The sequence below is a fragment of the Lipingzhangella rawalii genome (genome assembly GCF_031628175.1).
In the GTDB taxonomy this organism is placed as follows: Bacteria; Actinomycetota; Actinomycetes; order Streptosporangiales; family Streptosporangiaceae; genus Lipingzhangella_A; species Lipingzhangella_A rawalii.
Genome location: NZ_JAVLVT010000006.1, coordinates 91,701 through 149,371, shown reverse-complemented (window position 1 = coordinate 149,371; position 57,671 = coordinate 91,701). Strand labels below are relative to the sequence as shown.

Annotated in this window: 50 protein-coding genes (1 of these 50 only partly in view); 30 read left to right on the top strand and 20 right to left on the bottom strand. The window is 67.6% G+C overall.

Features of this window, described 5'->3' with window-relative positions; all coding sequences use genetic code 11:
* The 6 genes from RIF23_RS14600 to RIF23_RS14575 form a co-directional block, all read right to left on the bottom strand.
* On the bottom strand, positions 1 to 48 hold the 5' end (the start) of the coding sequence (locus RIF23_RS14600; protein ID WP_310913083.1) for a phosphotransferase family protein. 1,002 nt of this gene lie to the left of the window's left edge; the window shows 48 of its 1,050 coding nt (coding positions 1-48); it begins with the start codon at positions 46 to 48; its stop codon lies beyond the left edge, outside the window.
* Positions 45 to 1,034, bottom strand: a complete 990-nt coding sequence (locus tag RIF23_RS14595) for an NADPH:quinone oxidoreductase family protein (RefSeq protein ID WP_310913082.1) — start codon at positions 1,032 to 1,034, stop codon at positions 45 to 47. The genes RIF23_RS14600 and RIF23_RS14595 overlap by 4 nt, the downstream gene beginning before the upstream one ends.
* Entirely contained in the window at positions 1,031 to 1,807 is a 777-nt protein-coding gene (locus RIF23_RS14590; RefSeq protein ID WP_310913221.1) for an SDR family oxidoreductase, read from the bottom strand. Before RIF23_RS14590 ends, RIF23_RS14595 begins: the two co-directional genes overlap by 4 nt.
* 5 nt (positions 1,808 to 1,812) lie before the next feature.
* Positions 1,813 to 2,571, bottom strand: a complete 759-nt coding sequence (locus tag RIF23_RS14585) for an SDR family oxidoreductase (RefSeq protein WP_310913081.1) — start codon at positions 2,569 to 2,571, stop codon at positions 1,813 to 1,815.
* Positions 2,572 to 2,791: 220 nt separating this feature from the next.
* On the bottom strand, positions 2,792 to 3,184 hold the full coding sequence (locus RIF23_RS14580; RefSeq protein ID WP_310913080.1) for a hypothetical protein: 393 nt from the start codon (positions 3,182 to 3,184) through the stop codon (positions 2,792 to 2,794).
* A gap of 78 nt (positions 3,185 to 3,262) precedes the next feature.
* Positions 3,263 to 5,494 carry a HelD family protein gene (locus RIF23_RS14575; protein WP_310913079.1) on the bottom strand — a complete coding sequence of 744 codons (2,232 nt, stop codon included), beginning with the start codon at positions 5,492 to 5,494 and terminating at the stop codon, positions 3,263 to 3,265.
* 1,289 nt (positions 5,495 to 6,783) lie between these two features.
* Between RIF23_RS14575 and RIF23_RS14570 the strand changes: the two genes are divergently transcribed.
* The 14 genes from RIF23_RS14570 to RIF23_RS14505 all read left to right on the top strand — a co-directional run bounded on the left by RIF23_RS14570 (position 6,784) and on the right by RIF23_RS14505 (position 22,163).
* Positions 6,784 to 7,509, top strand: a complete 726-nt coding sequence (locus tag RIF23_RS14570) for an SDR family NAD(P)-dependent oxidoreductase (protein ID WP_310913078.1) — start codon at positions 6,784 to 6,786, stop codon at positions 7,507 to 7,509.
* Between the two features lie 216 nt (positions 7,510 to 7,725).
* Positions 7,726 to 8,586: an ATP-grasp domain-containing protein gene (locus RIF23_RS14565; protein WP_310913077.1), complete on the top strand. Its 861-nt coding sequence runs from the start codon at positions 7,726 to 7,728 to the stop codon at positions 8,584 to 8,586.
* The gene (locus tag RIF23_RS14560; protein ID WP_310913076.1) at positions 8,583 to 9,767 is read left to right on the top strand and encodes a phenylacetate--CoA ligase family protein; all 1,185 of its coding nucleotides are present in this window, start codon (positions 8,583 to 8,585) and stop codon (positions 9,765 to 9,767) included. Before RIF23_RS14565 ends, RIF23_RS14560 begins: the two co-directional genes overlap by 4 nt.
* On the top strand, positions 9,764 to 11,149 hold the full coding sequence (locus RIF23_RS14555; protein ID WP_310913075.1) for a hypothetical protein: 1,386 nt from the start codon (positions 9,764 to 9,766) through the stop codon (positions 11,147 to 11,149). Before RIF23_RS14560 ends, RIF23_RS14555 begins: the two co-directional genes overlap by 4 nt.
* A gap of 12 nt (positions 11,150 to 11,161) precedes the next feature.
* Positions 11,162 to 12,475 carry a phenylacetate--CoA ligase family protein gene (locus RIF23_RS14550; RefSeq protein WP_310913074.1) on the top strand — a complete coding sequence of 438 codons (1,314 nt, stop codon included), beginning with the start codon at positions 11,162 to 11,164 and terminating at the stop codon, positions 12,473 to 12,475.
* Entirely contained in the window at positions 12,472 to 14,214 is a 1,743-nt protein-coding gene (locus tag RIF23_RS14545; RefSeq protein ID WP_310913073.1) for a terpene cyclase/mutase family protein, read from the top strand. The genes RIF23_RS14550 and RIF23_RS14545 overlap by 4 nt, the downstream gene beginning before the upstream one ends.
* 10 nt (positions 14,215 to 14,224) lie before the next feature.
* Complete coding sequence (locus RIF23_RS14540; protein WP_310913072.1) at positions 14,225 to 14,653, top strand: tautomerase family protein; 429 nt, start codon at positions 14,225 to 14,227, stop codon at positions 14,651 to 14,653.
* Positions 14,650 to 14,940 (top strand): acyl carrier protein, encoded by a 291-nt coding sequence (locus RIF23_RS14535; RefSeq protein ID WP_310913071.1) that lies wholly within the window; start codon positions 14,650 to 14,652, stop codon positions 14,938 to 14,940. Before RIF23_RS14540 ends, RIF23_RS14535 begins: the two co-directional genes overlap by 4 nt.
* A complete protein-coding gene (locus RIF23_RS14530; protein WP_310913070.1) occupies positions 14,937 to 15,995 on the top strand; it encodes a class I adenylate-forming enzyme family protein in 1,059 nt (352 codons plus the stop codon). Before RIF23_RS14535 ends, RIF23_RS14530 begins: the two co-directional genes overlap by 4 nt.
* Entirely contained in the window at positions 15,988 to 17,496 is a 1,509-nt protein-coding gene (locus RIF23_RS14525; RefSeq protein ID WP_310913069.1) for an aromatic amino acid ammonia-lyase, read from the top strand. Before RIF23_RS14530 ends, RIF23_RS14525 begins: the two co-directional genes overlap by 8 nt.
* Positions 17,496 to 18,755, top strand: a complete 1,260-nt coding sequence (locus RIF23_RS14520; protein WP_310913068.1) for a 3-deoxy-7-phosphoheptulonate synthase — start codon at positions 17,496 to 17,498, stop codon at positions 18,753 to 18,755. Before RIF23_RS14525 ends, RIF23_RS14520 begins: the two co-directional genes overlap by 1 nt.
* Positions 18,752 to 20,101, top strand: coding sequence for an MFS transporter (locus tag RIF23_RS14515; protein WP_310913067.1), 1,350 nt, complete (start codon positions 18,752 to 18,754; stop codon positions 20,099 to 20,101). The genes RIF23_RS14520 and RIF23_RS14515 overlap by 4 nt, the downstream gene beginning before the upstream one ends.
* Positions 20,101 to 21,432: an ATP-grasp domain-containing protein gene (locus RIF23_RS14510; protein WP_310913066.1), complete on the top strand. Its 1,332-nt coding sequence runs from the start codon at positions 20,101 to 20,103 to the stop codon at positions 21,430 to 21,432. The genes RIF23_RS14515 and RIF23_RS14510 overlap by 1 nt, the downstream gene beginning before the upstream one ends.
* On the top strand, positions 21,432 to 22,163 hold the full coding sequence (locus tag RIF23_RS14505; RefSeq protein WP_310913065.1) for an MBL fold metallo-hydrolase: 732 nt from the start codon (positions 21,432 to 21,434) through the stop codon (positions 22,161 to 22,163). The genes RIF23_RS14510 and RIF23_RS14505 overlap by 1 nt, the downstream gene beginning before the upstream one ends.
* A 1,024-nt stretch (positions 22,164 to 23,187) precedes the next feature.
* Here RIF23_RS14505 and RIF23_RS14500 read toward each other — a convergent pair.
* Both RIF23_RS14500 and RIF23_RS14495 read right to left on the bottom strand, forming a co-directional pair.
* Positions 23,188 to 24,585 carry a sensor histidine kinase gene (locus RIF23_RS14500; RefSeq protein ID WP_310913064.1) on the bottom strand — a complete coding sequence of 466 codons (1,398 nt, stop codon included), beginning with the start codon at positions 24,583 to 24,585 and terminating at the stop codon, positions 23,188 to 23,190.
* A gap of 350 nt (positions 24,586 to 24,935) precedes the next feature.
* Positions 24,936 to 25,901: an arylamine N-acetyltransferase family protein gene (locus RIF23_RS14495; RefSeq protein ID WP_310913063.1), complete on the bottom strand. Its 966-nt coding sequence runs from the start codon at positions 25,899 to 25,901 to the stop codon at positions 24,936 to 24,938.
* Between the two features lie 383 nt (positions 25,902 to 26,284).
* On the opposite strand from RIF23_RS14495, the gene RIF23_RS14490 reads away from it, so the two are divergent.
* Together RIF23_RS14490 and RIF23_RS14485 are read left to right on the top strand one after the other, a co-directional pair.
* Positions 26,285 to 29,554, top strand: coding sequence for a BTAD domain-containing putative transcriptional regulator (locus RIF23_RS14490; RefSeq protein WP_310913062.1), 3,270 nt, complete (start codon positions 26,285 to 26,287; stop codon positions 29,552 to 29,554).
* A gap of 173 nt (positions 29,555 to 29,727) precedes the next feature.
* Positions 29,728 to 30,690: a hypothetical protein gene (locus RIF23_RS14485; RefSeq protein ID WP_310913061.1), complete on the top strand. Its 963-nt coding sequence runs from the start codon at positions 29,728 to 29,730 to the stop codon at positions 30,688 to 30,690.
* Positions 30,691 to 31,093: 403 nt separating this feature from the next.
* On the opposite strand, the gene RIF23_RS14480 is transcribed toward RIF23_RS14485, so the two are convergent.
* Positions 31,094 to 31,375 carry a hypothetical protein gene (locus RIF23_RS14480; protein WP_310913060.1) on the bottom strand — a complete coding sequence of 94 codons (282 nt, stop codon included), beginning with the start codon at positions 31,373 to 31,375 and terminating at the stop codon, positions 31,094 to 31,096.
* Positions 31,376 to 31,646: 271 nt separating this feature from the next.
* Here RIF23_RS14480 and RIF23_RS14475 point away from each other — a divergent pair, with 271 nt between their 5' ends.
* A complete protein-coding gene (locus tag RIF23_RS14475) occupies positions 31,647 to 32,291 on the top strand; it encodes a hypothetical protein (protein WP_310913059.1) in 645 nt (214 codons plus the stop codon).
* Here RIF23_RS14475 and RIF23_RS14470 read toward each other — a convergent pair.
* The 4 genes from RIF23_RS14470 to RIF23_RS14455 all read right to left on the bottom strand — a co-directional run bounded on the left by RIF23_RS14470 (position 32,288) and on the right by RIF23_RS14455 (position 37,645).
* The gene (locus RIF23_RS14470) at positions 32,288 to 33,130 is read right to left on the bottom strand and encodes an alpha/beta fold hydrolase (RefSeq protein WP_310913058.1); all 843 of its coding nucleotides are present in this window, start codon (positions 33,128 to 33,130) and stop codon (positions 32,288 to 32,290) included. The genes RIF23_RS14475 and RIF23_RS14470 overlap by 4 nt on opposite strands.
* 62 nt (positions 33,131 to 33,192) lie before the next feature.
* Entirely contained in the window at positions 33,193 to 33,750 is a 558-nt protein-coding gene (locus tag RIF23_RS14465; RefSeq protein ID WP_310913057.1) for a tetratricopeptide repeat protein, read from the bottom strand.
* Between the two features lie 61 nt (positions 33,751 to 33,811).
* Positions 33,812 to 35,758, bottom strand: coding sequence for an NYN domain-containing protein (locus RIF23_RS14460; protein WP_310913055.1), 1,947 nt, complete (start codon positions 35,756 to 35,758; stop codon positions 33,812 to 33,814).
* Positions 35,759 to 36,142: 384 nt separating this feature from the next.
* Positions 36,143 to 37,645 carry a sigma-70 family RNA polymerase sigma factor gene (locus RIF23_RS14455; protein WP_310913054.1) on the bottom strand — a complete coding sequence of 501 codons (1,503 nt, stop codon included), beginning with the start codon at positions 37,643 to 37,645 and terminating at the stop codon, positions 36,143 to 36,145.
* A 225-nt stretch (positions 37,646 to 37,870) separates the two neighbouring features.
* Between RIF23_RS14455 and RIF23_RS14450 the strand changes: the two genes are divergently transcribed.
* Positions 37,871 to 38,596 carry a hypothetical protein gene (locus RIF23_RS14450; RefSeq protein ID WP_310913053.1) on the top strand — a complete coding sequence of 242 codons (726 nt, stop codon included), beginning with the start codon at positions 37,871 to 37,873 and terminating at the stop codon, positions 38,594 to 38,596.
* 223 nt (positions 38,597 to 38,819) lie between these two features.
* On the opposite strand, the gene RIF23_RS14445 is transcribed toward RIF23_RS14450, so the two are convergent.
* Complete coding sequence (locus tag RIF23_RS14445; RefSeq protein ID WP_310913052.1) at positions 38,820 to 39,485, bottom strand: hypothetical protein; 666 nt, start codon at positions 39,483 to 39,485, stop codon at positions 38,820 to 38,822.
* A complete protein-coding gene (cutA, locus tag RIF23_RS14440) occupies positions 39,482 to 39,808 on the bottom strand; it encodes a divalent-cation tolerance protein CutA (protein ID WP_310913051.1) in 327 nt (108 codons plus the stop codon). Before cutA ends, RIF23_RS14445 begins: the two co-directional genes overlap by 4 nt.
* Before the next feature lie 156 nt (positions 39,809 to 39,964).
* Between cutA and pyrE the strand changes: the two genes are divergently transcribed.
* A complete protein-coding gene (pyrE, locus tag RIF23_RS14435; RefSeq protein WP_310913050.1) occupies positions 39,965 to 40,498 on the top strand; it encodes an orotate phosphoribosyltransferase in 534 nt (177 codons plus the stop codon).
* Positions 40,499 to 40,919: 421 nt separating this feature from the next.
* Here pyrE and RIF23_RS14430 read toward each other — a convergent pair whose 3' ends face one another.
* Entirely contained in the window at positions 40,920 to 41,369 is a 450-nt protein-coding gene (locus tag RIF23_RS14430) for a RodZ domain-containing protein (RefSeq protein WP_310913048.1), read from the bottom strand.
* Positions 41,370 to 41,662: 293 nt separating this feature from the next.
* Between RIF23_RS14430 and fbaA the strand changes: the two genes are divergently transcribed.
* The 6 genes from fbaA (at position 41,663) to RIF23_RS14400 (ending at position 49,209) form a co-directional block, all read left to right on the top strand.
* Positions 41,663 to 42,685 carry a class II fructose-bisphosphate aldolase gene (gene fbaA / locus RIF23_RS14425; RefSeq protein WP_310913047.1) on the top strand — a complete coding sequence of 341 codons (1,023 nt, stop codon included), beginning with the start codon at positions 41,663 to 41,665 and terminating at the stop codon, positions 42,683 to 42,685.
* Between the two features lie 108 nt (positions 42,686 to 42,793).
* Complete coding sequence (locus tag RIF23_RS14420) at positions 42,794 to 43,231, top strand: DUF3151 domain-containing protein (RefSeq protein ID WP_310913046.1); 438 nt, start codon at positions 42,794 to 42,796, stop codon at positions 43,229 to 43,231.
* 132 nt (positions 43,232 to 43,363) lie between these two features.
* On the top strand, positions 43,364 to 44,647 hold the full coding sequence (locus RIF23_RS14415) for an adenylosuccinate synthase (protein WP_310913045.1): 1,284 nt from the start codon (positions 43,364 to 43,366) through the stop codon (positions 44,645 to 44,647).
* An 84-nt stretch (positions 44,648 to 44,731) separates the two neighbouring features.
* Positions 44,732 to 45,973 carry a phosphoribosylamine--glycine ligase gene (purD, locus tag RIF23_RS14410; RefSeq protein ID WP_310913044.1) on the top strand — a complete coding sequence of 414 codons (1,242 nt, stop codon included), beginning with the start codon at positions 44,732 to 44,734 and terminating at the stop codon, positions 45,971 to 45,973.
* A 428-nt stretch (positions 45,974 to 46,401) separates the two neighbouring features.
* Complete coding sequence (gene murA, locus RIF23_RS14405) at positions 46,402 to 47,703, top strand: UDP-N-acetylglucosamine 1-carboxyvinyltransferase (RefSeq protein WP_310913043.1); 1,302 nt, start codon at positions 46,402 to 46,404, stop codon at positions 47,701 to 47,703.
* Positions 47,704 to 47,964: 261 nt separating this feature from the next.
* Positions 47,965 to 49,209 (top strand): transcriptional regulator, encoded by a 1,245-nt coding sequence (locus tag RIF23_RS14400; RefSeq protein ID WP_310913220.1) that lies wholly within the window; start codon positions 47,965 to 47,967, stop codon positions 49,207 to 49,209.
* Between the two features lie 26 nt (positions 49,210 to 49,235).
* On the opposite strand, the gene hisC is transcribed toward RIF23_RS14400, so the two are convergent.
* Complete coding sequence (hisC, locus tag RIF23_RS14395; RefSeq protein ID WP_310913042.1) at positions 49,236 to 50,318, bottom strand: histidinol-phosphate transaminase; 1,083 nt, start codon at positions 50,316 to 50,318, stop codon at positions 49,236 to 49,238.
* 97 nt (positions 50,319 to 50,415) lie between these two features.
* Between hisC and RIF23_RS14390 the strand changes: the two genes are divergently transcribed.
* The 3 genes from RIF23_RS14390 (at position 50,416) to RIF23_RS14380 (ending at position 53,420) form a co-directional block, all read left to right on the top strand.
* Positions 50,416 to 51,096 carry a hypothetical protein gene (locus tag RIF23_RS14390; RefSeq protein WP_310913041.1) on the top strand — a complete coding sequence of 227 codons (681 nt, stop codon included), beginning with the start codon at positions 50,416 to 50,418 and terminating at the stop codon, positions 51,094 to 51,096.
* Positions 51,097 to 51,226: 130 nt separating this feature from the next.
* Positions 51,227 to 51,844, top strand: coding sequence for a YigZ family protein (locus RIF23_RS14385; protein ID WP_310913040.1), 618 nt, complete (start codon positions 51,227 to 51,229; stop codon positions 51,842 to 51,844).
* An 85-nt stretch (positions 51,845 to 51,929) separates the two neighbouring features.
* Positions 51,930 to 53,420, top strand: a complete 1,491-nt coding sequence (locus RIF23_RS14380; RefSeq protein WP_310913039.1) for a hypothetical protein — start codon at positions 51,930 to 51,932, stop codon at positions 53,418 to 53,420.
* 6 nt (positions 53,421 to 53,426) lie between these two features.
* On the opposite strand, the gene RIF23_RS14375 is transcribed toward RIF23_RS14380, so the two are convergent.
* A complete protein-coding gene (locus RIF23_RS14375) occupies positions 53,427 to 54,035 on the bottom strand; it encodes a DUF1707 and DUF4870 domain-containing protein (RefSeq protein ID WP_310913038.1) in 609 nt (202 codons plus the stop codon).
* Positions 54,036 to 54,820: 785 nt separating this feature from the next.
* Here RIF23_RS14375 and RIF23_RS14370 point away from each other — a divergent pair.
* Complete coding sequence (locus RIF23_RS14370) at positions 54,821 to 55,927, top strand: methyltransferase domain-containing protein (protein WP_310913037.1); 1,107 nt, start codon at positions 54,821 to 54,823, stop codon at positions 55,925 to 55,927.
* Positions 55,927 to 56,058 (top strand): hypothetical protein, encoded by a 132-nt coding sequence (locus RIF23_RS14365; RefSeq protein ID WP_310913036.1) that lies wholly within the window; start codon positions 55,927 to 55,929, stop codon positions 56,056 to 56,058. Before RIF23_RS14370 ends, RIF23_RS14365 begins: the two co-directional genes overlap by 1 nt.
* 136 nt (positions 56,059 to 56,194) lie before the next feature.
* On the opposite strand, the gene RIF23_RS14360 is transcribed toward RIF23_RS14365, so the two are convergent.
* Together RIF23_RS14360 and RIF23_RS14355 are read right to left on the bottom strand one after the other, a co-directional pair.
* A complete protein-coding gene (locus RIF23_RS14360; protein ID WP_310913035.1) occupies positions 56,195 to 56,392 on the bottom strand; it encodes a DUF397 domain-containing protein in 198 nt (65 codons plus the stop codon).
* Between the two features lie 8 nt (positions 56,393 to 56,400).
* Positions 56,401 to 57,261 (bottom strand): helix-turn-helix domain-containing protein, encoded by an 861-nt coding sequence (locus RIF23_RS14355; protein WP_310913034.1) that lies wholly within the window; start codon positions 57,259 to 57,261, stop codon positions 56,401 to 56,403.
* Between the last annotated feature and the right edge of the window lie 410 nt (positions 57,262 to 57,671).

The following is a 57,671-nucleotide window of genomic DNA, read 5'->3' as shown; positions in this document are numbered from 1 at the left end:
CCCGGGCGGGTCGCCGTCGCGCGTGGGCGTGTCCTCGGCGGCGCTCATCGCGTCACCTCGATGGAGACACGTCCCGCCGTGGTGCCGTCGGCGAGCTGCTGAACCGCGTCCGGCACGTCGTCCAGCCCCCGGCGGGCGGTGACCAACGGGCGCACGATGCCGTCGGCGGCGAGGGTGGACAGCTCGTCGTGCGCATACCGGATGGCCTTGGGGTCGCGGTGCTGGTACAGGCCCCAGTGCAGCCCGAGAATGGAGTAGTTCTTGACCAGGGGGTGCCCCAGGGCCGGTGTGGGGATGGTGCCGCTGGCGAAACCGATCACCACGATCCGCCCCTCAAAGGCGATGCACTTGGTGGACCAGGTGTAGGCGTCCCCGCCGACCGGGTCGAAGACCACGTCGGCTCCTCGGCCGGCCGTGGCTTCCTTCACCGTGGCAACAACGTCCTCGCGGGTACGGTCGATCACCATGTCGGCACCCAGCTGGCGGGCGACCTCGGCCTTGTCCGGACTACCGACCACGCCGATGACGGTGGCACCCGCGGCCTTGCCCAGCTGGACGGCTGCCGAGCCGACACCGCCGGCCGCGGCGTGCACGAGGAGGGTCTCCCCGGACTGGAGGGCCGCCCGACGGTGGAGCGCGAACCAGCCGGTCTGGTATCCGATGAAGAACGCCGAGGCCTGGGCGTCGTCCAAGGCTGTGGGCGCCGGCAGCACCTGGTCCGCGCGCAGTAGGGACTCCTCGGCGAACGCACCTGCCGGAAGCTCTGGTGAACCGATGACGCGGTCACCTTCGGCGAATCCTGTCACTCCCTCGCCCAGCGCGGACACCTCGCCGACGAGCTCCACGCCGGGGGTGAAGGGAAGGTCCGGCCGGACCTGGTAGTGCCCCCGGCACAGTAGGGCATCCGGAAAGTTGGCCGCCGCCGCGCGGACCCGCACCCGCAACTGCCCGGGTGCGGGTGCGGGAGCCGGGATGTCGGCCAGTTGGAGCACCTGTGCGGGCTCACCGAGTTCGTGGACCTGCCAGGCCTTCATTCGGCACTCCCATCAATACGTTGTTGTAGTGTGCGCATCCCGCGCAGCCAGCGGTCGGTGTCGGCTGCGCGTGCCTGGTAGTAGTCGTGCACCTCGGGATGCGGAAGGATCAGGAAACGTCCCTCGGTGATGCCCTCCCACACCGCGTCGGCGACCTGCCAGGGCTCGATTGCGGTGGGGCGCAGCAGGACATCTCCCATGGGGCCGGAGCCCTCCAGCATCTGGGTACGCACACCCTGTGGACAGATGCAGTGCACCGTGACGCCACGATGCCCGTAGGTTGCCGACATCCATTCGGCGTAGGCCACGGCTGCGTGCTTACTCACGGAGTAGGGAGCCGAGCCCAGTGCGGTGAGCAGACCCGCGGCCGAGGCCGTAACGACGAAGCGGCCCTCCCCGCGGTCCAGCCATTCGGGAAGCAGGGCCCGGGACGCCCGAACGTGGGCGAGCGTGTTCACCTCCCAGGAGTGCTGCCAGGTCTCCTCGTCGGTGTCGGGCCCTTCCCCCGCGGCCGTACCCGCGTTGGCACAGAAGATGTCAATCCGCCCGAGGTGTGCGCGGGCTTGCTCGAGAAGCTCGGCAACCCCCTCCTCGGTGACCGCGTCCCCGGGAACGGCATCGCCGTTGATCTCGGCGGCCACCGCGTGGGCCGCATCAGCATCCAGATCATTGACGACGACACGGCCACCCTCCGCCGCCAGGCGGTGTGCGATGGCCCGCCCGATGCCGTGCCCAGCTCCGGTCACGACCACGCCCGAACCGGCTATGTTCACCACGGTCACATGCCTCCGGTCTGCGTGACGCCGCCGTCCACGACCACGGTCTGGCCGGTGAGCCAGGCCGCATCCGCAGAGAGGAGGAACGCCGCCGCCCCGGCCACATCCCCAGGAACACCGAGCCGCCGCATCGGATAGATCTGGGCGGCCCCGTCCTCGTTGTCCTCGTAGAGCGCGGCCGCGAACCTGGTCTTCACCACGGCGGGGGCCACCGCGTTCACGCGTATGTGCGGGCCGAGCTCCACCGCCAGCTCGGCGGTGATGTGGGACAGCATCGCCTTGCTGGCTCCGTAGAACCCGATTCCGGGCGCGGGCCGCTCTCCGGCGACGGAGGACACGTTGACCACGGCTCCGCCGTGCTCGCCCAGCCAGGACTTGTGGGCCCACTGGGTCCAGGCGAGCGCAGCAAGGGCGTTGACCTCGAAGATCTTCCGTGCCGCGTCCAGGTCCAGCTCGATCATCGGGCCGTAGGTCGGATTGATTCCGGCGTTGTTGACCAGAAGGTCCAGCCGGCCGAAGGTGTCCACCGTGCGTTCCACGGTTTCCTGCTGATGGTCGGGGCGATCCGCCTTTCCGGCGACGCCGATCGCGTGGTCCGGACCGCCGAGCTCGGCAACGGCACTGTCCAACGCCTCGGTGTTGCGGCCGGTGATGCACACACGGGCGCCCTCGGCCACCAGCCGCTGCGCGATCCCGAATCCGATACCCCGGCTCGCCCCGGTCACCAGGGCCACCTGGCCGGCGAACCTCTCCTGCCCCATCGCGAATTCCTCTCCTGGATGGTGGCCGTTCTACGGCCACCACCGCACGACAACACTGAACCGACTGGTCGGTATGTTTGATCCTACGGGGGAGGAATCCTGCACCGCAAGAGGCGCCCACACACGTGACCGGCGCTCCGCTTCCCCGGAGCGCCGGTTTGTCAGAACTGCGTCACGCCTCGGGACCGCACTGTCGAAACCCGAGGAATCCGAGGGTCGGTCACGCCTGCCCAGCCAGACGCAGAAAGCCACTGACGGGGGGCAGAATCTGTCCGGGCACGCTCTCGTCCGGCAGCAGGGCGCGCACGGCGGGACTCACGTCTCCGAAGACGTCGAAGCGCTGGATGGTGCAGTGGTCCATGACCCGGGCTATGCCCTGCGCGGCAATGTCTACGTGCCGTTCGATGGACTCCGAGTCGCGGTGTAGTTGGATGCTATGCGCCAGCATGTTCTCCGGGTCGAGGAACACCTGCACCATGAGCGGGGTCCCGTTGCGTTCCACATGATCCACAGCCGCGTGAATGGCTGCGGTGAACTCCTCCAGCTGACCGTCGTGAATGCGCATGACGTTGTGCAGGATGATGGGGCTGCTCCCCACGGGAGTTGATGTCATGCCGCCATCGTCATATTTGAACTTAAATTGAAGTCAAGGATTGGGAGACGGGAATCGCCTCCGGAACGCCGGCACCGGTCACACCCCGGCCGCGGGGGCAGCTCCCGCCCAGTCCGACTCCGCCGACCCCGACTCTCCCGCCAGCGCCGCGGGCAGCTCCTCGGCATGCACGATATGCAGGCTGCTCACCGCGCGGGTCAGTGCCACGTACAGCTGTTGCAGGCCGCGCGGCGTCAAGTCGACAATGCGGACTGGCTCGACGACGACGACCGCGTCGAACTCCAGTCCCTTGGCGATACTCGCCGGAACACACACCAGCCGCGAGGACTCCAGAGCCGCCTCGTGTTCTCCGGCCAGAGCCGGTTCCAGCCCGGCAGTCCGTAAGTGTGTGCACAGCTGGTCGATGTGGTCGTCGGCGGCGACCACTCCCACCGAGCCCGCGCCTTTGAGACCCTCCCGGCTGGCCAGAACCACGGCCTCCGGGAGATCCGTCCCGGCCACCGGGCTGATCCGCAACGCCTCCTCGTGGTGGCGCACACCAACCGGGGCAGTGAGAACCGGTGCGATCTCCGTCAACAGGCGTGCAGCGTAGTCGATGATCTCGGCCGGGACGCGGAACCCACGATCCAGCACCGCCAACCGTGCATCCGGCTGCCCAAGGTGCCCCAACAGGGTCGTCCAGTCGCTGACGGCCGAGGGGCTGGTGCCCTGTGCGATATCGCCGAGTACGGTCAGCGAACCGCGGGTGCAGCGGCGTCCGATCACCCGGCACTGCATGGGGCTCAGGTCCTGGGCCTCGTCCACCACGATGTGGCCCATCGTCGATGGGCGGTCGATCAGGGCGGCCGCCTCGTCGATCAGGGCCAGGTCGGCCACGGACCAGCGCGCGGACTTCGGACCTCGGGGCCGCCCCGGCAGCATGATGGTCTGCTGCTCCTCGGGCCCGAGAATTCCCTCGGCGCAGCGACCGAGTCGCTCGGCATCGGTCAGCAGGGTCAGCACCAGGCGAACCGGATCGGCCTTGGGCCACATCTTGCGTACGGCAGCGGTGATCGAGCGATTGCGTCGGAGCTGGGTGAGGGTACTGGAATCGCAGGCCTCCCCGGAGTTCTCCATCTGGCGCATAACCAGATGCGCCAGCCGCTGGGTCAGCAGATTCGGCCCGTTGGCGTAGGCCAGATCCCGCTCCCGCAGCTCGGCGATGGTCTCCGCGAGCTCATCGGGGTAGATCCGCCACCGACGCGCGCCCCGCTCCACCACCAGGATGTCCTCCAGCGGCGCCGGCTGCTCCCACAGCGCCCGTCGCACCACCTCGGCCATGCGGACCTCGCCCTTGATGCGCGCTGCGGCGGACTCGTCGAGACGACGAACCGGCACGTGCCCCACGAGCTCCTCGATCGTGGTCTGGCGCACACCGACCTCACCCAGTGCGGGCAAGACGTTGCGAATGTAGGACAGGAAAGCACGGTTCGGACCGATAATCATCACGCCACCGTCCTGGCGCAACCGTTCGCGTTCGGTGTAGAGAAGGTAGGCGATCCGGTGGAGTCCCACCGCGGTCTTTCCGGTGCCGGGCGCCCCCTGGACACACAGGGCGGGGCGCAGCGGGACCCGGACCAGCTCGTCCTGCTCCGGCTGGATTGTGGCAACGATGTCGCGCATCGGACCGGAACGAGGCCGTTCTATCTCCTCGGCGAGCAGTCCCCCCACAATGTCCCCACCGCCGGGGGTGGCTTCCGTGACCAGCCGCTCGTCCTCGTATGCGGTCAGCTCGGGAGTGTCATCGAAGCCGAATCGCCGGCGCAACTGCACCCCCTGGGGGGCTGCGGGACTCGCCCGATAGAAGGACGAGGCGAGCTGCGCGCGCCAGTCGATCACCAGGGGAACGCCATCGGCATCGTGAATGTGCCGCCGACCGACGTACACGTGGTCCGCGGTGGTCGTGCTCCTCGGGTCCGGGACGCCCGCCCCGACCGCCGCACCGGATTCGGCGTGCGGACCGGTATCCGGAAGGGAGCCAGTGCCGGTGCGGGGCGCGGGTTCGAAGATCGCGCCGGGGCGGTAGTCGATCCGCCCGAAGAACAGGGGAGCGTTGGGGAGATCCGCGAGTTCTTCGGCCCGACGCTCCCGGTCGCGGGCCAGGACCCGGTTGACATAGGTGTAGTCGGCGTCCTCCGAACTGTCCTGGACGGTCTCGGTGGTCGCCATGTCCGTGCGCATCCACTCCAGAGCCGCGCGAGCCCGCGCCAGGTAGGCACGTTCGGCGGCGATTTCGGGATCAACGGCAGCATCAGACACAGGTTCGGTCATCACGGCATCCCAGATTCCTGCTCGCAGACGAGCGGTGGAAGAAGCGGGCGGCAGGCGCGGGTCCCGCCCCGGAAAACCGGTCCGGTGCGTTGCGATCCTCAGCGCAGGCAGAAAACACCCAACACAAATTGACAATCCTACGTACAGGTGTCAGCGATACCAAATCGCGGGTGGTGTGCTCAGTCGGGGCTTGTGCAAGTTCCTGACATGCCTGGTTCGTAGCTGCCCCCCGCAGATGGGCGGGGCTCGTTCGGGCAGGTCACCGAGCACGCGGGTGGTCGAGGCGACGTTGCTGGGCCCCGCGGCCTTGAGGACGCCGATGGCCAGGGTGCGCAGCCGCCATGCGCGGGGGCGCGGCCTCGCTGGGTACGGTGAAGGCGTCCTTGCGGAGGGCGGTGTCGCGGATGGAGTGGCCGGAATTCTCGATCACCCAATGCCAACGCAGGTCGGCACCCAACTCCGCCAAGCCGGCCTGATGAGCCTCCGGCCTGGTCAAGGCATAGTTCGTCTCCCGAGCCTGAGGACGGTCCGCTGCTCTGCGGCGGCAGTAGAGCCGGATCGCGAACGCCGCGTGAGTAAGGGCGAACCCCGAGGATCAGGGCGATGGCCAGGCGCGTGATAGTGACGGTACCGGTTGCCCCCGGTGGAGGCACACACCTGTGAGATGGCCATCTCCGCAGCCATGTGGGTAATTGGGCGGCTGCGGGGCAGCGCTCGACCAGGGACAACGGCCCTCAACCGACAGCGGCGCACTACGGCGAGACACGAGAGCAGGTCCCTCCAGACGGCTCGATGAGTCGGCCGCACTTCTCACCATCGCCACCGGGTCCTGCTCTGTTCCTGTCACCCCGCATCAGTGTCAACAACCTCCCACCCCCGCAACAACTAATCCCGTAGGCACAGGCGCCGGCAATGTCCCCAGTTTGCCGGACCCCTGATGCAGGACGAACGCGATTCAGGTGTGACCGCATGCGGACATCTCCAGTCACGCTATGCGACAGGAAAAAATGAGGACGTCCTTCCTATTGTTCATATAATCTTCCAAGATCAAACCTGGGGCAGCTCGCAAGAGGTGCAGTGAGTCCACGGCGGGGCGCAGCTTCGACGCCTTCCTACCACTGTCCGTGATCGCCAATTATTCGTGGGTGTTGCGTTCGTCACATGGGCATGCTATAAATCCACAAATCTCGTTAATGCCCATGTAACTTCCACATGGGGACACGATTAATGCGTTGCTACATATATTTTTCTTGTGATCGATCATTGAAGGCTGTATCGGTGGGATTGATATGCGCAGAGTGGTAGTGACGGGTGGCGGCACGGGAATTGGACGGGCCATCGCGGAGAGGTTCGCCGGCCAGGGGGACGAGGTGTTCGTCGTTGGGCGGCGGAAGGACCGGCTCGAGCAGGTGTCCGCCACGACCCCGGAGGGAGCGATCCGTCCACTGGTCGCCGACCTCTCCAATGAGGAGGCAGTCCTGCGAGCCGCCGAGGAGCTGTCCGATAAACCCCTGGACGTACTCGTCAACAATGCCGGCGGACTCGTGGCCCGGGAGAAGGACGGCCTGGCGGGGACCTTCGACGTGCACCGTCGCGTCATTGAACGCAACCTCCTGACGGCGATGACATTCACGGAGGCACTCTGGGAGCACCTGACCCGCCCGGGCGGGCGCGTGGTCAATATCGGTTCGATCGCGGGTCAACGCGGTGGTGGCGGCGGGTACGCCGCGGCGAAGGCCGGGCTGAGTGTCTGGGGCTTCGACCTGGCCGCCAAGGGTGGCCCGGACGGCATCACTGTGAACACTGTTTCCCCCGGCTATGTCCAGGACACCGAGTTCTTCGGCGAAAATGGCCGTTCCGCCCGGCACGACGGTCTTGTCGCCCAGACACTGCTGGGGCGTGCGGGCACCCCAGCGGACGTCGCGGCCACCGTTGCTTTCCTGGCCTCGGACGACGCCGCCTGGATCACCGGCCAGGTGATCGGAGTCAACGGGGGAGCCCTGCTCGGCCGCTAACCCGATTGTCCCTCTGCTCTAGCAATATCCACCCGCGTGTCTGGTGAGAGAATATTCGTGACCGAAAACCGCAGAAAAAGAATTCTGTATCTGTTCCCCGATCGTGGATCGCGCGCGGACACCGAGTGGGAACGCACCACCTTCTGGCCCAGTTACGCACGTGTCGCCGAACAGGTAGGAATGGATTTCGGACTGGCTAACCCCGAGCATATCGTCATGTCCGATGGAAAAGCCTACTGGCAGAGCCAGAGACTAGATCCGGAATGGGACATCATCGTTTACGACATCCGTTCCGGACCTACCCACCAGGTCGACCTGTGGCAGAACCTGACCACGGTTCGATCCCTGGATTCCCTAGGATTCTGGTCCGCCATTCCGCTTTCGGAAGCGCTGCTGTTCAACGATAAGTTCGCCACAGCGGAGGCGCTGCGGGACGCACCGTTACCGGTCATCCCCTCGGTCCGGCTGACCGCCGGGAGGGACATCCACCGATTGGGACACGGGGACTTGATCCCGGATGCGTGGTTTCCCGTCTTCATCAAACCCGTCTCCTGGGGGCGCGGACTTGGGTGTGTGCGGTGCGCGGACCGACCGACCCTAGACGCGGTTCTCGGCCTGGCCTCGGGCAGCGGCGCGGCGATGCTCGTACAACCGTCCGTGGGTGAAATCGCCGCCGACGTCCGTGTCGTGGTGGTCGAGGGCGAGATCGTCGCCGTCTACGACCGGGTGCCCGGTGAGGGTTCCCACGTGGCCAACATCAGCCGGGGTGGGTCCTTCAGCGAACGAACCGAGATCGAACCGGCCGTGCGTGAGCTGGTGGATCTCGTATATGCCCGATACGACCTGTCCTACCTGTGCATCGACCTACTCAGAACGTCAGACGGCGCCCTCTGGTTCTCGGAGGTCGAGCCCGATGGGGCGGTCTCCGCACTGTTCGGCGATCCCGAAGCCCTCCTGCGAGTGGTGGGCACCCGCTTTCGCGCCTACGCCGCACGCCTCGACGCCCACCTGGCCCGGACCCTTCCCTCGACTACCGCACCAGAGGGAGTCCGCCCCCTTCGAGAGGCGATGCTGTGAGTATCGGCACCGCCGGGGCCGACCACGTCCTCGCCGAGGCCCGTCGGTGGCTGGGGCCCGCGAACGACCCCGATGACCTCCAAGACTTCGCCGATCTCACCCCCTGGACCTTCACGCGAATGCAGGACGCGGCCAGGACTCGTGCGCGTTCGAACGGAGGACTGGTCGTTGCCAGTGGCGGGACCACGGGGGCACCGAAGCTAACCGTCATGGCCCCGAACCTGGGCGTTCCGCGGCTGTTGCCGCACTGGCGCCCCCTCGGAGCGGGGGACGTCCTGCTTAACCTCTTCTCCCCCGGGCGCATGTGGGGCGCGCAGTACTTCTACAACGCGCTCTCGGGGTACTGCCAGAGCACGGTGGCTCCCATCGGCTCGCTCGCCCCCAAGGATGTCGCCGAATGGGCACCCACCCTGGCCGGGCTGGGGGTCAACGCAATCGCTGGCGCACCCAACGCGGTCGCCCGGTTCGCCGAGGCTGTATCGGCGAACGGTGTCGACCTCGACGTCCGCACCATCATTTGGGCCGGTGAACCGATGACGCCCGCACGGTCGACCGTCATTCACGAGGCATTCCCGGAAGCCGGCCTCTGGGGCAACTACGGGTCCATCGAGACATTCGTCATCGGCGTGAACCGGCCCGGGTGCCGCACGGACGTTTTCCATCTGCTCCCGGACCAGCTTCTCGAGCCCGAGGACGAGGGCGCACTGCTCAGCCGGGTCGGCGAGGGCTGGCCTGCGCCCGCGGTGCGCTTCCGGCTGGGCGATCGCGTCGAGCCGATGACGTGCCCCTGCGCGGACGGCCACGCGTTCCGGGTCGTGGGGCGTGTGGACGACCAATTCAAGCTCTGTGGGGTCATGCTGCGCGCCGGGGACATTCTGGAACGGGCCGTGACCATTCCGGGGGTGCGCGAGGCTCAGCTCCTGCTCTACTGCGACCCGGCCGATCCAGCCGCCGTGACCTCCCTACAGCTGCACTACACCGAGGCCGAACGGGAAGCTCACGGGGTCCGGTCGGAGCTGGTGCGCCGCACCGACGGCCTCGACATTCTTGACCTGAGCGTACCGGACACGGTGTCCGTGAAGCGAGTCGCCGTGCTCGAGCGCAGCCCCCGCACTGACAAAGTTCTGCCGGTCCTCTGGCGCGACGCACTCGACCCCCCGAATCATGGAGGACACTCGTGACCACTCTGCCGAGCGTCGACTCCCCCAGGTCCTCGCCCCTCGGAGAGAATCGGCCAACCAGGGCCTTTCTCGCCCCCGAACGCGGGGACGGGCGGGCCCTGGACACCGACCTCCCCGCCTATGACAGGTTCCGGGCTTGGTTCACCCGGCCGCTCCTCACCCGCCCCGCCTTCCTGGACGCCGAACAGACACGTGGACTCGACCACGACCTGCCCCTGCTTCTGAGAACCCTCCAATCCCTACCGGATCGGCTCTTCGATGGCGACGAGGCGGCGTTCGCTCGGGCACTGGGCTGGACCGGGCCCGGCCTCGCAGCCGCCCTCGACATGCTGTCCGGTCCCAAGGTGCCTCTAGGCCGCGCTGACCTCGTGTTCGGCCCTTCGGGGTTTCGGATGGTGGAGTTCAACACCTCCAGCTCCCTCGGCTCCTTCGAATTCGGCGAACTGTGCCGGGCCACCCTGTGCGACCCCTCCTTCCGGGAGTTTGCCCTCGCCGAGAGCCTGGAGTACCACGATCCCCTCGAACTCATGTCCCGCACCCTGCTGGACACCTTCGGCGGGCGGGTCGAGGACCGGCCGACCATCGCGCTCACCCACTGGGTGACCTCACCGGTCCAGGTCAACGCCTCGCTCTTCGTGGACCTCATGACCGACCTTGGTTTTCGCATGGTGACCTGCACGGTCAAGGACCTCGAGTACCGAGGCGGGCACCTGTACGCCCACGGGGTCAGGGTCGATGCCGTGTACCGGACGTTCCTCCTCAAGACCGTCGCCCAAGAGCCGGACGCCGCCGACCTACTGGCCCCGCTGCACGCGGCCGCATCCGAGGGGGCCGTCGGCCTGTTCTCCCCGCTCAACGCCGACCTATACGGCACCAAGGCGTGCATGGCGATGCTCAGTGACGACCGCAACCGGAACCGGTTCACCCCAGAGGAACTCGACACGATCGACCGCCTGCTGCCCTGGACCCGATCCCTGACCGATGCCGACTCCGTGGAGCACAGGGACGGGTCACTCCTGGAGCACACCCTGGCGGCGCGGGAGAACCTGGTGCTCAAACCGAGTATCGGGCACGCGGGACAGGGCATCCATGCGGGCTGGATGACCGAACCGCACGCCTGGCCCGCCCTCGTGCGCAACGCCGTCGAGCAGAAACACATCGTCCAGGAACGGGTCCCCTCGCTCGCCGAACGGTTCCACGGGTCAGACAGGCGGGACCCGCCCTCCACCTGTCACCTGCACTGGGGAATGTTCGTCACCTCCGCCGGGCTGAGCGGCGGATTCGTCAAGGGCCTCCTCGGCCGCGACCAGGACATCCGATACCTGGGAGACGGGTCGCACGTCGGCTGTGTCTTCCACGTCGCACCCTTCGCCCAAACCTGAGGAGACACCTCCATGCTCATCAACACCAAGGAACGGATCGAAACCCTCCTGGAAGCCGAGGTCGAGTTTCGAGGAGCGTCCAGAACCACGCCCCAGGAGGACTTCCACCGCGACAAGATCGCCCGGGCCTGGGAACGGGCTCGCTCCTCCGCCGCCTATGCGCATCTTGGCGCGTTCTCCTGGGAGGCGTTCACCGCCCTACCCGTCACCCCGAAGGAACGGCTGAAGGAGGACCCCTGGTGCTTCGTTGCCGTCCCCCTCGGAACCTGCGCGAAATATTACGAGACGACCGGAACCACCGGCGGAGCCACGCCCACCCCGCGCCTGGCCGAGGACATCATCTGGAACACCGCCTCGGTGGCCTCCGCCTGGCGGGACGTCCTCACCGATCATGACCGCGTGCTCAGCCTGCTCCCCTCCGACATCGTCCCCGTCGGGGATCTGGTCAGCTCGGTTTGTGATTACCTCGACCTGCCGCACACTCGTGCCTACCCGTTCGCCACCGGCATCTCGGACTGGGACCGCCTAATCGACCTCTGGACCACGCTGCGTCCGACCACAGTCTTTCTCGCCCCCGGGGTGGCCCTCCAACTCACCCGTCTGCTCCAGCAACGCGGCTTTCTGGGGGACGTGAGCAGATCCGTGCGCTCCCTCATGCTGCTGGGCGAGGTGAGCGTGCCCGCCATGCGCCGTCGCCTCGGCCAGTGGTGGGAGGCCTCGGTGTACGACGCGAGCTACGGCAGCACCGAGACCGGAACCCTGGCGGCCACCTGCCGGGAGGACCACCTACACCTACTCACCTCGGCAAACTACATCGAGCTGGACCAGGGTGATCGGACCGTCCCGTTGACAGCCGCGTCCGGGACCGGCGATCTCGTGGTCACCCCGCTCAACCTCCACGCCCGACCCCTGCTGCGCTACGCCACCGGGGACCGAGCGGAGGTGTCCGACGGCTGCGCGTGCGGCGGTGCCGCACCCGTTGTCAGGATCCTGGGCCGGGGCACCGATGGCTTGCGCGTCCACGGAGTCGCGCTGACCCCCGGCGTGGTCGAGGAGGTCGTCTATGGCGCCACGACCGCCACCGGGTACCTCCTGGAGACCGACTCCCACGGAAAGACGGCCCGGCTACTCCTGGAACGCGGCGTCGGCACCGACCGCTCCCTGGAAGGGCGGATGGCGGAGGAACTCCAGCGCCGGTCACGGGAACACCTGGGGACGGAGTGGGACGAGGTCACGTTCGTGAACACTCTGCCCGCCAACACCAAGAGCGGTGGTTCGCAGAAGAGCTGGAAGCGCTCCAACATCCGGATCGTGGAGACATCGTGACACTCGCCCCCGCCGCCCCCTCACCAGCAGTCCCGGTGACCGGCGCCGCCGACCTCTGGTGCACCTACGCCGCCGTCCGCACCCTCACCTGGTTGGGTCGTGCCGAGAATGCCGATCCGCTGGGGGAGACCGCGGAACAGATGCGGCGGCGCCGCAACCCCGACGGAGGCTACGCCTGGAACCGGGGCATGGCCTCCGACGCCTGGGCCACCTTCTACTGCGCGTCCACCCTGGCCGACCTGGGGCAGGAGGTCGCCGACGTCGAGCACACCGGAAGGTGGCTGCGCCAGACGTGGACGGGCGAGGCCTACGCCATGATGCCTGGACAGAATGCGGAGGTCTGGGCCACCCACTTCTCCACCCGCACCACCGTCTCTGTCTGCGGCGAGGATGTCCCCGACCGGGAGCGCCTGCTGAACTGGCTTGGCGAACTTCAGACGCAGGATGGCGGACTGAGCTGGTCGCCCGACCACGCCCGCGCGGGAGGCGCCGACGTACGCGCCTGCTACTACGGGGTGGCCGCCTGGCGTGCGCTCGACTCCCTGGAACCCGCGCTCGTCCCATGGAACACCGAAGCACTCATCGCCTGGCTGCGGGCACAGCAGCACTCCGACGGCGGCTTCGGCTTCGACTCCCGTGCCGAAGTGCCGTGCATGTGGGCCACCTACCGTGCTGTCGGGGCCCTGGCCGCCCTGGATTCGGGTCCCGCCGAACCGTGCGCACCGTGGATCCTCTCCCAGCGTGTCCCCTCCGGTGCGTTCGTCCGATGGCCCGGCTACCCGGTGGCGGACGTGTGGGCTTCCTTCTGCGCGGTAGGCGCACTGCGGGAGATCGGGGAACGGATCACCGAGGAAATCGCCGACGCCGTGGAGAATCGCCTTCTCGAACTGGCCTGCCCCGGTGGCGGTTACACCTACCGGGAACCCGAACACGCGGCGGACGCCCTCACCACGGCGGCCGCGCTGCTGAGCGCGCATCCCGACCACCCCGCCTCGGAGGAGAGGCGCCGCTGGTTGGAAGGGTGCCAACTGCCCAACGAAGGCGGTGTGATGTACATGCCCGGGCGCGGGGCCGAGGTGCGGTGCACACTGTGGGCGCTGGCCGCCGGCGCCTTCCGGGATGACCCGCGCTCCCTACGCGAGATCACCGGGTGGCTGGGCGGACTCCAGAACCCCGACGGCGGTTTCGGTTACTGGCACGGTCGCGGTTCGGACCTAGTCTCGACCGCGGCCGCCGTCGAGATCCTATGGCTCGCCGGAAGTTCCCCCGAGCAGCCGGCCCTGGCCCCCGGGACCTTGGAGGCCTTCGTCCAGGCGTGTTACCGAGACGCGCCGGGCGAAGCACCGGGGTGGGGCAACGTACCCGGCGCGCGGCCCACGTTGCGCTCAGGTCTCCATGCAACCAGGGTGCTCGCCAGTCTCGGCCATCCAACCTCTGAGCTCGTCACCGACCTGCTCGCCCGGCACCGCGTACGGGGAGGCGGTTGGGCCGACCAGGGCAACCGAATGCCCGACCTCATCTCCACCTTCGAAGCGGTCGTCAGCGCCGACCGGAACGGTGTCGGCGTCGACCCGTACCACGTCGGGGCGTTCCTCGACCGGACCGGGGGCGGGGAGGGAGTCGCCTGGACGCCTCTCGCGCCGCCCGGCCGAGACCCCCTCGCCGCCTGCCTGCACCTGCTGTTGCGGCGGAGGCTGGCCGACCCCGATCTCGATCTCCCCGCCCTCACCCTGTCCTGAAGGATCCGCCTTGCCGACGATCACCATCGCCACCCCCGCCCGGACTCCGTCTCACCGCCGTGCCGTCGCCCTACGGCTGACCCGGTGGCTGGCCGACCATGAGGGAATCGACCCCGCACACGTGATCGTGCGGTTCCCGCCGACCCCGGAACAGACGGTCTTCAGCGGTGGCATGCCCATGGACACCCTGCCCGCCGGCAACGGTTCGTTGCAGCACGCGTCGGTGACCTGCTGTGTGGGTCCCGAACGCGATGAGGGGTTCCGCTCCGGCCTCGCGGCCGAGATCGCAGACGCCCTGGGGGCGACCAAGGACACGCCCTTTCTGTACATCGAGTTCCGTCCCACCCCTCGGGACCACGTCTATCTGTGGCGCCGGGGTGAACTCCAACGAGCCGATCTCGCAACGAGCACCTCCGAATACGACCAGGAGACCCGATGACCGACAGCAGCGACGACATCCAGCAGAGAGTGCGCGCCGTCCTCCATCGCCAGCTGGGCGAGGACGCCCAGACCATCGCGACGGACGAGGACCTCGCCGCCGTTCTGGGGGAACGTTACGACAGCCTCACCGCCATGGAGTGCGTGACCGGGATCGAGGACGCCTTCGCGATCGAGGTCGACTTCGTCGCCCACGACGTCCGTTACTGGTTCTCCACCGTCGGACGGATGACCGAGTTCGTCCGTAACGAGCTTGAGGACCGCGCAGTCCTGGAGCGTGGACAGTGAGTTGCGGGGCGCATCGATCCACCGACGAGGTTTCCTTCGCCACGTCCGGGCAGTCGGACTGTCCCGTGGTGTGGGTGCGCACCGTTGAGCAGATGCGGGCGGAGGCCGCTCTGCTCGCCGACACCGTCATCGGCGAGGTCGACCGCGTGGTCAACTTCGCCCCGCCACGACACCTGTACGGTTCCCTGCTAGGCGAGTATCTACCCGCGCACCTGCGGGTTCCGGTCCGACACCAGTGGGAGGACCCGCTGTCCCCGGTCGAACTGGCCGCGGACGAGCGCGTCCTCCTCGTGTGCCTGCCCGCCACCTGGGTAGTGCTACGCAGCCACGTCGAACGACTGCGCTCACTCTCGGGTGTCGTCGCGGTCCACGGAACGGGACCCACCACCACCGCCACCGACCGGATCGTCGAGGCACTCGCGGGGGCTCGTTTCCGTGGGGTTGAGCTGCTCGGTTCCACCGAGACCGGTGCCATCGCCCACCGCCCCCTCGTCCCCTCCGCTGGTGGCTCGCTCGGCGGATCACCGCTGTGGACCCTCTTCGACGACACGTCACTGGTGAGCGCCCCCACACCCAGTGGCGAACAGCCGCTCCGGGTCCGAAGCCCCCGCCTCGCCCGACGCGAGAACGAGAGCGCGTGGCCCGACAGTCTGGAACTGGACGATCTCGTACGCCCCCGGGACGGCGGCCGGTTCGAACTGTTGGGGCGCTCCTCCCGCCTGGTCAAGGTGAACGGGGTACGCCTGCACCTGGAACACGTCGAACATGCGCTTCGTGAGCGGTTCCCGCACACCGACATCGTGTGCGTACCTGTACGGGATGACGTACGCGCCGAACACTTCGACCTGTATTACACCGACCTCGCCGACACGGGTGAAGGCACAGTCGCAGCCGAGGACCTGCACGGGGTCCTGAAAACGGTCTTCCCCCAGGCTCCGCTGCCCCGCGTCACCCACGGGGTCGCCCGAATCCCTCGGGGCGCGGCCGGAAAGGTGCGGCTCGACCTTCTCCTGTCCTCACTCGAGACCGCGCCGGGTGGGGATGTCCGTGAGTGAGGAGAACACACCCGCCACAGCCGCCGCGCTGCTCGCCGCCGCCGGCTGGAAGAACCAACTGTCGTTGTCCGAGGCAGAACGCGAACAGATGGTGCAGGGCCACGCACTCCTCACCGAGGCGGTGCAGGTCCGGCCTGTCTACGGGGTCACCCAGGGTTTCGGCCCGCTCGCGGACCATACCGCCGACCCGGACCCGAAACGTCAGGGAATGGGGTTGATCGACCACCTCACCGTGGGTCAAGGCCGCCCCCTACCACCGGACGTCACCCGCCTGATGGTGTGGATCCGCCTGCGCGGGATGACGCATGGGCACTCCGGCGTGGAACCGGGGATCTGGGACCAGCTGGCCGCCCAGTGGAACGCCGGGTTCACCCCGGTCGTTCCGGAGGACGGAAGCCTCAGCGCCAGCGGCGATCTGGTACCCCTGGCCCATGCGGCCCAGGCCGCCACAGGGAACGGCCGAGCGTGGACCCGGTCGGACGACGGGACTTGGCGGCAGTTGCCCGCCCGCGACGACCAGGAGCGGCTCGGTCTCACCCCAGTCCATTGGGAGGCCCGTTCGGCGTTGGCGTTCGTCAACGGCACATCGGCGTCCCTGGCCCGGGGCCTGGTCAACCATGTGCGTTTGGCGGCTCTGGCCCATGCCGCGACCGCCGTCACCGGGCGGTTGGCCGCGTTGTTGGGCTGCGACCCCGCGCCCTTTGGCCCGGAACTGGCCGAAGTCCGGGGACACCCCGGGCACCGGACTGCCGCCGCGCTGATCGGGCGGGAGTTTCCCGACGGTGCGCGCCGGAATCCGGCGAGGCCCTTCCAGGAGCCCTACTCGCTCCGGTGCGCGCCACAGGTGATCGGCGCGGTACTGGACCAGCTCCGACTCCAGGAAACCATCCTGGTCACCGAAGCCCTGGGGTGCACGGACAACCCGGTCCTGGTGAACGGGGAGCTCCACCACGGCGGCAACTTCCACGCGGCACCGGTCGCGCTCGCCAGCGAGCAGCACACCGTGTGCATCCACCAACTCGCCTATCTGATGGAACGTCAGCTCGCGCTGGCCCTGGACCCACATCGCAATGGCGGACTGCCCATGTTGCTCGCCCACGAACCAGGCCGGACCAGCGGGCTGGCCGGAGTCCAGATCGCGGCGACCTCCCATCTGGCGGCAATTCGGCAGCGAGCCTACCCCGCCTCCTGCACCCCGGTCCCCAGCAACCTCGATAACCAGGACCACGTCCCGCTGGCACTCAACGGAACCAACGCCGTTGCCGATGCGCTGGACCGGGCATGGTGGATCGTGGCCTCGGCACATCACGCTTTGGCCGCAATACACCGGCTCCAGGGACGGCCCGACGAGAGCGGCCGCTGGGGACGTCTCCTCACGGACGTCCCCGTTCTCACCACTGACCGGCCGCTGGCCGAAGAGACGGCGGATCTGGCCGCGCGGCTCGAATTCGAGTACTCGCACCCGGAAGACCCCTTCGAATCCGAGGAGTGGGCCCCTTGATGTCCGACCTATCCACCGCCCCCACCCTCCTGAACGCCAGGCACCAACCCGATTGGGCCTGTCCCGAGGATCTCGCGGACTCGCTCGAACAGTTGCGTTCGAGGGCCCCGCTGGTTACCTTCCCGGCCCGCTACTCGCTCCAGCGCGAACTCAGTGATATCGCCTCGGGCCACGGATTGTTCCTCCAGTCGGGGGACTGTGCGGAACGCTTCGCCGACGCCACCCCCGAACGCATGGGCGCCAAGATCGAACTGCTGGGACGCATGGCCGACCTGGTCGAGTCCGCCACGGCCACGCCCGTGGTGCGGATCGGCCGGTTCGCTGGCCAGCACGCCAAACCCCGGTCCCAGCGGACGGAAACCACCGCAGACGGCCGGGTGCTGCCCGTCTACCTCGGCGACGCGGTCAACGCGGCGGAGGAGGATGCCCAGGCCAGGACCTGCGACGCCCGACGGCTGCTGTCCTCCTACGACCACTCGGCTCGTGCGCTCGATAGCCTCTTCCCCGCCGGGCTCCTACCTCCCTACGGGGGCGTCGACGCTCCCTTCTCCGTGACCTACGCAAGCCATGAGGCGTTATTGATCGACTATGAAAACGCCCTGGTCCGCGAGGAGGAACACGGGCGCGGACACTACGCTTCCTCCGCTCACTACCTGTGGATTGGCGAACGCACACGTGACGTCGACGGCGCGCATGTGGCCTTCGCGGAACGGGTGAACAACCCCATCGGCGTCAAGGTCGGCCCCCATGCCTGCGCCGCGGAACTGACCACCCTGGTACGTCGGCTGGCCGAGGGACACGCTCCGGGTCGGTTGAGCCTGATCATCCGGATGGGGGACAGCATCGAGGAACGGCTGCCCCTCCTGCTCCAGGAGATGGGTACGGCGGCGCACCGCGTGCTGTGGGTGTGCGACCCCATGCACGGGAACACCCGGAACAATCGGCATGGCCAGAAGACCAGGGTCATGACGGACATCCTCGCGGAGGTGCGTCGCTGCCTCACCGTGCTGCGCAAGCATGGTCTGCGCCTGTCTGGTCTCCACCTGGAGACCACCCCCGAGCCCGTACTCGAATGTGTGGACTCCGCGGCTGACCTGGAGCATCACCTGGACCGGTACACCTCGGCCTGCGACCCAAGACTCAACGGAGAGCAGGCACTGGCGGTGGTCTCGGCCGCGGTGGGTTGGGGCTGGAGCGGCTTCGACCCTCCTCCTTCGGGGTTCGGCCTGCCCCGAGAAGCGAAGGAAGACATCCGTTGAGCACCGCCCCCGGGGAAACGCCCCCTCCTCCCGTGCCGAACGACCGCCCCGGAAGCCTGTGGCGCCACGCGGACTTCCTCAGATATTGGCTGAGCCAGACCCTGTCCCGCAGCGGAGTCCAGATCGCCACGCTCGCCCTGCCGTTGGCCGCTATCTACCTGCTCGACGCCTCACCGGGCCAGCTGGGCATTCTCAATGCGGCCGTCTTCGCCCCCTACCTGCTGGTCTCGCTGCTGGCCGGCGTGTGGATCGACCGGTGTCGTAAACGCAACCTCCTGATCGGCGCGGACCTGGGACGCGTGCTGGCCCTGTCCGCGGTACCCCTGCTGGCGCTGTTCGGCGTACTCGAGATCCACCACCTGTACGTCATCGCGTTCGCTATGGGGGTATTCGCCGTCTTCTTCGACGTCTCCGGAACGGCCTACCTCCCCACTCTCGTGGGCCGGGAACAACTCCTGGACGGCAACAGCAAACTCCAGGCCAGCATCGTCGTCACCCAGTCCGGGGGCCCGGCGCTCGCCGGTGTGTTCGTCCAGTTCCTGGGCGCTCCCATCACCCTGGTGATCAGCGCCGTCACCAGCCTGACCTCGGTGGCGTCGATGCTCACCATACGGAACCGGGAAGAGAAACCGCCGGTCCCGGAACAGCGACAGAGGGCCCTCGCGGAGATATGGGAGTCCCTGCGCTTCATCGCCAAGGACAGGTACCTGCGATTCCTTACCGTGCGTTCGGGCGTCAACAACCTGTTCTTCACTGCCCGTAACACCGTGTTGCCCCTGTTCGTCCTTCAAGTCCTCGGGCTGAACAGCGCCATTTTGGGCCTGATCCTGGGAGTCGGCGCGCTCGGGGCGCTCCTGGGGGCGACGATCGCCAAACCGATGGCACAGCGGCTGGGCCCGGGCCGGGTGATCGTGGGCGCCTACGGCATCTCCTCCCTGGCCCAGATTCTCCTGCCGGCCGCGCACGGCCCCGCATCCCTAGTCCTGGCCATGCTGCTACCGATGTTCTTCGTCGGCGGACTGTTTATGACCGTCGGCAACACCAACGTCGCCACCCTACAGCAGATGCTGATCCCACAAGAGAAGCTGGGCAAGGTGGTCGCGGGGATGCGCACGGTCACCTGGGGAAGTATGCCGCTGGGCGCCCTGTTGGGCGGATCCCTCGGTTCGGTCCTGGGGGTCCGTGAGGCGCTCATCGTCACAGCCGTCGGTTTCTGCCTCTCAGCGCTCTGGATCGCCCTGTCCCCGATCGCCAAGTTGCGCTCTTTCCCGGAGAGCCCCCCACAGGACACCACTGCTGTCCCCACGAAAGAGAGCCCCAAGAGCACCACGACAGAGGAAAGCTGATGCTCGCCAACCCACAGAGAAAGCCGGATGCGTTCGTCTTCGCCGGAGGCTTCCGGGTACTGCAACGCAGCCCCGCCTATCTCACCGAACTGCTCCGGCGGAGAATCCGTGTCCTGGTCGTCACCCCCGAGGACTCGAGGGAGCGGGCCGAGAAGGCCCTGGGCGACTCCGACTCGCCGATCTCCCAAATCACCGACATTGCCTACGTGGACGGCGCCCTGGACCGGGAGTCCTCCTTCAATCCCGGAGTCTTCGCCGCTCTGGAGCGCTGGCGGGAGGACTACCGGGTGGTCGGAGTGTACGCCATGGAGGAGACCCTGGTGGAGCCTGCCGTTTTGGTCAGCGACATGCTGGGCCTGCCCTCACCCGGCTTGCGGGCGGGCCGGGTCTGCCGCAGCAAGTACCTTCAGCGTGCCTTCCTGAACGGGTTCGGGCCGGAGTCCCTGACGGTACCGCCAGGGCGGCGCCGCGCGGTGGATACCACGGCGCTGAAGTACCCAGCCGTACTCAAACCCGCGACCCGGCACGCCAGTTCCGGCGTGGTTGTCTGCGAGGCCCCCGAGGAGCTGGCCGGGCTCCTCCCCGAGTACCCCGGACACGAGACACTGCTGATCGAGCAGAAAGTGACCGGCCAGGAGTACTCCGTCGAGTCGTTGATCCAGAACAGCGAAACCATCTTCGCCTCCTTCAGCCGCAAGGAAACCACGGAGCCTAAGACGCGGTCATTCGTCGAACTGTCCCACTCGGTACCAGGCGAGGACACCCGGTACGGCGACCGGAGTGTCGGGGAGATCCTCCTCGAAGCCAACCAACGGGTGCTGGACATCCTGGGGTTCGAAAACGGGGTCACCCACTCCGAATGGCGGGTCACAGCTACCGGAGAGCTGTTCCTCATGGAGATCGCCTCCCGCACCCCCGGCGACGGGCTCACCCTGCTCTACGAGCAGGCCTGCGGTACGCCGTTGGAGACACAAATCGTGCGCATCGCCTTGGGCGAGGCGGCATCCTACCCCGCTCCCCGGCGCCGGGCGCGTCAAGTCTATCTGGAACACCGGCCGGGGATCCTGCGTGATGTCCGGTTGGACTGGCCGGGCACCGAGGTGACCTGGGTCGGGGAGGCCGACCTGTGGCCCACGCTCACCCCCGGTTCCGTGGGTGACCCGCCCGCGCTTCGGGCACTGATCGTTCTCAAGGCGAGGGGGGAACGGTTGGAGACGCTCCGCTCCTCCGACGACCGTACGGTCAGCTTCCTCATCGACGCCGATACCACAGCCGAACTCGACGCCCTCGAAGCGCGGGTTCGCCTCGCCACGACGATCGAGGTGGACTGATGTTCTTCACCACAGTGGAAGCCGACGCCTTCGGTACGAAGTGCTACCTCCTCGCCCGTGGCCGGGGGACCGACTGCGTGATAGTCGACCCGGGAATCGGTGTCGCGGGTCGCCTGGACGAGGAGGTGCGGGCGAACGGTCTACGCCCCGTCGCTGTGCTGCTGACCCACGGACACCTCGACCACACCGACGCGACCACACAGGTGTGCCGTGCCTACGATGTACCTGTACACATCCACCAGGGTGACGTCTGGATGCTGTCAGATCCTTTCGCTGGCCTGGGCTCGGAGTTCGCTCCCCAGTTCGAAGAGGTCCTCGGACCCGACTGGATCTGGACCGAGCCCGACGACGTGCGTTTCCTCAGCGGTGGATCCGAGATCGAGCTCGCCGGTCTGGCGTTCGGTGTCGACCACACCCCGGGGCACACTCCAGGTTCGGTCATGTTCAACCTTCCGGGCGACGAGAGGGCACACTCGTACTGCCTGGTGGGGGACACCCTCCACGCGGGGACCATCGGACGCACCGACATGCCCGGTGGCGACCGGGGCCAGGCCCTACACTCGCTGAGGTCAAAGATACTGGTCAAACCCGATGAGACCGTGGCCCTGACCGGTCACGGGCGTGACAGCACGGTCGGCAGGGAGCGGTTCACCAACCCTTTCCTTCTGCAAGCTGCCAAGTACGAAACTATGGAACCGGCCGATAGCGAGGGTGGGCGGACCATCCGGTGACCAGTTGCATCCGGGGGGAACATCGCTCGGGCTACGCAGCTTGGCCACCGAACGACCCTCCACCCCTCGCTGCTTCACCATGCGCCTCCAGCAAGATTGTTGCTCAAACTACTCGACCAGCTCCTCGCCGCAGGGGCACGAGCCGTCCGCGCGGCGATTCTCCAGCACCCACGCCCAGGCCTCGCACTGGATTTGGGGTTGTGAAACCTCCGTGGCCAGAGATTCGACAAGCTCTGCCGCCGAGGAGACACGACGTGCCTGGACCACCCGGAATGTCAGCCACTCCGCTGCACCAGCAGAGACGCCGGGCGTCGAGTTCGTGTCGGTGGTGCGGCCCCTCGACCACCTGGTCATCCCCGCTCTGCGTCCACATTGCGTGTGCCCGTCGCTCCCCGCTCGGAACTGACAGATCGGTAGCTCGTAACTCCCGATCAGCGCGCAGGAGGACCAGGCGTGGGTGATCCGCGACCACAGGCTCGGATCGGCCACGGCGATATTGCGCCAATTTCACGCTGATGGTGCAGGTCCGGGCGGCGGGCTGGGCTGAGGGGCCGCGGAGGGTGGTGTCGCGAATGTGGTGGCTAGAGTTCTCGATCGCCCAATGCCCGCGCAGGTAGGCAGCCAACTCCGCCGGATCGGACTGGCGAGCGTCCAGACTTGTCAGGGCATAGATCGTCTCCCGAGCCCGGGGGCGGTCCCCTGGTCTGCGGCGGCGGTAGGGCCGGATCGCGAGCACCGCGTAAGCAAAGGCGACCCCCGAGACTCGTGGCGATGGCCATGCTCGTGATCGGACGGGACTCGCGCCGGCCGTAGCCGGTCCCCGAGGCCCCGAGGCTCTGTGCACGACCGGGACCCGGCCTCAGGACACCGGGACACCACAATGATCGCGGATCCCGCACCTACATCTCCACCCGAAACAACCGCCGCCAATCGGGCGAACTGACACATCTCCACAACGTGAACAAACCCTGGTGCTCAGGGACGTCCGGGAATCGGACACACACCAGCACGGATCGGCACGCTGTTACTCCTCGTTGGCAAAGAGATAGGGGAGGCGCAGGGTGAACAACGCACCGCCAAGTTCCGGACTGTCGCCCACCTCCAGAACTCCGTCGTGCGCGAGTGCCACCTCCCGGGCGATCGCCAGGCCGAGTCCACTTCCGCCGGGGTCCTGACGTCGGGCGTCGTGCAGTCGCGCAAAGCGTTCGAAGATCCGTTCCCGCTCCTCGGGGCTGATACCCGGCCCGTCATCGTGGACCGCCACCCACACCTCCCGGCCCATTCCACTCCCATCCTCGGACCGGTCGGTGGTCGTGACCTCGACCCGGATCGCCGATTGGGCATGCCGATCGGCGTTGGCCAGCAGATTCGTCAGCAACCGACCGATACGGACCCGGTCCCCTGCCACCCAGGCGCCGGTGGTCAGGCGCGTGTCCACCGGGAACCGCGTGGGCCCCCGCGCGACCTCGTCCGTCACCAGATCAGCCATGTCGAAGTGTTCCCAGGCCGAGGAGACGTCGGCGTCCAGCCGGGACAGTTCTAACAGGTCAGTCACAATACGTTCCAGGCGCTCGGCGTCGGCCAGGACGGCGCGCAACGCGGGTACGGCGTCGATTTCCTCGGGCGCGGCAAGTTCGACCTCCAGGCGTGTGCGCAGGCCAGCGATCGGGTTACGCAACTCGTGTGAGGCGTCGGAGACGAACCTGCGCTGCCGAACCATGGCATCGGCCAGTCGATCGAGGGTCCGATTCGCGGTCCGGGCCAGCTCGGCGACCTCATCCCCGGTCGCGGGAACGGTGAGCCGTCCACTCAGATCGGTGGTGCTCAACCTGGCAAGCTCGGTACGGATCCGCTCCACCGGCCGCAGGGTCCGGCCGACCCCCCACCAGATCACGCCACCGACGGCGGCGACAATCACCAGCCCCAAGCCGGTCAGGGCCAGTTCGAGTCGCGGGGCCATCAGAAAGTCGGGCTCCTCCACGGCCGCATACACCATGACGTCCCCATAGGCGGTGTCCTCGTACTGGATCCCGACCACGGTGAGGCAGTCAGCCGCGACGCCGGCGACGCCGCAGACGGTTCCGTCCACGCGAATGTCGCCGGCGTCCGGACGCATTCGGGTCAGTGGCCCCCGGCCCGCCAGGGCCGCGGTGGAGGCCACCACCCCGTCCTCGGCGACCACCTGAATGCGGACCACGCCCTCGATCGGGGGCAGGTTCGCGGCGACGGGACGCTCGTAGACCAGCTCGGCGGTCTGTCGCGCAGCGGTCGCCGCCCGCTCGACACGTTCGTGTCCGACCGCATCCCGGGTCAGCACCGAGGTTACGGCCATGGCGAACAGCAGGACCAAGCCCACCGCGATCGTCGACGTCACGGTCACGCGGGCCCGTATCGAGCGGGGGATCCACCGCCATCGATCCATGGGCCTCCAGAGTCCGCCCGCGCTACGTCAGCTCCTTGCCCTGAGCGTGTCCACCAGCGGGCAATGCCTCCCCCAAGCGCGGGTCGGCTTCTCCCAAAGAAGGGGGCCGAGCCCTCGGCTGTACGGGGTCCGGCGTGTCGTCCCTGGGGCACCGAGGCGACCGCGGAACCGGCCGGTTCGGCAGCGGCGGTGTGGGTCGGACCGGATACCAGCGCTGCGTGCGAGCTACGGTACGCGGCCGGACAGGTGACTGGCCATGCTTATGGCGATCCGAAACCGGTCCGGAATACCGGGTCCCGACCGAGCCGCCACGAGTGCGGGACATGGGGCACGGGACGGTGCGGAGTCCTTCAACCTCGCTGATCGAGCAGGACTACCAGCTGGGCACTCTCCTCCGGCGTCAAGGTCAGACCGAAACGGGAGGCAAGGACATTTGGAACCTCGCTGGCGGGGAGCTCGTGCCGGGTCCGAGGCTGGCCGGGTCGGTGAATGTCCAGACGTCGGTCCACCAACGACCAGCGTTCCCTGCTTCCGTTGCGGTCCACGACGAGGTGTCGTACGAACGGAGAGTCCGGATGAGTGGCGGCGACATAGTTGTGGTCGCGGATATCCGCGGGATAGTACGGCTCGTCCGAGAACTGGTAGAGGGTGAACCATCCGTCCCCGCGCCACAGCCGCAGCACCCACCGTCCGGCTGGTGACCGGTCCAGGCGGTAGGCCCAACTTCCCTGGTGCAGATGTGTTCCGTCCACAAGGGGTAGCGGCTCCAGTGGACCCGTGTTGCCGACACCGACGTCGACCATCCAGGGCTTGCCGTCCGCAGTCACCTCCAGCAAGGTGTGTCCCACGGCATCGATGGTGCTCTCGTCCGCCCCCATCAGCATCCGAGCGCTGCGGAACTCCACCGGGAAGCCGATCTGGGCCAGTACCGCTCCGAAGAGCGGGTTCTGCTCGTGGCAGTACCCCCCGCGCCCCCGGTACACGAGCTTGGCCTGAAGCCGGTGCAGGTCCAGGTGCACAGCTCCACCGAGCTGGATGGCCAGGTTCTCGAACGGGACCGTATGGGTGTGGGCGCTGGTGAGCGCCCGCAGGGTAGCTGCCGTGGGCTCCAGGCTCCCCCGGTACCCGATCCGTGCGAGGTAGGCCTCCACATCCACTGTGTCGTTGGTCTCCAGCAGGTGCGCCGCCCGATCAGAACCGTTCGCATCGGCAGCGCCGCTGCGATGCTCCACAGCCGCTGGCTGGTCCTGGCTGGGCGCCACTCCGCGGAGTTCTTCGGGCTCGACACCTTGTGATTCGCCGGCGTGTAGCTCCACTGCTCCTCCTGCTGACATCTCCTCGGGACCATGACCGTCGACATGGGGCCCGGGGTGGGGGCGACTCCGTGGAGTACCCCCACCGGTGCGGCCTGCGGGCCTCGGATCAGGTCGGGGTGGTCCCGCACCGAAGACCGGGACACACCCAGGAACGGAACCGCTTGCGGAGTCGTCCGCCGCCGCGACACCAACCGTGGATTCCGAGCCCGTCTGCGTCTGTCGTGTTCGGGTGTCGGCTGGAGTCAGCGTGCCCGGCACCGCTTACGTCTCCCTGACGAGGCGCTTACGGTCACCGGGGTTGCTGGACGGCGTGGGCTACCGTGTCCGATATGCGGTTCGGTGTCCTGGGTCCGATTGCGGTGTGGGCCACAGACGGAACCCCGGTGACGATTCCCGGCGTCAAGGTGCGGGTGCTCCTGGCTGCCCTACTCGCACATGCTCCGCACACCGTGTCGACCGAGCGGCTGTTCACCGAACTGTGGGACGACGAGATGCCCACAAACCCCTCCGCCGCACTACAAGCCAAGGTGTCCCAGTTGCGGCGGGCCCTGGCCGAGGCCGATCCGCAGGGGCGGCAGCTGGTTCAGGCGCAAACCCCGGGTTACCGCCTTCGGCTGGACCGCGTGGCCTGCCACGGGACACCCCCTACGGACGCACAACGGTTCCAGGAACTCCTCACCGCAGCGCGACGCCACACGGAACCGTCCCACCGCGTGTCCGCGCTCCGCGGGGCTCTCGCCCTGTGGCGTGGAGAGGCCTATGCCGACACCAGCGGGTCCGGCCTCACCCGACAGGCCGCGCTGCGGCTGGAGGAGCAGCGGATCACGGCACTCGAAGACCTGGCCGAGTCGCGGTTGGAGCTCGGGGAACACGGTTCGCTCGTGGCCGAGCTGGAGGAACTGACCGCCGAGCATCCGTTACGGGAACGGTTACGGGCGGCACAGATGCGGGCGCTGTACCTGGCTGGCCGCCAGGGCGAGGCCCTGGAGCGCTTCGAGGAGATCCGCACCCGGTTGCGAGACCAGCTGGGAACGGACCCGGGGCCCCAGCTCGTTCGGCTGCACCAGTCACTGTTGACCCAGGACCCGCAGTTGGAACCGGAAAACGCCACCCGTGCCGGGGCGATGGGGCCACCGGACACCAACCTCCCGGCGACGACCAGCGGCAGCGGTGAGCTTGTGGGACGCGCCGCAGCGGTGTCCGAGTTGCGGTCCCGGCTTACCGGGCCTGGCGAAGTGCGGCTTTTGAACCTGACCGGGCCTGGTGGTGTCGGCAAGACGCGTCTCGCTCTCGAGACCGCGCACCAGCTCCGTCCCGAGTTTCCCGACGGCGTGTGGTTCGTGGATCTGGCTGCGCACTGGTCGACGATGGACAGCACCGAGCCCTCCGGACGTGCCTCCCCCGACGCACCGACCCCGGAGGACGTTGCCGCAGCCGTTTCCGCAACCCTGGACATCCGTGAAGATGACGTCCTGCCGTCATTCCGCCCCGAGAGCACGCAACGGGCCGACGTCGTCACCCGGCTCGTCTCGGCCCTCGGCGCACGTCGGCTGTTACTCGTCCTGGACAACTGTGAACATGTCACTGGCGCCGTGGGGACCCTGGTCGAGCGATTGCTCGCCGCTCCCGAACTCGTGGTTCTGGCAACCGGTCGGGAACCCCTGGGCCTGCCAGCCGAACACGTCCACCCGGTGCCGCCGCTGGACCTGCCCCACGGTGAGGCGTCGGTTGCCGAAGCGCTCGCTACCGGCGCCGTGCACCTCTTCGAGAGCCGGGCGGCGGCAGCGAGCCCTGGATTCCGGGTCACCGAGGACAACGTAGACGCGGTCGTGGGCGTGTGCCACCGACTGGACGGCATTCCCCTGGCTCTGGAGCTCGCCGCGCCGCAGGTCCGGACCTTGGGGGTCCACGAACTCGCCTCCCGGCTCGCCAACAGATTCCACCTGCTGGCCGCCGGGCGCCGGTCCGGACCCGAGCGGCACCGCACGCTACGCGCCACCATCGATTGGAGTTGGGAGCTGCTGTCGCCACCGGAACAGCGGGTGCTACGTCGGTTGTCGGTTCACGCCGGCAGCTCCTGTCTCGTCGCGGTGGAGCAGGTGTGTTCGGACAGCGACCTGCCCGAGGCCGAGGTTGTGCAGATTCTGACCCAGTTGGTGGACCGGTCTCTCGTCCAGGTGGACTGGTCCGGCCACCGACCGCGGTACCGCCTCCTCGATGTGGTCGCTGCCTACGCTCGGGAGCGACTCGAAGCAGCCGGGGAGGAACGTGAATTCCGTCGACGCCACGCGGAGTATCACGCGCGCCGCGCCGCACGGATTCTGCCCCGTGCAACCGGTCCCCGCCAGCAGGAATGGTTGCACGAGCTGGATCTGGACTCCGCGAACCTACGCGCGGCCATCGCCGCCGCGGCAGAGCTGGACTGTGGCCAGGTGGCGCTGCACCTGGTCAATGCCACGAGCTGGCACCGGTTTCTTCGGGGGCGGTATCGGGAATTGCGGGAAGCCCTGACCGTGGCGCTCGCGGCCGCAGAGCGGAACCATTCTGACATCTCGCTCTTCGACCACGCCCGGGGCCTGACGTGGCGTGCCTGTGTCGCCTATCTGGACCATCGGGACGACTCCCCAGACGCCTTGCGTGCGACCGCACTGGAGCGGTGGGAACAGCTGAAGGATCCCCAGAGCCGCGCGGAATGCGAGTGGCTGTTGGCGCTGGCGATGCTGGGGGCGGGGGACGCCTCCGTGGCGCGCTCGCTGGTGGGGTCCGCACGGACCACGTTCCAGGAACTGGAAAACCACTGGGGCATGGCTGCGGCCTTGAGTACCCGCGCCGAGCTGGCACTGGTTGCGGGAGAACTATCCCTGGCGCGTGCGGACAGCACGCAGTCCTGTTCGCTGTTCCAGCAGCTCGGGGACCGGTGGGGCCAGCTGCACCCCATCCAGACGCTGGGCACACTGTGTGAGATCGACGGGGACTACGCTGCCGCCACCCGCCACCACCGGACCGCCCTACGCATCGCCGAGGAGCTGGGCAATTGGCCATCGGTCTCGGCCCAGCTCGCACAGCTGGGACGGCTGGCTCTGCTGGGGGGCGATCTCCACGCCGCCCACGACTTCCATCGGCGGGCGCTGCGGCTCGCCGAGCAACAGGCGCACTCAGCGGGTTGGGCCTTCGCCGGGAACGGTATGGCACTGGTCGAACGCCGGTCGGGGCGGCTCGACGCGGCCGAGTCCCGACTGTGGGAACTTCTCGAATGGAACCGACGTGCCGCATACACGCCGGGTGTCGCGTTCATTCTGGCCGAGCTGGGGTTCGTGGCCGAGCTACGCGGGGACGCGGAAACCGCATGGCGGCGACACACCGACGGCTTGCGCTCCGCGTGCGCAACCGGGGACCCACGGGCCGTCGCCCTGACGGTCGAGGGCCTGGCCGGCGCTGCGGCGTGTTCCGGCGCGTTGATCCGTGCCGCGCAGCTCCTCGGCACGGCTGCGGCCGCCCGGGACGCGGTTGACTCTCCGCTGCCTGCGGCGGAACGGGTCGACGTGGATCGCATCCTGGATGTAATCCGCTCGGGGCTCGGGGAGCAGGAGCTGGAGGCGCAGTGGCAAAGCGGGCGGGGCATGTCCTGGTCCGCCCTGTGTGCTGAGGCGTGATCCGTGGCGGGGCACGGGCGCCGGGCGGCGAACGCCGGCCCCCGGACCCCGAGCACTGTCGCGTCGGTTCGGGTCTGGAACGCGTGTGGGCGGAATCGGCTAGAGCCCGAGTGCTGCGACTACGGTACGAATACAGGCCAATCCGGTTTGGCAACCGTACCGAGGAGGCGATCATGCGGTTGGACTCGTGCCGAGAATTGAAGCTTTCCCTGCACGACCGGGAGACCGAGCTGCTCGCACAGACGGAGGTGCCGTGGCTGGGTTTGGGCATTGCGCCCGCTGGTTCTGGTGAGTTTCGCCTGGCTGTGCGGCTGCGGGACCGCGAATCCGTACCGGACTGGCTACTGGATCGCCTGTCCCGGGAATCGCACGACGAGTTCGAGATTGTGCAGACGGGCGACCTCGCCACGTTGGAGGCCCGCACCCCGGCTGAGCTCCAAAAGAGGCAACGCCCCCTGGTTCCCGGCTGCTCGGTCGGACACCCGGACGTCTCAGCCGGAACACTCGGTGCATTCGTCACGGTGGACGACACGGCCCACATCCTGTCCAACAGTCACGTCATCGCCAACAGCGGGCGCGCGGAGCTGTGCGATCCGATCCTTCAACCCGGGGTTGCGGATGACGGAAGCACCGATATCGACCAGGTGGGAACACTTACGGCGCAGGTGCCGCTGCGCGAGGATCAGCCCAATGTGGTGGATGCTGCCGTGGCCCGGGTGCGTGGCGAGGTCGAGTTCGCCGCCGCCGATTACCCGGGCGGCCCGGTGTGCTCCGTCTCGGCACCGACAGGCGAGGATACGGCGGTGGAGAAGATCGGGCGTACCACCGGCCACACCACAGGACGGGTGACCGCGTTCGAAGTGGACGGTCTCCGCATCAACTTCGGATTCGCCCAGCTGGTGTTCGATGGACAGATCGAGATTTCGGGAACCGGTGGCTCCTTCAGTTCCGGCGGCGACTCCGGTTCGCTCATCTGGACATCAACGGGCCGCTCCGCAATGGGTCTGCTCTTTGCCGGAAGTGAGCAGGGAGGCCCCGACGGCACCGGGCTCACGTACGCCAACCCCCTGTCCCAGGTCCTGACCGCTGTGGAGGCACGACTGCACGGTGCACCGGCGGCACCGCGAGCGACCTGACCCGCACGAGACTTGCCCGGCGTCAGCCGAGCCTCCCGTCCACTCCGGGACTCATGCATCCACACCCTGTGGAAAACTGGAACGATGTGCACCTCCCGCCCACATGACCACCCTCCGTACACCGGCGTCAGTCAATGGCTGCCCCATCCGGGACGCACCCCGCGCCGCCTGACCTGATCCGAACCGGGGCGAGTACGCACACATACCGTCTGATCTGCGGTTTTCGCAACAGGACACGCCCTGCGGCGACCCCATACGGGGTCAGCCAGCACGTGGGGGCGACGTTTCAGAGCGATAACGTGATTCGAGCACATGTCGACAGGGCGACATGCGCACCCGCGCCGTGCAAGCTTGTGGAAAACTGGCGTTCCCTGGGGACAACTGCACACCCACTGGTTTCACGTTAAACCGAGGACGCGTCGAGCTCCCGGACCACACTGACCCGAAACGCCAGGTCCTGCACCAGACCGTGCACGAGCACGGTGTACGTCCCGTCATCATGCTGCAAGACCGTTCGGCGCCGCAGAATGTAGGGGTGGCGCGGCCGATGTTCTCGCGCGACGGTCCGGGCTGCGGCCTGGGCTTCCTCCTGGGCGGAATAGACATGCCCCGCCAGGCTCTGCACAACGTGATTGGGTCGCGTCTCCTCGATGAGGATGCGCCAGCACGGGTCGCCCTCCGCCATGTTTCGACCTCCGTCCCGCTCCCGGACACACGCCCCGATCATAGATCGGCGATCCGGCTGTGCCGTGCGCACGTTTTCGCACCGGTCCCCGTGCGGCCACCCCACACGCCGGTGATCGGCACCCACCAGCGGGCAAAGCTACACTGACCCTCACAAAACGTCCCCCATACCGACCCCGGCCCAGGGTTCCTCCCTCCCGGGGCGCAGCCCACAAGCCCGAACCTCCCGGCGCGCGGTCCGACCGTACCGTCGGCATCCCTAAGGACCACACATGGAACCACTCGCATACGTGGTGTTGGGCGGAGCGATCAGCCTCGTCAGCAGCGCCACCGTTACCTGGCTTCAAGGGCGACATAGTCGCAAGACCGCGGATCGGGATGCGGCTCGCGCCGCCAACCGCGAGCTGACCCGCCTGTTCATCGCCGAACGAGACGCGGCGCGGTCCACGGACTCCGGCACGGGAAGCGGGCGAGCAACCAACGGGATCCGTTCCGAAGCTGAACTCCTCACCAGCGCAATCACCGATAAGCGAGTCCGGGAACGCCTCCGTCACGTCGTCCGGCTCCTCCAGGAACTGCATCTGCCCGAGCTACAGGAGCTCAGTGGCACCCAGGCGGGCACGGTCCGAGAGCTCCTGTGCGGACACGCCCTGGACGTCCTCGGTGCCCATTTCCGTGGCGAGCGGATTCCGGCCCAGCCCGAAGAGATCCAGCGTCTGCTGAAAGTCGAGGACGAGGCACTGCGTATCCACCACGGCGGCACGCCCCGCTCCGGGGAAGACACCGGGGACACCACGGCAGAATCCCCGAAACGGCCATCCACCGGCCGCACCTCCCGGAACAACCGCCGGGGCACGAAGGCCGGAGACGAGGACAGCACCGCCAGCACCAAAGAGGAGCAGGGCTCGACATCCTAGGAACGGTGGCTCGAACGAACCGCTGACGTTTCACAGGCGAGCCCCTCCCCGGCCGGCCGACACGCCCGCCGGATCGTAACCGCGACCGTGGCCGGATCATCAACCATCGGAATGTGCCCACAGTCCAACAGGGTCACCACCTGCGCATGAGGGATGCGATCCCGCGCCCGCCGGGCCATCCGGGGTGGCAGGATCCGGTCACGCTCTCCCCAGGCGATCGTCACGGGACACGGAACGTCCGTCGTCGGGACGGTGTAGTTCGCGACCTCCGGCGCCAACCGCTGGAACGGGGAGCCGGGTTCCAGAACCGCGGTGTTAAACCGGGCCTCGCGCGCCGCGGGTGCCTGCGGGTCGGCATGCAGCGTGCGCCGGGCCAGGGCCCGCAGAGGTGGCGTGTCCGCGACCGCGCCACGTAGCCGCTCGGGGACACGCCCCGCCACGGCCATGCCGTACACCAGCGCACGCAGTGTCGCATTCTCTAGCGGTGTGGCGAATCCGATCGGTGAGAAAGCGGTCACTGAAGCCGCTCTGCCTCGAATCCCCAGCTCGAGGGCCACGGCCCCGCCGAGGGAGTTGCCAACCACGTGCGGGCGGACCACCCCCAAGTCCTGGCACAACTCCGCTACGGCGTCGGCGAGGGCTGCGACGTCATAAGGCTCTCCAGGTGGAGGTTCCGGCGACTCACCACACCCCGGCAGATCCGGGGCAACAACATCGACGTGCTCGCCCAGATGACGAAGTACCGGACGCCACACCTGACGCCGGTGCGAGATTCCATGCAGGAGAACGAGCGGCGATCCGCGACCAGTCCGGTCATAGCGCAGCAGGCTGGGCTCCATGCCCTCGGTCTACCATGTCGACCCCACGTCCTGCTGTCCCCCGTAGGGCAATCCCGGAAAACTCAGACCTCGTCCAACAACCGGTCCAGATCGTCCTCGGTCCGCCCGAGATCCACACGCACGCGAAACCGCACCCGCAGTAGCTCCACCCACAGGCCACGCACCCGCTCCGTATCGACCTGTTCCCGGAATCGCACCACTCCCAGCGACGACCAGTGTTCGGCACCGGGCAGATCGTCATAGGCATAGAGCGCCTCGGCGACATGAAGATACGTCTGAAGACCCCGGGGGCCATAGGCGAGGAGACAGTCCAGTTCCTGCCGGGCTTCCTCCCACCGTTCGAGCTCCAACAGAGCCCCGGCACGCAGCGCCCGCGCATCAATGAGCGTGGGACCACCGTCCTCCACCGCCCGCTGGTACACCGCTGCGGCCCGGGCGAACTCGTAGGCCATTTCCCACTGCTCCCCGGAGCGGGCCAACAGCTCGGCGCGGGACACCGTGCTGTGCGCATCCGCCTGTTCCGCAAGGCGCTCAAGCTCCCGAGCCGCGTGGCCATGTTCGCCCGAGTGCACTGCCCGGAACTCCACACGATCCAGATCGTCGGAGGTAACCTGCACCATCGTCACCCCGCTCCGCTGCTGCGCCCCACCCCGACCCCCGCAGGATGGTGACACACGGTTCCTAGGCTCTACAGCGCTCCAGAGCTGACCAGAAGCCACCCCGCAGCGACTCCCGGACGTCCTCCCGAAGCAGGTAGTCCACAGGAAGCGCCGACCCCTGGAGCATGCGTGCCTCAAGGTCAGCCGGCATTCTCGGCTGACCGGCCAGCACGGCCTCGACCCACAGGGCTGGTGCATCCCGGGCAATGGACTCCCCGAAGTTGTCACCCTCCTGGTACGCGGTACGCACCGCATTCGCCACCGAGTGTGGATCCTGGGGGTCAGGAGCAACATTGCCCACTCGTGGCGTGGGATTCGTGTACGGCCCGTGCTGGACGGGCGGCGTGGGCTGGGGGCCAGTAGCTGGGCGCATCCCGTTCTGGGTGGCGGTCGCGCCCCTGAGGTTCGCCTCAGTTCCCGTACTGGCCCCACTCGTAGGGTTTACGGGAGAGCTACCTCCGAATCCCTGCTGCTGCCCCGTGTTCGAGCCATAGCCGCGGTCCTGGCCCGGTGGTGCCCCTCGCCCTGGGGGGTCTCCGCGCCCCTGGGCAGGTGCCGCCCCGGTGGGGGGATTCTGGTATTGGGTCCCGCCCGGGTTCATCCGTTGCTGGGGTTGCTGGGGGCCGGTGCCGTTCATGCCGCGCATGCTGGGCTGTGCTCCAGATGCGGGATGCCCCTGCCCCGCCTGCGGAGCCATCGAGGGGTGCGCCCCGCTGTGTCCCGGGTGCTGCGCGGGATATCCACCGGTGTGTTGCGCCTGATACCCACCCGAGGGCATCGCATGCCCACCGGTCTGGTTCGGATTCCCCCCAGCCGGCGCCTGATACCCACCCGAGGGCATCGCATGCCCACCCGCCTGCTGCGGACTCGCACCGTTCGGATAGGCATGCCCACCGGTCTGGTTCGGACTCCCCCCGGCCGGCGCCTGATACCCACCCGAGGGCATCGCATGCCCACCCGCCTGCTGCGGACTCGCACCGTTCGGATAGGCATGCCCACCGGTCTGGTTCGGACTCCCTCCAGCCGGCGCCTGATACCCACCCGAGGGCATCGCATGCCCACCCGCCTGCTGCGGACTCGCACCGTTCGGATAGGCATGCCCACCGGTCTGGTTCGGACTCCCCCCGGCCGGCGCCTGATACCCACCCGACGGCGCGGGTTGCCCCCCAGTCGCCGGATTCGACACGTCGCCTGCGGCACCGGGCTGGTCGCCACCTCGGCGGTGGGCGATGCTCTGCTGCATCGCGCGTAGTTGCTCCATCGCGGTACCGGCCGGTTGCCCCCCGGTGTTCGCGTACATCATGGCCATGTCCGCGGGCTCGACACGATCGGCCGCGACATTGGCGTTGACCGGCTGGCGAGACATCGGTGCGCCATGGGACTGTCCATTGGACAATGGACCGGCACTCCCGGTCTCCTCCGCCGGGTCGGGCTGGGCCAGCAGGTTCACGTACGGGCGTAGATGCCCGGCACCCACCTCGATCAAATCATCGCACTCCCGGCGCAGAGCTCGGGAAATCGTCCAGTTCCCCTCGACCGAGACATGGACGACGGTGACCCGCACGCCGAGATCCTGGACGTCGGCCACCACCTGCGCCATGTCCTCATCCCCGCTGACGAGGACAGCCTCACACAACCCCCCGGTACGGGCGAGCGTGGTGAGGTCCCGCTGCACATAGCTCTCGACCCCTTCCCGACGCCCCGGGCGGATACGTGCCGCGCGGAACTTGATCCCCGGAATGTCGGCGATACTGTCCTGCTCCTGGTTCCGTCGGTCGTCGACAGTGGTTTCGTACCAGTAGCAGCGCAGCAGCGAGAGACCGGTTCGATCCCGAGCCATGTCACTCAACAGGCGCACCAGGCCGGCGTAGTCCCACGAGACAGAGTCACGGTTGCGCGTACCGTGCACCGCCATCGCACCGTCGGCCAACAGGTAACCGGCGTCCACGAACAGCGCACAGCGATCCACCCGACACCGCCCCTTCCCTCGAACCTCGTGCTTGCAGCCGGCCGTATTTCGGCCCTGCTGTTCGAGATGTCGGCATTACGTCCTTCTCGACAGACCGGTGTCAGCCTGGCCGCGCCTTCTCCGACGCGTGGACACCTCGCGACCCCTGGCACCACACGCGAACCCCGGTCCGCCTGCCGTCAATCAGCCTACTGGCGAATGCTTTTTGGGGCGCACACAATCCGTGGACGAACTTCGCTCCATCGAAGGACACCACGTCAGGGGGCGAAATGACCAGCGCAAAAGGAGGAGTCACGGGAGACAACTCACAACCCTGTCACCTTTTGGTCGAAAACTTTACCGCACCAAGTACGTCCGAATCCTGGTGACACCCGGATCGACGGGTCAGCCAACCGGAAGCTCGGACGGAACGGGCGGTTCCGGTGGCTCGGGTGGTTCCGGCGGAGCGGGTGGTTCCGGCGGAGCGGGAACGTCCGGGACATCCGGAACATCGAACAGCCCCGGAGGTTCCGGGAATCCCGGCGGCTCGGGGCCGAGATGCCCGGGTGGTCCGGGCACTCCCGGGGGCCCGGGTGGGTCCGGGGGCCCCGGTGGATCCGGAAACGCCGGTGGATCCGGTGGATCCGGCGGCTCGGGTGGATCCGGCGGCTCGGGTGGTGCCCCCGGTTCGGGGGGCGTGTCCTGCTCCTGCGGCGGCTCCGGCGGTGCGGGTTCGGACTCGTCCGCGGGCTCTTCCACCGACTCGGCGGCTGTGGCCGGTGGATCCGTGGCAGTGTCGGTTTCCTCGGGCTCCTCGGGCTCAGACGAATCCGAGGAATCCGAGGAATCCGAGGAATCCGGATCGTCGGGCGGGTCCGGGTCCGCACCGGCACCATCGTCGTCCTCGTCCTGCTCCGGCTCGGCGGGCTCCGCCTCCGGGGCCTCGGTCTCGGGAGCTGCCGACGACGGCGGCTCGGAGACCGGCTCCTCGTGACTGACCATCGCGAACGCCGCAGCCGCGGCCACCACCGCAGCGGCCGTTCCTCCCGCCACCGCCTGCTGCTGCCGACGCGGCATGCCCTGCCACGCGCCGCCGATCCCCGCCGCCGTCGGCAGAGAGGCCAGATATCCGGCGGCGACCGGCCCCGCCACGAGCGGACCGACGATCACGCGCAGCCCCACGTTGACATCCATGAGCTCCGCGTAGACACCACGACAGTCCGCGCACGTGTCCAGGTGCGCGTCCACACCCGTAGCGTCCCGGCGGGACAACCCGCCCCGCACGTAGGCACCCAGCTGGTTCAGCGCGGGGCGACACGACTCGGACGGGGCACCTCCGGCCAGGTGCATCTGGAGGTAGGCCTGACGCAGCCCCTCCCGAGCCCGGTAGGCCAGGGCGGCAACGCCGTTCGCGGTCATCCCCAAGACGGGGGCCACCTGAGCGGGCTTGCCCCCCTCAATCTCGGTGTGCCACAGCACCGCCTGCCATCTCTGGGGAAGCGACAGGAACGCCTGGGCGATGAGCGACCGTTCCAGCCCCTCCAGAGCCGGATCGACGAATGGCTCCCCCCGATCGAAGGTCTCCACATCGTCGGTGACAACCTGGCGTCGTTCGCCGCGCAGACGGTCGTAGGACACATTGCGGACCGCCGTGAGGAGATACGGACGGAATCCGTCGGACGGTCCACCACCGCGTTGGATGACCGTCAACACACGTTCGAAGGTGTCGGCGACGATGTCATCCACCTCGGCCTGGCTACGCGCCAACTGGTGTGCGAGCCCACGTGCCGCCGCCGCGTGCCGCTCGTACAACAGGGCGTAGGCGTCGGTGTCACCGCCACGGACGGCTGCGATGAGCGCACTGTCGGCTCGCTCCGCCTCGACATCCTCGTGCGGCGCCTCGGTCATCGGCCACCTTTCGTCACACGCCCCGCTACGGGGCCCCGTCCCTCCCGACGGGCGCGTCCCAACCGGCCATATCCCAACGACGGAGCGCGGTGGGAAGAGGCCACAAAAATCATCTCGTATTCCGCGTCATGACCGCAGCCCTTCTCCGTCATTGGAGTGAGGGCATCCACCGGCGCGGCAGGACCACGCCGGTGGGCGACCAGGCAATTTCGACAGGAGCCAGAGATGGGAACCGGACCCACCAAAAGCGCCATGCTACGCGCCGCCTGGCGTCTGCGCAGTCGCGCGATGGGGTGGAAGTATCCGGACGACTGGTGGCGTCCGGCCGTGGACGAGATCAGCTCCGCCCTTGCCAACGGGGAGGACCTGACACATTCCGCAACAGAGCTGGGCAGGGCCCGCGCCCGCTCCGGTGTGCCGATCGGTAGTGCCTTGGAGGACTTCGCGGCGCTGAGCACGGTGATGGCATGGACGGCACCACCGCTACACCTGGTCAAGGCCCTGGCAGAAGGATGGGTGGACGAGTGTGAGCGCCCGCAGACCTGTCAGGAGCCGCTGACCGGACTGACCACCCCGGCCTATCTCCGGACCAGGCTCACCGAGCTGTACCGGGTCTCGGCCCCACATCCACCACCGAAAAGCACGCACCGTCTGGTGCTGGTCGCGCTCGACTCCGCCAGCGATCCGTGGCGGCAGGCCGCCCGCGCCATCGTGGTCAGCCACAAGTTGTCCACGCTGTTCGATCGGGGAGAGACCCTGGCGTGTCTGTCCGAGGGCACCTTCGCGGTCCTGGCTACCGATGGACCCGAGCTGCAACGACGCACCGACCGCCTGCGCCTCTCCTTGGAGCTGGAACACGCGGCGCACGTATGGAGCGTCTCCCTCCCGGAAACCGTTGGCGCGGCCCTGGACCTACTCAGCGATGTTGCGGCCACCACGGTCACGGACTAACGCGACTTCCAGTCGCCGCCGGCGCTGCGTGATCCCGTAGAGGGGGCGGGATCCCGGCGTCGGCGGCCTTCCGGCCGTTCGTCCGCACGCACGGACCGAACGGGCCACCGGGCCGCGGCAGCCGCCGATGGGGGATCGGCGGTTGTCCGGGCCGTTCGGGGATGGAGATGCTCCTACGCGGGGCGGGCGTCTCCATCCCCGTCTCTGGTTCAGGGCGGGAGCGTCAACCTCGGCCAAGGTCGACAATGGCCGCAGCCACGGCCGAGGCCACGGCAGTGGAGCTGAGTCCGTCGTCGGCACCCGACCGCAGGTCCCCCACCTTCCATCCGCGGAGGTGTGCGCGCCGCAGACAGCCGTCGTAGCGGTGGTCGCTCTGGAGGTAGACACACGGGGCGTCCGGCCAGTCGACCGGTGTGGGTACGGTTTCCGGCGCCCATTGGGTAGCCAGCTCACGGGAGTCGGAGGCATCCACGAGGTGGTGCAGTTCCGCACCGGTCTGCTCGCGGGCCAGGGCCGCCCACGTCACCATCCCGGATTGGGGAAGAAGCGCGTCCAGGAGGACGTAACCGAGGACCAGCCGATGAGCCGAACGTTGCGACGCGCCCACCTGCGGTAGCAGTGGGCCGGCCGCCCCCGTGCCGACCAGTAGCAGGGAGCGGTGGGGCCCGGCCGCGGCAATGTCCAAAGCCGCACGTGCCACGTAGCTGTGCCCGGGGGCCCTACGGTCGGCCTCCGGAACCGAGACGACGTGCACGTCCACGGCGGGGTGTTGTCCCCGCAGCTCCTCCGGGAGCACCCCCCAATCCGGATCCCGGGCCGGTTCGGAAAACGGACTGTGCAGGAGAACGACAGTGACAGCTCCGAGGCTGACGGGAGGCAGTGAACTCACGAGCTCTCGCGGGTCTCGTCGCGCAGCCAGTCGAGGTAGGCGGGATTTCCGCCGATGATCGGCACGGCAATGATCTCGGGGACGTCATAGGAGTGTTCGGCACGCAGCCGCGCGACCAGGTCGTCAAGCCGGTCGTGCGCAGTCTTGAACACAACCAGCCACTCCTCGTCATTCTCAATGGCGCCCTGCCACTGGTAGACGCTGGTGATTGGCCCATTCACCTGCGCGCAGGCAGCCAGGCGCGCCTCGATTGCGGTGCTTGCCAGCGCAAGAGCCTCCTGCCTGCTGTCGGTTGTCGTCTCGACCCGCACATGTTGGCGCACAGATCCATGCGACCCACCGGGCTCCCCGGATTCGGGCGAGTCCGGAGACACCGAAGACACGGAAGACACGGAAGACACGGCCTGTCTCACCTCCACTACTGACACGGCTACCCGTACTGATCAGGCCACTGGGCCACAGCTTCTAGGCTCGGCTACATGAGCGAACGCGAGCACCTGCTGCGACACATCAACGATAAGGCGGTGGTCCACACACCGGTCATCCTCTCCTCTGGTCAACGTGCCGAGTACTACATTGACCTACGCCGCGTCACCCTGTCGGGGGAAAGCGCCCCGCTCGTCGGATCGACCATGCTGGCCGCGACAGGCGACCTCGACTACACGGCGGTCGGCGGCCTGACGCTGGGGGCAGATCCGGTGGCCACAGCCATGCTGCATGCGGCGCACGCGCAGGGAACCCATCTGGACGCGTTCGTGGTCCGCAAGTCCGACAAGGCGCACGGTCTCCAGCGGCGCATCGAGGGGCCGGACGTTGCGGGGCAACGTGTCCTCGCCGTCGAGGACACGTCCACCACCGGAAACTCGGTTCTCACCGCCGTCAACGCGCTACGCGAGGCCGGCGCCGAAGTGGTCGGAGTGGCGGTCATTGTCGAACGCGGGGCCCGGGAGAGGGTTACGGCCGCAGGGCTGGACTACCGCGCCGTGTTCGAGCTGGGGGACCTGGACGTCTGAGCCGGTCGGGTGTGGACGGGTGGCTGTGGGGGTGTTTGCCTGGCGGGTCGCCTCGGCGGTGCTTCCTCTGGGTGCCGTGTTCGTCTGGAGTGCGGGAATCCAGGATGCTCCCGAGCCCCCGCCCACGGCCACCATCCACGGAAAGGCAGGACATCCACCCGGCCCCACTCGTGGCGGCCATGGCATGCGCCAGCCCCGCCGGGCGCGGCGGACAGCCCACGGAGAACAACCCGCGGGGGAGGCTGGCAGCGCGCCCTGACCCCTGGTGCCCCCGCGGAGAAGAGTGCTGGTGGCGGCAGCGGCCCGCACGACGGCCAGCGGGAAGCGCCCGCACGGCACCGGTGCGGCCGAAACGACCGGATCCGCCCCCTGCATCCGCCAGGCCGGGCCCTACCTCATGCCCAACTTCCCAACGCAACTCCTAATCATCCGGACGGACGCTGAAGGAGTACTCTTCAGCCTCCGTATCGAGGTCGTAGGGCTCGCCGTTCACGAACACCTCCACCGCATCCGGTTCGGAGATGGTTACGTCCAGTTGCGGCTCGTCATAGGTCACGTATTCGCCGGTGCTCATCGAGGTGTCGGTCAGGACCTCGCCTCCCGTCACCCGGACGAGGATTTCCGTGGACGACCCGGTGACCCGGACGTGTAGCGTGCCCAGGTCCTCCTCGTCCTCGGCCTCGGCCATAACCTCGTCTCCTTCGGGCATGTTGGCCGTGCCTGGCCCCATGACGCTTCGGTACAGGAAGAAGGCTCCCAGTACCACGAGGACCAGCACGACGAGGACAGCACCAGTGATGGCCAGTACCTGGCCGGTGCCTCGCGGATCGTTCCTGTGTCGCCCCACGCAGCAGAATGTAGCGTGTGTCACCAAAACAATCGATGGGATCACTCGAGATTTGGCCATACTGGGCCGAAATTGGGACGAAAAGCCGCAAACTGTATGCACAGAGCGCAACAACAAACGGATTTCGTGACGTTCATATTACTCCGGGTGACTAAGATTGAGCGAGCCACACGCCGCGATGCGGAATCCGGCATCATGGTCTAGACCTTTCGCTTGGCGCGTCTGCGAGATACTGGCGATCGGCCTGCGAGTGGTGGACCCATTGAGCACACCCCGCCCCTCGCGACAAACCCGCAGGTGACAGGGAGTTAATCACTATGCCTATCGCGACCCCCGAGGTCTATGCCGACATGTTGAGCCGCGCGAAGTCCCAGGGCTTCGCCTACCCGGCGATCAACGTGACCTCCAGCCAGACCCTGCACGCGGCCCTCCGCGGCTTCGCCGAGGCGGAGAGCGACGGCATCATCCAGATCTCCACCGGCGGAGCGGAGTTCCTGTCCGGCGCGACGATCAAGGACATGGTGACCGGTGCGGCCGCGTTCGCCGAGTACGCACGCATCGTCGCCGACAAGTACCCGGTACAGGTCGCGTTGCACACCGACCACTGCCCCAAGGACAAGCTGGACAAGTTCGTCCGCCCACTGCTGGCCCTGTCCAAGGAACGGGTCGCCCGCGGGGAACAGCCACTGTTCCAGTCCCACATGTGGGACGGCTCGGCGGTCGAGCTGACCGAGAACCTCCAGATCGCCGAGGAGCTGCTGGCCGAATCCAACGCTGCCCGCACCGTTCTGGAGATCGAGGTCGGTGTCGTCGGTGGTGAAGAGGATGGGATCGTCGGCGAGATCAACGAGAAGCTGTACACGACCCCGGGTGACGGACTGCGCACCGCCGAGGCCCTCGGCCTGGGGGAGAAGGGCCACTACATCTCGGCATTCACGTTCGGCAACGTCCACGGCTCCTACAAGCCGGGCTTCGTGAAACTGCGTCCGGAGGTCCTCAAGGACATCCAGGACGCCGTTGGGGAACGCTACGGCAAGGACAAGCCCTTCGACATGGTGTTCCACGGTGGCTCCGGATCGACCCTGGAGGAGATCCACGCAGCGATCGACTACGGGGTCGTGAAGATGAACATCGACACCGACACCCAGTACGCCTTCACCCGCCCTATCGTCGACCACGTGATGCGCAACTACGACGGTGTGCTCAAGGTGGACGGCGAGGTCGGAGACAAGAAGGCCTACGACCCCCGCTCCTACGGCAAGGCGGCCGAGGCCGCGATGGCGCAGCGTGTGGTCGAGGGCTGCCAGAGCCTCCGCTCCGCCGGAACCAAGATGTCCTAGGCTGCTGGATCCCCGCACCGCACCGGTGCACCTCTCCAGCCGGCGGGTACGACGGGCAACGCGCCCGCCGTGCCCGCCGTGCCCGCCACACCCTGGCAGGATGGGCACATGAGCCTGCACAACCACAATCTCCTGGGCGACGATCCGCCAACCCACCTACCCGACGATTCCGAACCCCGTGCGGCACTGGCCAACACGACGGATCCGCGAACGGTCGCCGCGCGGTTTCCCGACAATCCGGGCGTGTGGGCGGAGCTCGCAATGCGGTCCCTGGATTCCGGCGAATCTGTCACCGCCTACGCCTACGCGCGCACCGGTTACCATCGTGGCCTCGATCAGCTGCGCCGGTCCGGTTGGAAGGGGCACGGCCCGATCCCCTGGGAGCACGAACCCAATCGGGGCTTCCTGCGGGCCCTGTACGCGCTCTCCCGTGCCGCCGCGAACATCGCCGAGGACCACGAGGCCGAGCGGTGTGCGCAACTCCTGCGGGACAGCTCCCCGACGGCCGTCACCGCCCTGGAGGAAAACGGTGCCCTGCCCACTTAACGCACCAATCCACGTCGGGTAGCCTCAATGTGCAAGAGCCCCTGGCGCCTTGCGCCAGGGGCTTATCCGCGTGTGGCCCTGTGTCGGTCGCGGCGGAGTCCAGTTCGACCAGAAGGCTGAGGTAGACCCGGGATGCCGGCAATCACGCTCGTTGGCGCACAGTGGGGGGACGAGGGCAAGGGCAAGGCCACGGACCTCGTCGGCAATCGAGTGGACTATGTTGTCCGCTACCAGGGGGGAAACAACGCCGGACACACGGTCGTCATCGGCGACCAGTCCTACGCCCTGCACCTACTCCCGTCCGGGATCCTGTCCCCGGATGTGGTCCCGGTGATCGCCAACGGTGTTGTGGTCGACCCCGCCATCCTCTTCGAGGAGATTCGCGGGCTGCAAGAGCGAGGCGTGAGCTGCGAACGGCTACTGATCTCGGCGAACGCGCACCTGATCATGCCCTACCACCGGTCCCTGGACAAGGTGAGTGAACGGTTCCTCGGAAAGTCCCGGATCGGCACCACCGGTCGCGGAATCGGACCGACCTACGCGGACAAGATCGCGCGGATGGGGATCCGGGTCCAGGACATGTTCGACCCGAAGATCCTCCGGCAGAAGGTCGAACTCGCCCTGCACGACAAGAACCAACTCCTGACCAAGATCTTCAACCGGCGCGGTCTGGACCTGGAACAGATCCTGGACGAGTACCTGGAGTACGGTGAGCAGCTTCGGCCCTACGTGGCCGACACCGGTCTGGTCCTCAACCGGGCGCTCGACGAGGGAAAAACGGTCTACCTGGAGGGGTCGCAGGGGACCCTCCTCGACATCGACCACGGCACCTATCCCTTCGTCACATCGTCTTCGCCCACGGCCGGCGGTGCCTGCTCCGGGGCCGGCATCGGCCCGACCCGCATGACGAAGGTCGTCGGCATTCTGAAGGCGTATACAACGCGTGTGGGCTCGGGGCCGTTCCCCACCGAGCTGTTCGACGAGGCGGGAGACTGGCTGCGCCAGGCCGGACACGAGTACGGGGTGACAACGGGACGTAACCGTCGCTGCGGCTGGTTCGATGCCGTGATCGCGCGTTACGCCACCCGCGTGAACGGCATCACGGACTTCTTCCTCACCAAGCTCGACGTACTCACCGGGCTGGAACAGGTCCCGATCTGTGTTGGCTACGACGTTGCCGGCACCCACCACGACGAAATCCCACTCACGCAGACCGAGTTCCACCATGTGACCCCGGTCTACGAGTACCTTCCCGGCTGGGATTCCGACATCAGCAATGTGCGCTCCTTCAACGAACTGCCAGCGGCCGCCCAGACCTACGTCCGTAGGATCGAGGAGTTGGCCGGCGCTCCCGTGTCGGCGATCGGCGTGGGGCCCGGCCGCGACCAGACCCTGGAACTCCGCTCGCTGGTCTAGCGGAGGCTTCCTCTCTGGAGAGGTTTTCCTCCATCACGACCGTTCGGCTACCGATCTCGTCCACAACGGCATAGGCTCGGATCTGTGAAAGCCCTCGTACTCGGCGGCGGAGGCCGCGAACACGCCCTGGTTCGGGCGCTGTCCCAGGACGCGGACGTCACCAGCCTGCACTGTGCACCCGGGAACCCCGGAACCAGCCAGCTGGCAGAGAATCACGTGGTCAACGTGACCGATCCGGTGGCGGTTCGGGAGCTGGCTCGGCGAATCCGCACGGACCTCGTGGTGATCGGCCCCGAGGCGCCGCTGGTTGCCGGAGTCGCCGACGAGTTGCGTCGTGCCGGCATTCCCTGTTTCGGCCCCGACCAGGAAGCGGCGCGCCTGGAAGGCTCGAAGGGTTTCGCTAAGGACGTGATGCGTGCCGCGGGCGTGCCCACCGCGCGGTTCCGCACCTGCGACTCCACAGCGCAGGTGCGGGAAGCTCTCACGGAGTTCGGCCCTCCCTACGTCGTGAAGGACGATGGGCTCGCCTCAGGCAAGGGCGTCCTGGTCACAGAGGATGCCACCGCCGCCGAGCAGCACGCGCACCGTCACGATCGCGTCGTCGTCGAAGAGTACCTGGATGGTCCCGAAGTGTCGTTGTTCGCGCTGAGCGACGGCACGAACGTGGTCCCGCTGCTTCTGGCACAGGACTTCAAACGCGCCTACGACAACGACGAGGGCCCGAACACGGGCGGCATGGGCGCCTACGCACCCGTGCCCTGGACGAGTCCGGACCTGGTGTCCGATGTCATGGAGTCGATCGTCACCCCAACGGTGCGGGAAATGTCGCGACGCGGCACGCCCTACCAGGGGCTGCTGTACGTCGGCCTGGCACTGACGTCCCTGGGGCCACGCGTAGTCGAGTTCAACGCCAGGTTCGGCGACCCGGAGGCCCAGGTGGTCCTGGATCGCATCGCGAGCCCCCTCGGCCGCCTCCTCCAGGCAGCCGCCACCGGCGGGCTGAGCAGCACAACAGCGATCGACTGGCACCCCGGTGCCGCCGTGACCGTGGTCCTCGCCGCCGAGGGCTATCCCGAGGCTCCCGTCAAAGGTGACCTCATCAGCGGGATCGACGCGGCGAACGAGGTTCCCGGGGCCTATGTTCTCCACGCCGGAACCGCCTGGAGCGGCCGATCGGACCTCGCGGTGGCCGGGGGACGGGTGCTCAACGTGGTGGGCTCTGGGACGGACCTCGGGGCCGCACGCGAGAGCGCCTACACCGCCCTGGAAAAGATCCGGTTCCGGGGCTCGTTCCACCGAACCGATATTGCTGCACATGTAGCCTGAAACACCGGACGGGATGGGTCGGTGTGACTACCGCACCGCTGGCCTGAGCCAGTCGTGGACCGGCCCGGACGAGCCATTTGCGGACCTACGTCACTGTGTCACTGAACACGAGTGGCATTAGAGGCGTCGACCAGGGCATAAAGTATGTGCCGTGGGTGTCCGCGGGGAGCGGCAGCGCGCACTCCTCCCAACCCTCAACGCCAGTTCCGTGAATACTCATGGTCGTACGACATGGCTCTATCTATCGCGTTCTGTGCGCCCCCAGTCCCTGTACCGGTTCTGGGGAGGGCGTTCAGTATTGCCACTCAACGAGACCGTGTCGCTACCCGACCCTGCATGCAACCTCGGGACGTGGGACCCGCGTCCAAGTACCACAGGCGGCCCGAACAGGGCGAGCATCACCTGCCGCACGAAGGAGAAGCGCCGATATGAGCATGGGCCACGACGTTCGTTACCGCGTCCGCGGAGGTAATCCCCTCAACGGCACGGCGTTTGTCCAGGGCGCGAAGAATGCCGTACTTCCGATGATCGGGGCGGCACTGCTCGCGGCGCGCGGACGAACCGTGCTCCGTAACGTACCCATCATCCAGGACGTGCGCCGTGCCCTTGAGCTCGCCGAACATCTCGGCGCCAAAGTCGAGTTCCATGAGGCGGAACGCACTGTTGTCATTGACGCTTCGCGGGTGAACGATCCGGAGCGGGCCGTACTGCCCGCCGACATCGCGGCGCGCTTCCGTGGCTCCGTCCTGTTCGTTCCGGCGCTCATGCACCGCATGGGGCAGGCGCGGATTGAGGGTGTGGGTGGCTGCAATCTCGGCAGCCGCAACCTCGACTTCCACTACCGCGGATTCGCCCGGCTCGGCGCGAAAGTCACGGAGGACCCCGAGCGTAACCACATCAACGTGTGCGCCTCGCAGCTCGCCGGCGGTCACCTCTACCTCGACACTCCCTCGCACACCGGCACCGAGAACCTGATCATGGCTGCCGTTCTCGCTCCGGGTACCACGGTGATCGAACACGCGGCCCTGGAGCCGGAGGTTCTCGACGTCATCAACTTCCTTACCCGGATGGGGGCGCGGATCCGGGGTGGAGGCACCGGTTTCATCACCGTGGACGGCGTCGAGGAGCTCACCGCGGTGGAGCACACCATCATGCCGGACCGTATCGACGCTGGGGTCTTCGCCATGATGACCGCGGCCACCGGGGGAGACGTGAGCCTGGTCGGTGCGCAGCTGGAGCATCTCGGTGTGGCGCGCTGGAAGCTGGAGCAGATGGGGGTGGAGTTCACCCAGCACGGTGCCGTGCTGCACGTCCACCGCGACCCGGAGACACCGCTGCGGCCGATCAACGCCGTCACCTCGCCCTACCCCGGGTTCGCCACTGACCTCCAGTCTCCGCTCATGGCGCTGTCCACCCTGGCCGAGGGCGAGAGCTACATTCACGAAGCCATCTACGACGGGCGGTTCGCGCTCGCGGAGGAGCTGAACAAACTGGGTGGGAAGATCGAGGTAGACGGCACCCGGGCCATCGTGCACGGGCCGACCGAACTTCGGGGAACCGAGGTGGCCGCGCACGATCTTCGCACCGGCGTCTCGCTCGTTCTCGCAGGTCTAGTCGCTGAAGGTGAAACAGTTGTGGCTCCGGGCTACTTCGTGGATCGCGGTCACTCTCAGTTGGCCTCTAGACTGGCGGCGCTGGGCGCTGACCTAACGCGCGAGGAGCTCGCGTAGCTGGCACTGCCCGGTCGCGGTCCGGGGTGGGACGTGTGCCACTCACCCCGGATTTGACGTTCTGTAGCGAACGATCTCCACGGCGCCCAATCTATGGGTACGATCTCGGCAATCGTTTCGAGTCGAATGGGATCGCACACCAGTGGGCACACAGAGTCAAGAGCGTGGAATTGTAGCGGGGAGCAACCCGACGTGAGTCCGCAGCGTACCGGGGATCTGACGATCGGTGTGATCGGGCCACACGAGGTGGTGGAACGCATCATGTTGATGGGGCCGGGGTCAACCGGCCCACTCAATGCCCGACTCATCGCCGCCGCCTACCGCGACGAGCAGGAAGCGACCGACAAGGTCGTACGCCTGGGGTCGTCTATTGACGCCTATCTCTTCGCGAGTCCGGTTCCTTACGAATTCGCCCGCAAGGCCGGGGTGTTGACGATGCCCGCGACCTATGTCCCGCTGGGCGGCGCCAGCCTGCATGAGGCCCTACTGCGCGGGACCCTGGACGGGCGATACGACCCCACCCGGGCAAGCCTGGACGTTCTCAGTCGCACCGATGTCGTCGAGGCGTACTCCGAGGTGGATCTACCGGTCGACGAGATCCACGTGCACGAGGAGCTGGGGTCCACGACGGCACTCACCTCGTTCCACGAGGGGCTCTGGCGACGCAACGTGACCTCGACGGCGGTCACCTGCGTGCGGGGCGTCGCAGAGCGTCTGGAGGCGATCGGGGTGCCGACCCTGCGGTTGCGGCCCACCAGTGCCGGGGTCCGCAGCGCACTGCAAACCGCTGGCCTTCTCGGTGCCCACCACCGGCTCGAGGAGGCCCAGCTGGGCGTGGTGATCGTGGACGTGCCGACCCTGCGGGACGCGGCACGGCGGGCTACACCGCGCTACTGGCGGGACGAGCTACGGTTGGCTCTCCAGCGGATGCTCCTGCAAGAGGCCCATCGGATCAACGCGACGGCCCATCCCATCGACGATCACACGTTCATGGTGACGGCGACCCGCGGCTCGCTGGCCTCCGCCACCGAGGGATTCCGTCAGCCCCCGTTCATCGAGCGGATCCGATCCGAGCTGGGAGTGGCTATCGAGGTCGGGATCGGGATGGGGCGAACCACCCAGGATGCGGAAGCGCACGCCCGCTCGGCCCTCAACCGTGCCCAGGCCACTCGGCAGAGCTTCGCGGTGGACCGGGAGGGGCGGTCGCTGGTTCCGGCGCAGCGCGCACCCGCCCGGCAGGGGAGTGACCAGCTGCGGACCAAGGGGCGGGAGACGCTGCTGCGCCTGGCCGAGAAGATCTCCGAGGAGGACGCCCCGCTCGTGGTAGACGCGGAAGCGGCCGGACGCATGCTGGGGGTCACTCCCCGTACCGCCCGTCGCCTGCTGCGTACGCTGGTGGAGGAGGGGCTCGCCTGGCCCCTGCCCCCGAACCGCACACTGCAACCGGGACGCCCCCGGCAGTTGTACCGCCTGATCGTCGAGAAGTTGGACAAGGCGGGTAGCTGACCGGTCGCGCAGGCATGCGCGCCGACTCAGCAGCGCTGTGGGAATGCCTTGGCCGCGGCCAGGAAGGCGTCGTTGGCCTCGGGATCTCCGATGCTCACCCGTGCACCTTCACCGGGGAAGGGGCGTATCGCGACCCCGGTGGCGGCGCAGGCCTCAGCGAAGTCCGTGGTGGCTTTGCCCAGGCGCAGCCACACGAAGTTGGCCCGTGTTGTGGGTACGGTCCAGCCGTCCGCACGGAGCGCGTTGTACACGCGGTCCCGTTCCGCCACCGTCTGTGCGACGCGGTCTCGGAGTTCGTCCTCGGCGTTGAGGGAAGCGACCGCGGCAGCCTGCGCCAGCCGGTTCACGGCGAAGGGAATCATGGTTTTGCGGATGGCCGCCGCAATATGGGGCGGCCCCACGAGGAAGCCCACACGCAGGCCGGCGAGACCGTAGGCCTTGGAGAAGGTCCGCAGCACCGCGATGTTGTCGCGTCGGCGGTAGAGGTTCAGTCCGTCCACAACGTCGGGGTCGTCGACGTACTCGCGGTAGGCCTCGTCCAGCACCACGAGGACGTGCTCGGGGACGCGGTCCAGGAACTCGATCAGCTCCGTGCCCCCCACGGCGGTACCGGTCGGGTTGTTGGGGTTGCAGACGAGAACGAGGCGGGTCTGGTCGGTGATCGCGCCCAGCATCGCCTCCAGATCGTGGGTTTCCTCCCGCAACGGAACCTGTACCGCGGTCACGCCAGCGAGCTGGGCCAGCAGCGGGTAGGCCTCGAAGGAACGCCACGCGTAGACCACCTCTGCGCCGGGCTCTCCGACCGCCTCCAGCAGCTGTTGGGTCACGCCTACCGAGCCCGCGCCGAGCGCGAGATGCTCCTCCGGGACACCGAACCGGGCGGCCAGCACGGAGGTTAGCTCGGTCGCGGCGTTGTCGGGATACCTGTTCACCTCCAGGGCAGCCTCGGCGATCGCGGACCTGACGGAGGGAAGCGGGGCGTCCGGGGACTCGTTGGAGGAGAGCTTATAGGAACGGCCCTCCGGGCTCACGATCGTCCGTCCGGGACGATACACCGGGATTCCGTCGAGAATCTCCCTGAAGTATGGCGAATTCGGCTCCGACACCATTGTCCTTCCTTGATACTCGCAGTGAAGGTCCGATCACGATCCCTGACGGATGTAGCGGACCCAGTCGCAATATCGCACAGACTCAGGAGGAATCACCATGTTCAGCGGGACGCACGTGGCCGTGGTGGTGGCCGGAGCGGCGCTACTCGCGGGGGCGACCGGATGTGGCGAGTCCGGGGGAGCCGACGGTGGTGGCTCCTACACCACGGACGAGCTCCATGACGCGCTCCTCCCCGAGTTCGAGGACGCCTCCCGTGTGGCGGACCAGGACGAAACCGGCCGCTACGCCGAGCTGAGTGCCGTACAGCAGGTGGACGAGCTACGCCAGGACACGGAGCTCGACAAGCCGGAGTGTCTGGACGCCACCGAGCAGTGGACCCAGCTGGACGAGGTTCGCAACGCCCCCAGTGCTCTCGCGTCCTACGGCAGGGAGGGAGAGGCGATCACACACGCCCTGGTGGACGTGGACAGTGCGACCGCGGACGAGGTGATCGCGATTCGCCCTCCGGAGGAGTGCTCCTCCTACGAGGCCACCGACCCGGACGGGGCGACGACCACCTACGAACTCGACGAGATCGATGTTGCGGAGCTGGAGGACTCCTTCGCGCTGGAGGTTCATGCCGAGAGCGACGAGCACTCGGTTCGGATGTACAGCCTGGTCTACCGGGGTACGGATCATGTGGGAATGACGTCGGTTCTGGGGCCGGAGGCCAGCCCCGAGACGCTCGTGGACTTCGCCCGCGCCGCCCACGAACACGAGGAGCAGACCCTCGGGTGAGGCTCGGGGAGTGGTGTTCCGCGACTGGCCCGGGGGTGACCGGCGATGCTCCGGCCCGGCCACCCGCGGGGCCGCGGTGTCCGCGTCCGCGCGCGTGCACCCGGAGGATACGATCGGGCGTGGAACCACCATGCGTACGATCAGACATTCCGGGGTGCACGAGTTCGACGTGCGCAAGTCCCGTTTCATCTGTTGCCTGGAGCGGGTCGCCGACGAGGAGGCGGCGCGGTCCGTCATCGCCAGGCGACGCAGGCAGCATTGGAACGCCGCTCACAACTGCACCGCCTACGTCCTCGACGGAGGTCACGTCCAGCGGTCCAGTGATGACGGGGAGCCCTCGGGAACGGCCGGCGTACCCATGTTGGAGGTGCTGCGCCACCGCGGGATCACCGACACCGTCGCCGTGGTCACCCGCTACTTCGGCGGTGTGAAGTTGGGGGCCGGCGGGCTGGTCCGCGCCTACGGAAGCGCGGTGTCGGCGGCTCTCGACGTGGTGGGCACTGTGGAGCTGCGCTCGATGCTGATCGTGACGGTACTCGCTGGCTACGCGGAGGCAGGCGGCCTCGAGTCGGCGCTACACGGTTCCGGGTACCAGGTCCGCGCCACCCGCTACGGCAGTGATATCGAGGTGGATGTGGCGCTGGTGCCGGAGGCGCTCGACAGTTTCTCCTCCTGGCTGGCCGACCGCACCGGCGGCCGCGCCATCTACGAGGTTCGGGGCCAACAGATCATCGAATGTGACGGATGACCGTGCACCGACACGGAGCGGCCGACCCCACTAGGATGCTGCTACGACCGGGCCCAGCCCCGGGGCACGAAGGGAGTGGGACACCATGCACACGGGCAGAGGCACCCCTCCGGCCGCTGCCGTGGCCAGCGCGCTCCTGCTGTCCGCCACCGCGTGCGCCTCCACGTCGGACGAGCCCCCTCAGGAGTCACCTCCGCCGGAGCCCCCCGTTCTCTCCGGGGAGCAGCCGCCCGGTCTGGGCGATACCCCGGTCCGTCTCCTGGACGATCCCGACGCCGACTCTCCGGACATCCTCGAGGACGCCATGGGGGTGCGGATCCAGTCGCTGGGATCCGCGTTTCTCATCAGCTCCAACAGTGAGGAGCGGCATCTGCTCCAGAGCGCGGCCGATGGGCAGACCCTGTGGGAGGGGAGTGAGCGGGTCCAGCGATTCACCACGGACCGGACCGGTACCCCGGTGCTCGTGCTGGAGGAGGCCGACAACCCCGACCAGGTCACGGTGCGCACCGCCGACGGCGAGCAGGTGTGGACAACGGACGACCCACGGGAACGGTTCGTGACGGGCTGGGTGGTCCGCCAGCCCGAGGACTGGTCCCCGGACGAGCCCGCGGGCGAATACTCCGTGCTGGACCTAGACGGTTCCGAGGTGTGGAGTTACACCGTTCCGGAACTGGACGCCTCCGCGGCAGAGGCCACCACGGACGCGGAGGAAACCGACGAGGAGGAACCACGTCCACGTGGTCTTCCGTTGGGGGCCCGCAACGAACTCCTGTTCCGCGCCTCGGAGAGTGGAGTGCTGGAAGCTCGGGACCTGGCGGACGACGGTGCGGCCCGGTGGCAAGTGGGTATCGAGGACGTTGCGGACACCTCGGAGGGCGCCGATCCCGCCCTGCCCACACCGACGCCGCAGATCATCGGGATCTTCCCGGTTCCCACGGATGACCGGGGCGACGGCGACGAACGCCGCGCACCACGTGCTCCCGCCGATGCGACGGACAGCCCCGCGGTCGACGGGCAGCAGGAGGACGAGCCCGATGACGAGCAACTGCTGGTGCGCTGGAGCTATCCGGAACATCCCTCGGTGCTCGCCATGGTGGACCTCGATGACGGGCACCCCCTGTGGAGCCTGACGGAGCCGGGCGCCAATCCCGCCGAGGACCAGGCAACACCGAGACCGCCCTCCGGAACCGTGGCGAATCCGGAGTCGCACACAGTCGTGATTCCACAACACAGTGGTGATGTTCCGGTGATCGCCGTGGATCTCGGCTCGGGCGACATCCGTTGGGTGTTCGAGGACGAGGTGGAACGCACCATCGTGCCGACCTTCAGCGTGGGGCCGTACCTGTACGGGGACAGCCGGAGCACGGCGGACCACACGCAGGTGGTGCTGGATGCCGCGTCCAAGGAGCTTGTCGTGGACGAACCCGACGCCTACGTGGAAACGGTCACCTCGGACGGGCACGCGCTCGTCGTACAGGACCAGCAGCGCTACGTGTTTCCGGTCGAGGCTGGTGCCACCGGATCTGAACCTCCCGAGGCCGACGGTGAACGGCCCAACAGCCCCGAGGACGAGTAGGCCGGCTCAGCTGGGCTCATCCTTGATGGCCCGCCACGTCAAGGGGTAGCGCCAGGTCCCCGAACACAGCGCGACGATTCCGCCCAGAGCGGGAAACACCAGCCAGCCCACCAGCAGAACCAGATACACCACCAGGCCGATGCCCAGGGTCAGGATGGTGATGGGGATCAGCAGCAGGGAGAACACCAGCATCATGAGCTGGTAGTTGAGCGCTTCCATGGCGTGCCGCCGCAGGAAGGGGGAGCTGTTCCGCCCCACCAGCAACACGATCAACGGACCGAGCGCCGAGGTGAAGTAACCGGAGACGTGCCCGGCGGCCGCGAGCCAGCGTTCCGTACCGGTCGGCTCCGACGTCCGGTACGGGGCGGCTGCGCTCCCCCTCGGCGACATCCCCAGGTCGCTGTCCAGAGGTTCCAGGTCGGCTCGCACCTTGGCCCGCATCGCGAGCTCCACCCGATGCCCGAGCTCCTCCTCGTCCAGCTGGCCGTTGGCGTAGGCCTGGTTGAGCCGCTCAATCATCGCGTCCCGGTCCGCATGTGTCAGCCGCAGCTGACGTTCCGGAACTCCGGACTGGGGACGGTCAACACCCCACCGCGGCATATCCCGCACCGTCATCAGCACTCCTTCCAGCGCAGCCGAACCGGTCCCAAACCTCGCCCTGACCCCATGGTCGCCGTCCCAGGCCCGCCGGCGCCTCGGGGAAAACCCCCAATCTTCCCTGAACCAGGCCGACCGACCGCGATATATCGCCTGTGCCAGCCTAGTCGACACACATGCTTCGAGTCAGTGGGCGCCTGCCCCGCCGCTCCCGGTCCCGGATTCCGGCGCACGCGGCTGCTCGCGCGTCCCCGGGGTCGACATATCGCCGAGGCGACAAACCGGCACCATCACATGTCGTCCAGCCGCGAAAACCACCGTGACGGGTACCGGAACAGCGTGGCGGTGGTGTTCCACAGCGCCACAGTCGCGGATCTCACTGGAGCGTACGTCCGCCGTAACATTCAGGCACCGCGGCGGTGGAGCACCGCGGAGGAGTCCCCAACCCATCGCATATGCCCAACCGGAGACGGAAGAGAACGACCGCCCGAATGCTGGAGCCAAGGGGAGTCGCCCCCCGGACCTCTGGTATGCAAAACCAGCAGCCACACAACATCAACCATGGTCATTCAAGTATGCGCAGGTGAGAGGATCAGATGCGCGTGGTCTGAGGAGGTCTGGCAGGGGGTGACGGGGGATGCCGACTAGAAAAAATCTAGAAAGTCCCCAGGGCGGATCCCAACCCCACCCGGTGTGGCGGTGGGTTCTGCCCGTGGCCGTTTCTGGCCAGTGGGTGACGGTGTAGTGACGTTGGGGTAGGGGTGGGGTGGTTCGTGGCGCCGCGTGGAGAGGCCGAACCCCCGATGGTTGAGCCCGAGCAGAACCCCTTGGAGGAGTTCGCCCCGAATGCGGAGTGGGCGGCGGCGCTGCGGGCCGCGCCGCGGGAGTGGTTCGTGCCGGATGTGGCCTGGACAGTGGAGGACGGGCTGATCGACCGGCACGCCGATCCGCAGACGTGGCAGGCGGCGGTTGCGCGCGATGATGCGATCGTGACCCAGATCGACGACGGACACACCGCGTTGACCAGCGAGTCACCTTGGCGCACGCCGAGCTGGACGAGTTCGTGTTCGGCACCGAACATGGTGTTCGACTTCCTTCGTCTTCTGGATCCCTACTCGGGAGATCGCGTGCTGGAGGTTGGGACGGGAACCGGGTGGACGGCGGCGCTGCTGTCGGCCTACCTGGGTGCGCAGCAGGTGACCAGCATCGAGGTGGACGAGCAGGTCGCCGCGCAGGCCAAGAAACACCTCGATGGTGCCGGGTTCGCCCCGCGGCTCCTCGTTGGCGACGGCGCGATCGGAGACCCGGACGGGGCACCATTCGACCGGGTCCACGCGACGTGCAGCGTGCGCACCATCCCCTACGCTTGGGTCGAGCAGACCCGGCCCGGTGGCGTGATCGTGGCGCCGTGGATCCCACACCGGTCGGGGGGCTACAAACTGCGACTCACCGTGACTGGTGCTGCGGCGGTGGGGCGCCTGTATGGGGCTGCGGCGTTCATGCCGCTGCGTGGACACCGGATTGGGTTTCCCGCGGTTGGCCGTGACCGGGAAGAGCTTCTCTGCAAGGTGGACCCGCGCCGAATCGCCCGCGCAGGACCGGGCCTGGACCTGGCGCTTACCGCCTTGTTGCCGGGTGTCGTGGTCCAGGATGTGCGGGGCACTGGGGAGGCTGACCGCGTGAGCGCCTGGGATCCCGAGAGCGGCTCCTGGGCACTCGCCGTGCACGGCAATCCCCACGGGGGTTCGGTTGGCCCCCGTGATCTGTGGCGGGAGCTGGAACGCGCCTACCTCACCTGGGTTGGCTGGGGTGAGCCGCCCGCAGACCGCTTCGGACTCACCGTCGACGCCGTAGGCCAACACGTCTGGCTGGATTCCCCCGACAACCAGATCACGGAGGTGGCACGCTGATGGGCAAACATCGCCAGGACCCGGTGAACTGTCCAATGTGTGGCGGCGACAAGGTCATCCGGCAGAACCAGGACAACAAGGAGATCGAGATCCCCTGCCCTGGCTGCAACGGCACCGGCAAACAGCCCTAACCCCCGCGGCGAGCTCCCGGCTGTGGCGTCTGGCTGTCAGCCGTGCGGCGGGGTACAGTAGACGCGGGATGCTTTCAGGTGAAGCACGAAAGAAGCCCCCAGCGCGCAGCTGGGGGCTTCTTTCGTGTCGGCAGTGCTAGAGGCGACCATCCTTGATGTCGGCAAGGAGCGCGCGCCATTCGGTGGCCGGGAACTCCAGGTACCCATGGTCCCGATGCTGGGTATCGCGCACAGCCGTGCCTCCGGGGAGGTCAGCGATCTCGACGCAGTTCTGGGTGGTGCTGCCACTGAAACTCGACTTCCTCCAGTGCAGCGAGTGGGATGTCTCAGGCATTGTCATTCCTACGTGTGGGACGTGATCAGGTGTCGGATGTAGTCGCGCGACTCATCCACGGATAGCGCCATGGCCTGCACATAGTCATAGATGTGCTGGTAGCGCTGGATCTGGGGTGGCTTCTCTAGGTATAGCTCTTCGGTCATCGCCTCCAGGTACACGGCTGGTGGATCCGGCGGCGGGAAGTCCATGATCACGAACTGTCCAGTCATGGCGGTGTGTGGGCCGCAGCTGAAGGGCAGCACCTGTATTCCCACATTAGCCCGCGAGCCGACGTCCAGCAGGTGCTCCAGCTGATCAGCCAGCTCTGCCGTGACCCGCCGCAATGCCGCCTCGTCGATGATCGCCCAATAGGTCGGTGCGTCTCGCCGAGTGAGGATCTGCTGCCGCAGCATGCGTACCTCCACACGGCGCTGGAGGGTGTCATCTTCGACCAGGCCGCCGCTGCGGATCATCGCCCTGGCGTAGTCCTCTGTTTGGAGCAAGCCGGGGATCGCCGCTGACTCGTAGGTCCGAATGCGCAGCGCCTCGGCCTCCAGTCCGACGAACTGCCCGGACCCAAGCACGTCGTCGAAGCTGGCCCACCAACCCTGCTGGTTTGACTCCAGGGCCAATGCTGCGCACGCCTCGCGTTCGGCCGTGTCTGTCACGCCATAGATGTCCAGGAGGATGTGCACGTCGTCCGTGCGCAGGCGCTTCCACTCACCCTTTTCGAGCCGGATGACCTTGCTGTCGGACCACCCTCTTGGCTTGCCACTGCGGCGCTTGGCATCGGCTGCTACCTGCTTGGCGGTCAACCCAGACGCTTCACGCAGTTCGCGCATACGCCGTGACAGGCGCCGGCGACGGAGGGTCGGGCTGTTCACCACGTCACATGCACTCCTCTGCTGGGTGTACTGACGGTCAGATCCTATGGTCCTCGACGCAGACTTAGACATTTCGCGCACCATCCATCCCGTGACGTCGACGATGAATGAGATCATCGCATGATTTTCTAAATGACGATTGCAAATTATCTCGACGATGGCGCAGGATGGGCTCTACCTGAAAGCACCGCCGGTCTTCCCAGCCGGCTGTCCCCCTGAGGAGGGGTCATGCGTCTACTGATGTTCGTGATCGCCACGTTGGGTCTGTCGTGGCTGACCCGTCGTGGGTCCGTGCCGGGCGCGCTGCCGCCCGCGTCTCGTGTTCCGTCGGAGCCGCCTCGGTGGGGGGGAGGAGTCTGCCGGGGATGGTGTGCACAGCGCCGGGACGGCACCGGCGAAGGCAGCGGCCCGGC

What these genes read in the sequence shown, in the direction of transcription:
- RIF23_RS14500 (WP_310913064.1), bottom strand. Translation starts at nt 24,585, where the DNA reads ATGGATCGATGGCGGTGGATCCCCCGCTCGATACGGGCCCGCGTGACC.
- murA (WP_310913043.1), top strand. Translation starts at nt 46,402, where the DNA reads ATGAGCATGGGCCACGACGTTCGTTACCGCGTCCGCGGAGGTAATCCC.
- RIF23_RS14365 (WP_310913036.1), top strand. Translation starts at nt 55,927, where the DNA reads ATGGGCAAACATCGCCAGGACCCGGTGAACTGTCCAATGTGTGGCGGC.
- RIF23_RS14360 (WP_310913035.1), bottom strand. Translation starts at nt 56,392, where the DNA reads ATGCCTGAGACATCCCACTCGCTGCACTGGAGGAAGTCGAGTTTCAGT.
- RIF23_RS14470 (WP_310913058.1), bottom strand. Translation starts at nt 33,130, where the DNA reads ATGGAGCCCAGCCTGCTGCGCTATGACCGGACTGGTCGCGGATCGCCG.
- RIF23_RS14400 (WP_310913220.1), top strand. Translation starts at nt 47,965, where the DNA reads ATGTTGATGGGGCCGGGGTCAACCGGCCCACTCAATGCCCGACTCATC.
- RIF23_RS14480 (WP_310913060.1), bottom strand. Translation starts at nt 31,375, where the DNA reads ATGGCGGAGGGCGACCCGTGCTGGCGCATCCTCATCGAGGAGACGCGA.
- RIF23_RS14385 (WP_310913040.1), top strand. Translation starts at nt 51,227, where the DNA reads ATGCGTACGATCAGACATTCCGGGGTGCACGAGTTCGACGTGCGCAAG.
- hisC (WP_310913042.1), bottom strand. Translation starts at nt 50,318, where the DNA reads ATGGTGTCGGAGCCGAATTCGCCATACTTCAGGGAGATTCTCGACGGA.
- RIF23_RS14390 (WP_310913041.1), top strand. Translation starts at nt 50,416, where the DNA reads ATGTTCAGCGGGACGCACGTGGCCGTGGTGGTGGCCGGAGCGGCGCTA.
- RIF23_RS14575 (WP_310913079.1), bottom strand. Translation starts at nt 5,494, where the DNA reads ATGACCGAACCTGTGTCTGATGCTGCCGTTGATCCCGAAATCGCCGCC.
- RIF23_RS14570 (WP_310913078.1), top strand. Translation starts at nt 6,784, where the DNA reads ATGCGCAGAGTGGTAGTGACGGGTGGCGGCACGGGAATTGGACGGGCC.
- RIF23_RS14485 (WP_310913061.1), top strand. Translation starts at nt 29,728, where the DNA reads ATGCGGTTGGACTCGTGCCGAGAATTGAAGCTTTCCCTGCACGACCGG.
- RIF23_RS14455 (WP_310913054.1), bottom strand. Translation starts at nt 37,645, where the DNA reads ATGACCGAGGCGCCGCACGAGGATGTCGAGGCGGAGCGAGCCGACAGT.
- pyrE (WP_310913050.1), top strand. Translation starts at nt 39,965, where the DNA reads ATGAGCGAACGCGAGCACCTGCTGCGACACATCAACGATAAGGCGGTG.
- RIF23_RS14475 (WP_310913059.1), top strand. Translation starts at nt 31,647, where the DNA reads ATGGAACCACTCGCATACGTGGTGTTGGGCGGAGCGATCAGCCTCGTC.
- RIF23_RS14510 (WP_310913066.1), top strand. Translation starts at nt 20,101, where the DNA reads ATGCTCGCCAACCCACAGAGAAAGCCGGATGCGTTCGTCTTCGCCGGA.
- RIF23_RS14520 (WP_310913068.1), top strand. Translation starts at nt 17,496, where the DNA reads ATGTCCGACCTATCCACCGCCCCCACCCTCCTGAACGCCAGGCACCAA.
- RIF23_RS14595 (WP_310913082.1), bottom strand. Translation starts at nt 1,034, where the DNA reads ATGAAGGCCTGGCAGGTCCACGAACTCGGTGAGCCCGCACAGGTGCTC.
- RIF23_RS14420 (WP_310913046.1), top strand. Translation starts at nt 42,794, where the DNA reads ATGAGCCTGCACAACCACAATCTCCTGGGCGACGATCCGCCAACCCAC.
- RIF23_RS14450 (WP_310913053.1), top strand. Translation starts at nt 37,871, where the DNA reads ATGGGAACCGGACCCACCAAAAGCGCCATGCTACGCGCCGCCTGGCGT.
- RIF23_RS14415 (WP_310913045.1), top strand. Translation starts at nt 43,364, where the DNA reads ATGCCGGCAATCACGCTCGTTGGCGCACAGTGGGGGGACGAGGGCAAG.
- RIF23_RS14585 (WP_310913081.1), bottom strand. Translation starts at nt 2,571, where the DNA reads ATGGGGCAGGAGAGGTTCGCCGGCCAGGTGGCCCTGGTGACCGGGGCG.
- RIF23_RS14505 (WP_310913065.1), top strand. Translation starts at nt 21,432, where the DNA reads ATGTTCTTCACCACAGTGGAAGCCGACGCCTTCGGTACGAAGTGCTAC.
- RIF23_RS14370 (WP_310913037.1), top strand. Translation starts at nt 54,821, where the DNA reads ATGGTTGAGCCCGAGCAGAACCCCTTGGAGGAGTTCGCCCCGAATGCG.
- RIF23_RS14580 (WP_310913080.1), bottom strand. Translation starts at nt 3,184, where the DNA reads ATGACATCAACTCCCGTGGGGAGCAGCCCCATCATCCTGCACAACGTC.
- RIF23_RS14465 (WP_310913057.1), bottom strand. Translation starts at nt 33,750, where the DNA reads ATGGTGCAGGTTACCTCCGACGATCTGGATCGTGTGGAGTTCCGGGCA.
- RIF23_RS14375 (WP_310913038.1), bottom strand. Translation starts at nt 54,035, where the DNA reads ATGACGGTGCGGGATATGCCGCGGTGGGGTGTTGACCGTCCCCAGTCC.
- fbaA (WP_310913047.1), top strand. Translation starts at nt 41,663, where the DNA reads ATGCCTATCGCGACCCCCGAGGTCTATGCCGACATGTTGAGCCGCGCG.
- RIF23_RS14535 (WP_310913071.1), top strand. Translation starts at nt 14,650, where the DNA reads ATGACCGACAGCAGCGACGACATCCAGCAGAGAGTGCGCGCCGTCCTC.
- RIF23_RS14565 (WP_310913077.1), top strand. Translation starts at nt 7,726, where the DNA reads ATGTCCGATGGAAAAGCCTACTGGCAGAGCCAGAGACTAGATCCGGAA.
- RIF23_RS14380 (WP_310913039.1), top strand. Translation starts at nt 51,930, where the DNA reads ATGCACACGGGCAGAGGCACCCCTCCGGCCGCTGCCGTGGCCAGCGCG.
- RIF23_RS14550 (WP_310913074.1), top strand. Translation starts at nt 11,162, where the DNA reads ATGCTCATCAACACCAAGGAACGGATCGAAACCCTCCTGGAAGCCGAG.